Origin of the sequence: Sutterella wadsworthensis, assembly GCF_003315195.1 — a bacterium.
Lineage (GTDB): Bacteria > Pseudomonadota > Gammaproteobacteria > Burkholderiales > Burkholderiaceae_F > Sutterella > Sutterella wadsworthensis.
Genome location: NZ_QNRV01000023.1, coordinates 1 through 49,394 on the forward strand (window position 1 = coordinate 1; position 49,394 = coordinate 49,394).

The 49,394-nt window shown below is 57.4% G+C and carries 39 protein-coding genes; 21 read left to right on the forward strand and 18 right to left on the reverse strand.

What is annotated here, in order from left to right; genetic code table 11:
• The first annotated feature begins 823 nt into the window (after positions 1-823).
• The 5 genes from DES29_RS09100 (at position 824) to pflB (ending at position 6,709) form a co-directional block, all read left to right on the forward strand.
• Complete coding sequence (locus DES29_RS09100) at positions 824-1,600, forward strand: basic amino acid ABC transporter substrate-binding protein (protein ID WP_005429681.1); 777 nt, start codon at positions 824-826, stop codon at positions 1,598-1,600.
• Positions 1,601-1,745: 145 nt separating this feature from the next.
• The gene (locus DES29_RS09105; protein ID WP_005429680.1) at positions 1,746-2,504 is read left to right on the forward strand and encodes an amino acid ABC transporter permease; all 759 of its coding nucleotides are present in this window, start codon (positions 1,746-1,748) and stop codon (positions 2,502-2,504) included.
• A gap of 5 nt (positions 2,505-2,509) precedes the next feature.
• Positions 2,510-3,244, forward strand: coding sequence for an amino acid ABC transporter ATP-binding protein (locus DES29_RS09110; RefSeq protein WP_113854780.1), 735 nt, complete (start codon positions 2,510-2,512; stop codon positions 3,242-3,244).
• A gap of 435 nt (positions 3,245-3,679) precedes the next feature.
• Entirely contained in the window at positions 3,680-4,414 is a 735-nt protein-coding gene (gene pflA, locus DES29_RS09115) for a pyruvate formate-lyase-activating protein (RefSeq protein ID WP_021995985.1), read from the forward strand.
• A 48-nt stretch (positions 4,415-4,462) separates the two neighbouring features.
• The gene (gene pflB, locus DES29_RS09120; protein WP_113854781.1) at positions 4,463-6,709 is read left to right on the forward strand and encodes a formate C-acetyltransferase; all 2,247 of its coding nucleotides are present in this window, start codon (positions 4,463-4,465) and stop codon (positions 6,707-6,709) included.
• 260 nt (positions 6,710-6,969) lie between these two features.
• On the opposite strand, the gene DES29_RS09125 is transcribed toward pflB, so the two are convergent.
• From DES29_RS09125 to DES29_RS09135, 3 genes are read right to left on the reverse strand one after another with little or no spacing between them, the layout of a single operon-like run.
• Entirely contained in the window at positions 6,970-8,424 is a 1,455-nt protein-coding gene (locus DES29_RS09125; protein ID WP_016474770.1) for an FAD-dependent oxidoreductase, read from the reverse strand.
• On the reverse strand, positions 8,421-9,059 hold the full coding sequence (locus DES29_RS09130; RefSeq protein ID WP_021995981.1) for a response regulator transcription factor: 639 nt from the start codon (positions 9,057-9,059) through the stop codon (positions 8,421-8,423). Before DES29_RS09130 ends, DES29_RS09125 begins: the two co-directional genes overlap by 4 nt.
• A gap of 13 nt (positions 9,060-9,072) precedes the next feature.
• Complete coding sequence (locus DES29_RS09135) at positions 9,073-10,977, reverse strand: sensor histidine kinase (protein WP_236578900.1); 1,905 nt, start codon at positions 10,975-10,977, stop codon at positions 9,073-9,075.
• 167 nt (positions 10,978-11,144) lie between these two features.
• Between DES29_RS09135 and aroD the strand changes: the two genes are divergently transcribed.
• The 3 genes from aroD to DES29_RS09150 all read left to right on the forward strand — a co-directional run bounded on the left by aroD (position 11,145) and on the right by DES29_RS09150 (position 15,477).
• Positions 11,145-12,065: a type I 3-dehydroquinate dehydratase gene (aroD, locus tag DES29_RS09140; protein WP_113854784.1), complete on the forward strand. Its 921-nt coding sequence runs from the start codon at positions 11,145-11,147 to the stop codon at positions 12,063-12,065.
• Between the two features lie 102 nt (positions 12,066-12,167).
• On the forward strand, positions 12,168-13,964 hold the full coding sequence (locus DES29_RS09145) for an FAD-dependent oxidoreductase (RefSeq protein WP_021994605.1): 1,797 nt from the start codon (positions 12,168-12,170) through the stop codon (positions 13,962-13,964).
• A 238-nt stretch (positions 13,965-14,202) separates the two neighbouring features.
• Positions 14,203-15,477: an alpha/beta hydrolase gene (locus DES29_RS09150; RefSeq protein WP_021994604.1), complete on the forward strand. Its 1,275-nt coding sequence runs from the start codon at positions 14,203-14,205 to the stop codon at positions 15,475-15,477.
• A 9-nt stretch (positions 15,478-15,486) separates the two neighbouring features.
• Here the strand turns inward: DES29_RS09150 and DES29_RS09155 are convergent, their stop codons facing one another.
• From DES29_RS09155 to DES29_RS09215, 13 genes are all read right to left on the reverse strand, one after another.
• On the reverse strand, positions 15,487-16,245 hold the full coding sequence (locus DES29_RS09155) for an ABC transporter permease (RefSeq protein WP_201638766.1): 759 nt from the start codon (positions 16,243-16,245) through the stop codon (positions 15,487-15,489).
• A complete protein-coding gene (locus DES29_RS09160) occupies positions 16,245-17,159 on the reverse strand; it encodes an ABC transporter ATP-binding protein (RefSeq protein ID WP_021994717.1) in 915 nt (304 codons plus the stop codon). Before DES29_RS09160 ends, DES29_RS09155 begins: the two co-directional genes overlap by 1 nt.
• Complete coding sequence (locus DES29_RS09165) at positions 17,159-17,680, reverse strand: flavodoxin family protein (RefSeq protein WP_021994716.1); 522 nt, start codon at positions 17,678-17,680, stop codon at positions 17,159-17,161. Before DES29_RS09165 ends, DES29_RS09160 begins: the two co-directional genes overlap by 1 nt.
• Positions 17,681-17,974: 294 nt before the next feature.
• Positions 17,975-18,511, reverse strand: a complete 537-nt coding sequence (gene hutX, locus DES29_RS09170) for a heme utilization cystosolic carrier protein HutX (protein ID WP_021994715.1) — start codon at positions 18,509-18,511, stop codon at positions 17,975-17,977.
• Between the two features lie 52 nt (positions 18,512-18,563).
• Positions 18,564-20,066: an ABC transporter ATP-binding protein gene (locus DES29_RS09175; protein ID WP_021994714.1), complete on the reverse strand. Its 1,503-nt coding sequence runs from the start codon at positions 20,064-20,066 to the stop codon at positions 18,564-18,566.
• Positions 20,067-20,074: 8 nt separating this feature from the next.
• On the reverse strand, positions 20,075-20,854 hold the full coding sequence (locus tag DES29_RS09180) for an energy-coupling factor transporter transmembrane component T family protein (RefSeq protein ID WP_021994713.1): 780 nt from the start codon (positions 20,852-20,854) through the stop codon (positions 20,075-20,077).
• Positions 20,835-21,389, reverse strand: a complete 555-nt coding sequence (locus DES29_RS09185) for an MptD family putative ECF transporter S component (RefSeq protein WP_021994712.1) — start codon at positions 21,387-21,389, stop codon at positions 20,835-20,837. The genes DES29_RS09180 and DES29_RS09185 overlap by 20 nt, the downstream gene beginning before the upstream one ends.
• Positions 21,390-21,506: 117 nt before the next feature.
• Positions 21,507-23,726, reverse strand: coding sequence for a TonB-dependent receptor plug domain-containing protein (locus tag DES29_RS09190; RefSeq protein ID WP_236578899.1), 2,220 nt, complete (start codon positions 23,724-23,726; stop codon positions 21,507-21,509).
• Positions 23,713-25,368, reverse strand: coding sequence for a heme anaerobic degradation radical SAM methyltransferase ChuW/HutW (gene hutW / locus DES29_RS09195; protein ID WP_016474783.1), 1,656 nt, complete (start codon positions 25,366-25,368; stop codon positions 23,713-23,715). The genes DES29_RS09190 and hutW overlap by 14 nt, the downstream gene beginning before the upstream one ends.
• 352 nt (positions 25,369-25,720) lie before the next feature.
• Positions 25,721-27,193, reverse strand: coding sequence for a radical SAM protein (locus DES29_RS09200; RefSeq protein WP_021994709.1), 1,473 nt, complete (start codon positions 27,191-27,193; stop codon positions 25,721-25,723).
• A gap of 212 nt (positions 27,194-27,405) precedes the next feature.
• Positions 27,406-28,290 (reverse strand): serine O-acetyltransferase, encoded by an 885-nt coding sequence (gene cysE, locus DES29_RS09205; protein ID WP_021994708.1) that lies wholly within the window; start codon positions 28,288-28,290, stop codon positions 27,406-27,408.
• 60 nt (positions 28,291-28,350) lie between these two features.
• A complete protein-coding gene (locus DES29_RS09210; RefSeq protein WP_236578898.1) occupies positions 28,351-29,262 on the reverse strand; it encodes an RNA methyltransferase in 912 nt (303 codons plus the stop codon).
• Between the two features lie 59 nt (positions 29,263-29,321).
• A complete protein-coding gene (locus DES29_RS09215; RefSeq protein WP_021994706.1) occupies positions 29,322-30,533 on the reverse strand; it encodes a bifunctional 2-C-methyl-D-erythritol 4-phosphate cytidylyltransferase/2-C-methyl-D-erythritol 2,4-cyclodiphosphate synthase in 1,212 nt (403 codons plus the stop codon).
• Positions 30,534-30,939: 406 nt separating this feature from the next.
• Here DES29_RS09215 and DES29_RS12715 point away from each other — a divergent pair, with 406 nt between their 5' ends.
• From DES29_RS12715 to DES29_RS09240, 6 genes are all read left to right on the forward strand, one after another.
• Positions 30,940-31,380, forward strand: coding sequence for an outer membrane protein transport protein (locus tag DES29_RS12715; RefSeq protein WP_330872811.1), 441 nt, complete (start codon positions 30,940-30,942; stop codon positions 31,378-31,380).
• Positions 31,272-32,252, forward strand: coding sequence for an OmpP1/FadL family transporter (locus DES29_RS09220; RefSeq protein ID WP_330872812.1), 981 nt, complete (start codon positions 31,272-31,274; stop codon positions 32,250-32,252). Before DES29_RS12715 ends, DES29_RS09220 begins: the two co-directional genes overlap by 109 nt.
• A gap of 173 nt (positions 32,253-32,425) precedes the next feature.
• Positions 32,426-33,880 carry an aldehyde dehydrogenase family protein gene (locus DES29_RS09225; protein ID WP_021994704.1) on the forward strand — a complete coding sequence of 485 codons (1,455 nt, stop codon included), beginning with the start codon at positions 32,426-32,428 and terminating at the stop codon, positions 33,878-33,880.
• Between the two features lie 247 nt (positions 33,881-34,127).
• The gene (locus DES29_RS09230) at positions 34,128-35,615 is read left to right on the forward strand and encodes an FAD-dependent oxidoreductase (RefSeq protein WP_021994703.1); all 1,488 of its coding nucleotides are present in this window, start codon (positions 34,128-34,130) and stop codon (positions 35,613-35,615) included.
• A gap of 18 nt (positions 35,616-35,633) precedes the next feature.
• Entirely contained in the window at positions 35,634-35,993 is a 360-nt protein-coding gene (locus tag DES29_RS09235; RefSeq protein ID WP_005429635.1) for a cytochrome c3 family protein, read from the forward strand.
• Between the two features lie 149 nt (positions 35,994-36,142).
• Complete coding sequence (locus DES29_RS09240) at positions 36,143-36,991, forward strand: AraC family transcriptional regulator (protein WP_021994702.1); 849 nt, start codon at positions 36,143-36,145, stop codon at positions 36,989-36,991.
• Between the two features lie 150 nt (positions 36,992-37,141).
• Here DES29_RS09240 and brnQ read toward each other — a convergent pair whose 3' ends face one another.
• Positions 37,142-38,506, reverse strand: coding sequence for a branched-chain amino acid transport system II carrier protein (gene brnQ / locus DES29_RS09245; protein ID WP_021994701.1), 1,365 nt, complete (start codon positions 38,504-38,506; stop codon positions 37,142-37,144).
• Positions 38,507-38,690: 184 nt separating this feature from the next.
• Here brnQ and mfd point away from each other — a divergent pair, with 184 nt between their 5' ends.
• The 7 genes from mfd (at position 38,691) to DES29_RS09280 (ending at position 48,743) form a co-directional block, all read left to right on the forward strand.
• Positions 38,691-42,275 carry a transcription-repair coupling factor gene (mfd, locus tag DES29_RS09250; protein WP_113854790.1) on the forward strand — a complete coding sequence of 1,195 codons (3,585 nt, stop codon included), beginning with the start codon at positions 38,691-38,693 and terminating at the stop codon, positions 42,273-42,275.
• 20 nt (positions 42,276-42,295) lie between these two features.
• Positions 42,296-42,649, forward strand: coding sequence for a hypothetical protein (locus DES29_RS09255; protein WP_021994699.1), 354 nt, complete (start codon positions 42,296-42,298; stop codon positions 42,647-42,649).
• Positions 42,650-42,759: 110 nt separating this feature from the next.
• Positions 42,760-43,797: an HlyD family secretion protein gene (locus tag DES29_RS09260; protein ID WP_021994698.1), complete on the forward strand. Its 1,038-nt coding sequence runs from the start codon at positions 42,760-42,762 to the stop codon at positions 43,795-43,797.
• Positions 43,794-45,659 (forward strand): ATP-binding cassette domain-containing protein, encoded by a 1,866-nt coding sequence (locus DES29_RS09265; RefSeq protein WP_113854786.1) that lies wholly within the window; start codon positions 43,794-43,796, stop codon positions 45,657-45,659. The genes DES29_RS09260 and DES29_RS09265 overlap by 4 nt, the downstream gene beginning before the upstream one ends.
• Complete coding sequence (locus DES29_RS09270) at positions 45,656-46,834, forward strand: ABC transporter permease (RefSeq protein ID WP_021994537.1); 1,179 nt, start codon at positions 45,656-45,658, stop codon at positions 46,832-46,834. The genes DES29_RS09265 and DES29_RS09270 overlap by 4 nt, the downstream gene beginning before the upstream one ends.
• A complete protein-coding gene (locus DES29_RS09275; RefSeq protein ID WP_113854787.1) occupies positions 46,831-47,952 on the forward strand; it encodes an ABC transporter permease in 1,122 nt (373 codons plus the stop codon). The genes DES29_RS09270 and DES29_RS09275 overlap by 4 nt, the downstream gene beginning before the upstream one ends.
• A gap of 53 nt (positions 47,953-48,005) precedes the next feature.
• Complete coding sequence (locus DES29_RS09280) at positions 48,006-48,743, forward strand: TetR/AcrR family transcriptional regulator (protein WP_021994539.1); 738 nt, start codon at positions 48,006-48,008, stop codon at positions 48,741-48,743.
• A 98-nt stretch (positions 48,744-48,841) separates the two neighbouring features.
• On the opposite strand, the gene DES29_RS09285 is transcribed toward DES29_RS09280, so the two are convergent.
• Positions 48,842-49,243 carry a helix-turn-helix domain-containing protein gene (locus DES29_RS09285; protein ID WP_113854788.1) on the reverse strand — a complete coding sequence of 134 codons (402 nt, stop codon included), beginning with the start codon at positions 49,241-49,243 and terminating at the stop codon, positions 48,842-48,844.
• Between the last annotated feature and the right edge of the window lie 151 nt (positions 49,244-49,394).

A 49,394-nucleotide genomic window follows, 5' to 3' on the forward strand; every position in this document is an offset into this window, starting at 1 on the left:
GTCGATGGCATGCCTGGAAATGAAACCTCCGCTTGGGAGTTCGCTATGTGGTGCATCTGACAATATTTTTCGTCCGATAGATGGTAGCTAGGCGGCTGCTCCGTCAAGTGCTTCGCGGCATAAAGCCGCCTGCCGCCTTCGGCGGCAGGCTATTTATACGCGAAGCACTTGACCTCGGGTTGCCTGAGGTTGCCTGAGACAGCCCTCAGTTCCGGAATCAAAAACAGCGGTAGACCGCTTGACAGCGGGTGGGTGGTCCAGAGATTGAGGGCGGAGAGGATGTCAAAGCTGTAGTCATATCCATACCAATCTGGGACAAGATTTGTTGGGCTTGGTCGCGGAGATGTTCATCTACTCGCACTTGAATGTTTACCATGGCATCTCCTATTTATGCTAAATCAATGCTAACAGCATGGTATCAGCACATCAATTGCGCCCTTGCCAAACCAAGTCATGACCGTCTTCGGAGAACGAGCCGGCCCGATCATTGGAGCGATCGAAATAGAAGTCTGAGGGAATGCGGGCGCGGCGCCTGCTCGTGAGGTGCAGTCGATCCCGGAGGCACGCACCGCACCTGATTTTGCTGTATCCGAGTCCCTTGAATCATTCGTTTTTAGACTGAGGATGAAAGGCCATGTTGTCGACAAATATCAGCAACTAAGCCTCAAGTCCTAGGCCGCATCAACTTGACGCAGGAAACGCATTTGCACTTTCAAAAGAAGCCTTTACAGCGTGAGTCATGATCAGCAAAATTCGTTTTCGAAAATTCAAATATGCGGCCGCAGAACCTCCTGCAGACCGCTCCGATTGATGGAGTTTGTTCATGTCTCTTAAGACCAAAGTTCTCACTGCCGCCGCATTTGCTGCTCTGCTCGCCTCCACCGCCGTTCAGGCTGTGACCTATACGGTCGGCACAGGCGCGACCTATCGTCCCTTTGAATACGAAGCGCCGAACAAAGAAATCGTCGGCTTTGACATCGATTTGATGAAAGCCATCGCCAAGGCTCAGGGCTTTGACGTCGAGTTCGTCAATACCACTTGGTCGACCATCTTCCCGGCGCTCAACAACGGTGACCGCGACATCATCATGTCCGGCATCACCATCACGGACAAGCGCAAGGAGGCCGTCGACTTCTCCGAACCCTACTTCCTCGCCCACCAGCTCATCCTCACGAGCTCGAACCTGCAGATTAAGAGCCTCAAGGATCTCGAGGGCAAGCTGATCGCCGTCGTCAATGCTTCTGCTGGCGACGTAGCCGCTTCGAACGCCTTCGGCAAGGCTTCGACCAACATCCGCCGTTTTGACAACACGCCGCTCGCGCTTGAAGAGCTCGCCAACGGCGGCGTCGACGCCATGATCGGCGACGTGGGCGTGCTGCAGTGGTACATGAAGCAGAACCCCGACAAGAAGTTCAATCAGTGCCGTGATCCGGAATTCCAGGAACAGTACTTCGGCATTGGCGTGCGCAAGGGCAACACTCAGGTGCTCAACGACGTCAACGCGGGCCTGAAGAAGGTTATCGAGTCGGGCGCCTACAACGAGGTCTACCGCAAGTGGTTCGGTTCGGATGCTCCGAAGCTTCCGGCCTTCACGAAGTGATCGTCCTTTGACTCAATCCTTGAAGCAGAGGGCAGCAGAGGATTCCCCGGCTGCTCATCGGCTTCAAGGTTAAAACGCGCCGCTCATCCGACATATCCGGACGCGGCGTTTTCCTTATTCAGAACAACAACAAAAAGGATCCCTCATGTTTGGCTTCGAATCCAGTGTTATTGCGGAATACTGGCCGCTTTTCGTCCATGGCGCCTGGACGACCGTTCAGGTGACCATCATCTGCGTCTGCCTGGGCATGTGTCTGGGAACGCTCTTAGGCATGGGCCGCCTCGCACAGGCGCGCTACAACCCGCTTAAAGGCTTCCTGCACTACTGCGTGCGCTGGCCGATCACGGTCTACGTGAGCTTCTTTCGCGGCACGCCGCTCTTTGTGCAGATTTTTCTCATGTACTTTGCCGTGCTGCCGGTCTTTATTCACCCGGTTGACGGCTTGCTGATTTCGGGTCAGCTTGCCCGAGACATCCGCTCGAACTACGGTGCAATGCTCGCCGGCGTCTGCGCCATCACCCTGAATTCGGGCGCTTATATGTGTGAAATCTTTCGCGCCGGCATTCAGTCGCTCGACAAGGGACAGATGGAAGCTGCCCGCTCGCTCGGCATGTCCTACATGCAGGCCATGCGTACGATCATCCTGCCGCAGGCCTTCCGCCGCATGTTGCCCGCACTCGGCAACAACGCCATTGCTATCCTGAAGGATTCCTCGCTCATCTCCGCCATCGGCCTGGCCGAACTCGCCTACGCCGCCCGTACTGTCGCGGGCGCTTCGGCCCGCTACTGGGAACCCTACATCACCATTTCCTGCGTGTACTGGGTGATGACGCTGCTCCTCGCCTGGGGCATCCGCAGACTTGAAGCCCGCCTCGGCCGCGGCGACAACGGCATTGGGAGCTAAGAGCCATGACCGAACCCATCGTATCCATTCAGAATCTGAAGAAAGCCTTCGGCGACCATGTCGTGCTCGACGGCATCAATCTCAACGTCATGCCGGGCGAAAAGGTCGTTGTGCTCGGCCCTTCGGGATCGGGCAAGAGCACGATGCTTCGCTGCATCAACGCCCTTGAGATACCGACCTCCGGCGCCATCTTCTTCAACGGCGTCGAAGTCACCAATCCGAAGACCGACCTCAATCACGTGCGCGAGCACCTGGGCATGGTTTTTCAGCGCTTCAATCTCTGGCCGCACAAAACCGTCATTGAGAACGTCATGCTTGCCCAGCAGCTCGTTCTTAAAAAGGATCCGGCGGCAGCCAAGACCCGTGCTGTTGAACTCCTCAAGAGCGTCGGGCTTTTCGACAAGGCCGACGCCTATCCGGCAAGCCTTTCGGGCGGTCAGCAGCAGCGCGTTGCTATTGCCCGCGCACTTGCCATGGAACCCAAGGTTATGCTCTTTGACGAACCGACCTCTGCGCTTGACCCGGAACTCGTGGGCGAAGTGCTTGCCGTCATGAAGCAGCTGGCTGAATCGGGCATGACGATGATCGTCGTGACGCACGAAATCGGCTTTGCCAAAGAGGTCGCCGACCGCGTGGTCTTTATGGACGGCGGCCATATCATTGAAGAAGGCGCACCATCGGAAATTCTGGTCGCGCCCAAAGAAGAGCGTACAAAGTCCTTCCTCGCGCGAGTGTTGTGAAACGGCCTCAGCCTTTTTCAAAGTTCAAACTCAAGCCGAAGCGTCCTTCATGCGCTTCGGCTTTTTTCGCTTCAAAGGAAAGCACCTCGATAATCCTCAATGTCATTGATTTACAAAACAAATTAATGTAATCATGAATACGTAAGCGGACCCGAATTCTTTGCGTATCATCAAGCTGAACCGTACAATCAATCAAAAGAAGTACCTACGAGGAAGCACTTATCCGGTAACTTACTTTCATGCATGAGAAAGCATTTGTTTTAGCTGTGCTTTCAGCCCATTTGCTCTGCTGCGGTCTGCCGCTGTCACCTGCTTCTTTTGAAGGATTGGCATAAACCCGTACGCTTGATAGCCTCGCAATGCAATCTGCTTCCTTCAGACTTTCGCCTGCCACTAGTTTTTCACGCCATTGTTTCCCTCTCGGAGATCCGACGAATGCCTCTCGGCCGCATACATTCCTACGAAACCTTCGGGTCCGTTGACGGCCCCGGCGTCAGGTTTGTGGTCTTCATGCAGGGCTGCCGGATGCGCTGCGTCTACTGCCACAATCCGGATACTTGGCGCATTCATGCCGGTGAAGAAAAGTCTGCTGCCGAAGTGCTTCGCATGGCGCTGCGCTACCGTCCGTACTGGGGCAAAGAGGGCGGCATCACGGTAAGCGGCGGAGAGCCCCTCCTGCAAATCGACTTTCTGATTGAACTCTTCGAACTGGCCAAAACCGAAGGCATCAACACCACGCTCGATACGTGCGGTCTGCCCTTCACAAAGGATCCGGCGTGGCTCGTCAAATTTGAGCGTCTCATGAAGTCGACCGATCTCGTGATGCTCGACCTCAAGCACATTGACCCGCTGACACATAAGCGGCTGACCGGCTGGAAGAACGACTCCATTCTGGCCTGCGCCCAGTGGCTCTCCGAACACGGCAAACCCATGTGGATCCGACATGTGCTCGTGCCGGGCTGGACGGATGAAGATGCTGCGCTCGTGAAACTCGCCGCCTTCGTTGCCCAACTTCGAACGGTCAAACGCGTGGAGGTGCTTCCTTACCACACGTTTGCCGTCCCCAAATGGGACCGACTCGGAATACCCAACAAAATCCGAGACGTTCTGCCCCCCGAACCTGAACGCGTAGCCAATGCGAAACGCATTCTGCATGCGTTCGGCGACTGACCGATTTCCCCAAACTTTTGAATGCTTTGATTATTTCTGGAGGTTTATATGACCAACGCTTGGAGAGGCTTCCGAGGCGATCACTGGCGCGACGACGTCAACGTGCGCGACTTCGTGCAGCAGAACTACACCCCTTATGACGGCGACGAATCGTTCCTCGCCGAACCCACTGACGCTACCCGCAAACTCTGGGGACGCCTGGCCGAACTTCAAAAGGAAGAACGCGCCAGGGGCGGCGTGCTCGACTGTGAAACCGAAATTGTCAGCTCCATTACAGCCTACCCTGCCGCCTATCTCGACCCTGAACATAAGGAATACGAGAAGGTGGTCGGCATGCAGACCGACAAGCCCCTCAAGCGTGCGTTCATGCCCTACGGCGGCATCCGCATGGCTCAGGAAGCGGCGAGCACGTACGGCTTCCATGTGAACGATAAATACACCAAGATCTTCAACGAGTACCACAAGACCCACAATCAGGGTGTTTTTGATGCGTACACCGACGAGATGCGCGTGGCCCGTCGCAACCACATCATTACGGGTCTGCCCGACACGTACGGACGCGGCCGCATCGTGGGCGACTACCGCCGCGTAGCGCTCTACGGCATTGACGCACTGGTCGCGGAAAAAAAGAAGGACCTCGCCAACTGCGACTGCGGCATCATGACTGACGACGTTATCCGTCAGCGTGAGGAACTTTCCGACCAAATCCGCGCACTCGGACAGATGAAAGTCATGGCCGAAAGCTACGGCTTTGACATTTCCGGCCCGGCGAAGAATGCCCGCGAAGCCGTGCAGTGGCTTTATTTCGGCTACCTTGCCGCCATCCGCACGCAAAACGGCGCAGCCATGTCCGTGGGCCGTATCTCTACCTTTCTCGATATTTATATCCAGCGTGATCTCGCTGAAGGGACGCTCACGGAAACTGAAGCGCAGGAGCTCATTGACCACCTCGTCATGAAGTTCCGCATGGTGAAGTTTGCCCGTATTCCGGCCTACAACCAGCTCTTCTCTGGCGACCCAGTGTGGGCCACGCTGGAGATGGCCGGTCTCGGCATGGACGGCCGTTCGATGGTAACGAAGAGCGACTTCCGCTTCCTCCATACGCTCGAAAATATGGGGCCGGCTCCGGAACCCAATCTCACGGTGCTTTATTCGAAGAACCTGCCGAAGGCTTTCCGCAAATATTCGGCCAAGGTCTCCATCAATACGTCGAGCGTCCAGTACGAAAACGACGATGTGATGCGTCCGATCTGGGGCGACGACTATTCGATCTGCTGCTGCGTATCGGCCACCGAAACCGGCAAGGAAATGCAGTTCTTCGGCGCTCGCGCCAACCTCGCCAAGTGCATGCTCTACGCCATCAACGGCGGCGTTGACGAAAAGACCGGCACGCAGGTGGCGCCGGCCTTCCGCCCGATCACGAGCGAGTACCTCGACTACGACGAAGTGATGCTGCGCTTCAAGCCCATGATGAATTGGCTCGCGGGGATTTACGTCAATACGCTCAACCTCATCCACTACATGCACGACAAGTACTTCTATGAGGCCGCTGAAATGGCGCTCATTGATACCGACGTGCGCCGCACCTTCGCAACCGGCATTGCCGGATTCTCACACGTGGTCGATTCACTCTGTGCGATCAAGTACGCCCGCGTGAAAGCGATCCGCAATGAGGCCGGTGTGGTGGTGGACTATGAAACGGAAGGCGACTTCCCGCGTTACGGCAACGACGACGATCGTGCGGACAAGCTTGCTGTGTGGCTCCTCAAGGAGTTTCTCACCTGCATCCGCCGCTACCCGACCTACCGTCATTCCGAAGCGACGACCTCGATTCTCACGATCACGTCCAACGTGGTGTACGGCAAAGCTACAGGATCGCTCCCCGACGGCCGCAAAGCCGGCGCGCCGCTTGCGCCCGGCGCCAACCCAAGCTACGGCGCAGAGCAGAGCGGTCTGCTCGCCTCGCTCAATTCCGTAGCAAAGCTCCCCTACGAGTATGCGCTTGACGGCATTTCCAACACCCAGACGATCAGCCCCGACGCGCTCGGCCACTCGCTTGACGAACGCGCGGACAATCTCGTCAACGTGATGGACGGCTACTTCGCTCAGGGCGCTCACCATCTCAACGTCAATGTCTTCGGTACGGAGAAGCTCATCGACGCGATGGAACACCCCGAAAAGCCCGAGTACGCGAACTTCACCATCCGCGTCTCCGGCTATGCCGTGAAGTTCATCGATTTGACGCGCGAGCAGCAGCTCGATGTGATTTCCCGCACCTGCCACAAGCGCATGTAATGACGCCCTAGGCGCTGAAGGGCCTTCTCCCTTCAGCGCTTCGAGCGGATGGCAGCTTTAAGCTCCCGATGAACGCATGCCGTTTCTTCGGGAGCATTTTTTTTGCAGCCCGACAAAGGCCGGCAATCTATAAAGCGAAGCTCTGCATTTCGGCCGGAGAGGACAGCTGGAACCGCCCCTTAAGTGACACTAGGCTGGCCCAATCCTCTGCCGCATTGAGGGCTCGCCCCAAGTCCTTTAGAAAGGAGCCATGCCGGCATTTAAGTGCCGCTTTGACATTCAACAGCTCTTTGGCCGGCGATGCGTCCCATCACAAGGCAGTTCGTGATGCCGGCGCCGCCGAGCCGGTCAAAACCAAAAATCCCTCCGACGACCTCTCCAGCGGCAAAAAGTCCCGGAATAACGCCCCCCGTTTGCGCACGCACCTGCGCCTGGGCATCCGTCAAAATGCCGTCCAAAGTGGTGTGCACATAGATCTGCTCCTCACCAAAATAAAAGGGCGGCTTTTCGATTCTTTGGGTGAAGAACTTTTTGCCGGTCAGCGGATCCAGCCCTGCATCAGCCGCCCGATTGTATTGGGCGAACGTTTGTTCGAGCACCGTCGGAGGGATCCTCATCGCTGCTGCCATCTCCCTGATGGAGCCGGCTTTTCTCACGATGCCGTTGATGAGCTTCAGACTCAGCGTTGCACCCTTATAAGACTGCGCATCGGTGATCACCCAGCAGCGCCGGGACTTCAGACTGAGGATGTGTTCAGAAATCGCATTCCAAGGCAGATTTTCATCGACGAAGCGTCGGCCGGTTTCATCCACGTACATGTCGCCGCCCGCATAGTCGATTAATCGGCCGCCCCAAAAAGGCAGCAGCTGCAAGCCGAAACCTTCGGCAATAACGCCGCCGGCGCGCTGCGCCAGGTCCAAACCATCGCCTTGTGCGCCGTCCCAAGCGGTGCCATAAGGATCGGCACTCGTATGAATATCGGGAGTGAGCTGCTCCATGATCTTCATGCGGCGTTCGACATTGGCGGTAAAGCCGCCGGACGCAATGATGACGGCAGGCGCTTGGAAATACTTGAGGCGAACTTCATTTTCTGAGCGAATGGTTACGCCGACCTTCCAGCACGATTCCTGCCGTTCAAGCGTTTCAACCTTCGCCGAGAGGATTGTTTTCCCGCCCAAACGCCGATAGCAGTCCATGACAGCGAGAACATAGCTCCGTCCGGCAGAATTGCCCGGCATTGCCCAGCTGCGCGGATGAAGTCCCGATCGGGCTTCAAAGGGGCGGCCGAAGGAGACGCCGAGCCCTTCAAGCCAGTCGAGCATAGCTGCGGACCCGCGGGCAATCTGCACCAAACGTTCCGGGTCTCCGCTGCCGCCGCCCACAGCGAGCGCATCAGCCACAAACTGTTCGACAGAGTCGCGCCAGCCATTTGAAAATGCTCCGGCACGATCCGGCGCCACCGCAGCGATGGAGCCGCTCGAATAAAGAGAGTGACCGCCGACAAGCGGTCCTTTTTCCAATATCAGCACGCGCCGGGCACCGGACTCCAGTGCGCTCGCGCCGGCTGTCAGACCGGCGAGCCCGGAACCGATCACGATGACCTGCTGCCAAGTCTCGAGCGCATCGGATGAATTTTCAAGAGCAACTGCCAGAAGCGATGACGGCAAGGCCGAGGCAACTGCGCCCGCGGTGAGAAGCGTTCTGCGTGTCGTCATGCCACATCCTTTGGCTGCGGCGTCGGGAGATTCTCCAGCCACTGATAAGCCTCGAGAGAACTCTGAACGCCCAATTTGGCATAAGCATTGGCTTTATGCATCTTGACGGTTTCCGCACCGATGCCGAGCACTTCGGCAGCTTCCTTATTGGAAAGCCCTTTAGCCGCAAGCACAAAAACTTCACGCTCTCGGGGCGTCAGCGCATCGTAGGCCGTTTGATAACTCTGAGCTTCGGCTGCCGCCTTCGCTGCCGCAAGTGACTTTTTGCAGGCACGCTCCACGGCAGCCGCCAGCACCATCGGATCCCCTCGTTTTTCAAGGAAATCCAGTGCACCATATTTCATGGTATGCACCGCCGTTGCAACATCGCCGTGCCCGGTCAAAAAAATCACCGGCAAGCAGCTCCCGGCCTCTACAAAACGCCGCTGCAGATCAAGCCCTGTCATGCCGGGCATGCGGATATCCAGTACAGCGCACCCCGGACGCTGGAGGTCGTCATCCTGAAGAAACGCCGCCGGACTTTCCCAATCCTCCACCTGCCAGCCAAGCGCTGTGAGAAAGGCCTTTTGGCTTTCACGAAAGTCATTGTCATCGTCGACAAGACGCACCAAAGGCGCGGGCAGAATGCATTTCATGGAAAAAATCCTTTTAGAGCGGCAAATCCCGAGCATCGATCATAACGACAGCCGCAGCGCCTCCCGTCGGGCGAGCTTCAAAGAGAAGAGAGGCGCCATGCCGATCGGCTATGCCTCGACAGATAGAAAGACCGAGTCCCAAGCCGCCGAAGGTTGAAGGATCGGCTGAAACGCTGGCAGCATTGCGATTAAGGCGCTCGAGTGAACCCGCGTCGAGCATGACGCCGGGATTCTCCACCCGTATCCGCCAGCGATTTGCGGTTTCCTGCGGTTTATCGAGTGTGAGACGAACTTCGGGAGGTTCCTTGAGCGAATCCTTCATTGACTTCATCGCTGATGCACCATTACGCACCAGATTGAGAAAGAGAATTTCGAGTTCGAGGGGACGCCCTGTAGTCCAAGCTTCACGCACTGCAGAAGAAAAAACCACTTTTGTGCGTTCGGCGCTTCGCTCTTCCGCACGGAAAGCGCTTATCGCCCGCTCAATGATTGGCATGAGGTCACATGCCGCCAGCGGTTCGTCCTCTTTTTTCGCATATGCGCGCACGCTCGAGACGATGTCGGCGATGCGGTTCGCTTCATAGTCGATGCGCCCGAGAGCCTGCTCAAGTCCGGCATGCGCACTGGTTTCATCATCGCGGAAAACGCGCTGCGGACACTTCATGCGGATCACGGCCGCCCAGGTGCGCAAAGCGCCCACGGGCGCATTGATTTCATGAGCAATCATGCTCGACATCTGCTGCACAATCGAGCGACGTTCAAAACCGGCGAGTTCGAGCCGAGCGGCAGAAGCTTCTTCGGCAAGACGCTCACGTTCATTCATCGCCTCTGCGAGCTCCCGCGTGCGGCGCCGCACCAGCGCATGCAGCCTCAGTTCATTCAATACGAGGAGCAGCAAAAACCCAGCTGCTGCCAGTACTTTGCCAAAGTGCCGTTCAATGAGTGCGCGGGGACTCATATCCTTCAAATAAGCATAGGGACCGATTTCCAGGTCCTTCAAAAGCCCGTCGACATCCGCATGCGAAACGTTTGTCAGCCACTCATACCCGCTCGCATCTCTGAGCCCCAGGAGCGCCACGGTCATATCGCGTACCGCGGTTTCCGGAGCGGAAGAAAGCGACCATAAGCTCAAATCCGGATAAAGCGCCGTTGAGTGCGCACAGGCGAGGTCTCCGGTCTTGGCGTTAATAACCCGAATATCCTCCGCGCGCACCAGGCCGTGCATGCGCACGGCTTCAAGCAGGCAGGCGGGCAGAATCGCCGCATCGGTCGAGCCGTTAAGAAGTGCGGAAAGCACATCCGGATAAGCATTGTTGCGGTATCCGACAAACCCAAAAAAATGATCCGGTTCGAACCCCTGCTGCCGGAGTTCCCGTGCGGCTGCAAGCCAGCCGTCGATGGCCGTCGGGAGTCCCGCAAAGACCCTGCGGCCGCGCAAATCCGCAAGGGATTGAAAGCGGGAATCCGCACGGACAGCGAACACGGCTCCCACTGAACGCTCTGCGCTCTGGGCAAGATTCGTGCGCCGAGTGGCGATACGGGCAGCCTCGACTCCGGTCATGCCGGAAAAAGAAGCCGGCGCAAAAAGAAAGTCCGGACGCAGACGCTCAATCTGAGTCTTCGCCTCGGCGTCAGCGATCGTCACGGTCCTGACGAAATACTTCGGCAGTGCGCGCTGCAAGGCCGCCGCCGTCTGCCGAAGCATGAAAGCGTCGTAGGGATTGACCAATGTATCGAGTTCTGCAATCGTGATCACAGGGCGAAACTGCTGCGCCTGAGGATCTATGGCGAGGGACGCCGAAGAAACCGCAGCCGGCGTCTCTCCCTCCGGAGGACGTCCGACGGCCGGCTCCGCCCCAAATAAAGAAACGAATGAGCAGACGAAAGGAATCAGCAGCCGCAGCGAAATCGAAGCCATGAGTCCGGCAAAAAACAAGAATGTCAGCCCCTCCCCCGAACGGGGGTAGGCCCAGGGAAGGCACTGTAGCAAACTCCTTCTGCACATCCGGAGCAGAAATCGAATTTACCCAAAAGATTCTGCTTCGCCGTTGATTCCACTATCTATCAGAAAAAAAGAGCACCCTTATGCAGCGCCGTCATCTCCTCAGTTCCGCTTTCGCCGCCGCAGTCTCTGCCGCAGGCGTCACTCAGGCGAGCACCATTGATCAATTCGAAGGCAAGACGCGTCCGATCGATACGATGAATCGTGTCAAGGGCTGGCAGCCCGGCGCCGTCGAGCCCATCGAAATCAAGGGACGATCCATTGGCACAGGCCGCCCGAAGCTCATCGCGCCCACCACCGCCAAGACGCCGGACGATCTCGTTGCGACGGTGAAGCGCTTTGCGGCGATGAAGACGCTCGACATGATCGAAGTCCGCATCGACTATCTGGGCCGCCTTGAACCCAAACAGTATGCTGATGTGACCCGCCGCGCCTATGAGGCCGCGGGCGACAAGATTGTGCTCGTGACGCTTCGCAACGGCACGGACGGCGGTCCCTTCATTGCCGAGGACGATTACTACGGAGAAGTCTACGAAGCGGTACTCACCGAAGGCCGTGCCGATATAGTCGATATTGAACTTTTCCGCGATGCCGCCATGGTGCGCCGGCTCGTCGACACCGCTCACAAGAAAGGCGTGAAGGTGATTATCAGCGACCATGAATTCAAATTCACCCCGGACGAAGGCGAACTGATCCGCCGCCTTCTGCTCGAAGAGGAAGCCGGCGCGGATATTTTGAAACTCGCCGTCATGGCCGCTTCGCCTGAAGACGCCCTCACCGTGATGAACGCGACGGCCAAAGTCCGCCACTACTACTCGAACCGTCCGATGCTCACGATGGCCATGGGCAAATGGGGCGTACTCACCCGCATTACGGGCGAAGGATTCGGCTCTGACCTCACGTTTGCGAGCGTCGGCGGCAAAGCGAGCGCCCCCGGTCAAATTCCTGCCGAGGACTGTCTCAATGTCCTTGAAGTGCTCCACAAGGCTATGAATCCTCAGTGATCTGTTCTGATCCGCCGTTTCCAACACTTCCGCCGCTTCCAGTCACGGCGGCGGATGCTTGAATTTCACTTTCTTCCAACTTCTCACCGCAGAGATTTCAATATGAAGAAGACTCTCCTCACGCTTTCCATTGCCGCGGTATTTGCCGTCGGCGCATCCGCCGCTGAATTTAAGGCGGGCACCTATACGGCCAAAGCGCCGGGCATCCACGGCGACGTAACAGTCACGGTCACTTTCACGAAGGATAAGATTGCCGACGTCAAGGTTACGCATTCCGAAACCCCGGGCATCGGCTCCAAGGCCGCTGAGCTGCTGCCGGACCGCATCGTAGAGCGTCAATCCCCGCAGGTTGACGGCGTTACCGGCGCCACCATCACCTCAACGGCGATCCGCACGGCCGTAGCCGACACGGTAAAGCAGGCCGGTGCGGACCCTGCGGCGCTCGTTCCGCTCGCTGTTAAAAAGCAGGCGAAAAATGAAACCGTCGACACCGATGTCGTCGTCGTGGGCGGCGGCGGCGCCGGCATGTCCGCCACCATTCGCACACGCATGAACGGCCTCAACGTCGTTCTCGTCGAGAAAATGCCCTTCATCGGCGGCGCCGCTTCCATTTCGGGCGGCCAAGTGGTCGCGCAGGGCTCCAAGCTCCAGAAGGCCTTCGGCGTGACGGATGACTCGGTCGAATCGATGGTGAAGGACTTTCAGGCCAATGGCCACAACCTCAACGACCTCTCCAAGCTCACGCTCTACGCAAAGAACGTCGGTCCGACGATCGACTGGCTCCACGATCAGGTCGGCGTCAAGTTCATTCCGAACGACCTCCCGTTCCTCGCCGAATACTCCCATCGCCGCGCCCTTGAATTCCAGGGCGGCGCGGGTACGATGGCGCAGCATCTGCGCGAAGTCATCGGCTCCAACGGTGCGAAGGTTCTCTTCAACACCCGTGTTGAAAAACTGATCGTCGAGGACGGCAAGGTGACGGGCGTTGAAGCCGTTGACGGCAACACCGGCACCAAATACACGATCCGCGCAAAGAAGACGCTGCTTACCACCGGCGGCTACGGCAACAATAAGAACCTTCTCACGGATACCTATAAGAACACGCTCTATTACGGCCCCGTCTCCTCAACGGGCGACGGTCTGCAGATGGCCCAGAAGCTTGGCGTGAAAACCCAGCTCCTCGAATACGGCAAGCGCTATCCGAACGGCATTGAAGTTGCGCCGGGCAAGGCCAAGTCCACCATCTACGCCAATGTCGGCGCGTTCGATCAGGCCGGCATCCTCGTGAGCCGCGACGGTCTGCGCTTTGTCAACGAAAAGGCGTCGAACCGTCACATTCTCGACCCGATGCTGCAGCAAAAGGGCGGCATGGCTTATGTCTTCATGGATCAAAAGTCTTGGGAAGGCTTCTATAAGCGTCTCCCGGAAACGGGTGTTTCGCACGAAGACGCTGACAAGTACCTTGCCGCCAACGGCAAGTCGGCTCCGATCTTTGTGAAGGGCGCGACGCTTGAAGAAGCGGCCAAGCTTACCGGCATCAACGCTGAAAATCTCAAGGCAACGGTCGCCAAGTACAACAGCTTTGTGAAAGCACAAAAAGATGCTGACTTTGGCCGTCCTGTCCAGTACATGAAGGCTGAAATTGCCGCCCAAGGCCCGTACTACATCGTCGAACAGAAGCCCCGCTTCGCCACGACAATGGGCGGCGTCTGCACGGATGACCACCTCAATCTCATCCAGAGCAACGGCAAAGTCATTCCCAACCTCTACGGCGCGGGTGAACTTGTGGGCGGCGTAATGGGCGACGATTCGCCTGCCGGCGCCAACGTCGGCTGGGCGCTCACTTCCGGACGCGTTGCTGCCGATGCCATCGCAGAGGCCATCAAAGCAGGCAAATAAGCCTCTCCCCCTTATTGCCGACGAGCGCAATCCCCCTAAAAACGAGTGGTTAGCGAACACCCGTCAGGGCGCTTCGCCGGCATAAGCACCTGGAGCAGCGTGACGCCGTCACGCTGCTTTTTTTATCTGCATTTGCCTTTGCGGCCGTGAGAGCGATCGGCAAAAGCGTTATCAGGCAGAAATCAGACGCAATTGCAAACTGTTCGAAAATGTCGTTTGCGCTACGCTTCATTTCACCATGAAGCATTCCCATATCTCACACTCCCAGCCCCAAGGCGGCCTCTCTCGCCGCCGGCTCCTCTATACGGCGGCGGGCAGCGCACTTCTGAGCGCCGGCGCGCTCACGGCATGCGCCTCTAAACCGAATGTACCCGAGCCGCTCATACAGCCTCTCGGGCAAACGACTTTTGCGGTCTATGCTGCCGACACGCGCGCCTGGATCGAATCGCGCCGACGCTGGGCCACGGACGATCATGCGCTTGAGCTTGAAGCCAACTGCCCAGCGGAGACACGTCCGCCCTCGGGCACGCCGATTCTGGGCGGCATTCTCTGCATTCACGGGTTAGGCGATTCGCCGTGGTCCTTTGTTGACCAAGCGAAGAACCTTTCGGCTGCCGGATGGCTGGTGCGCACAGTGCTCCTTCCCGGCTGCGGAACCATGCCCGAAGATATGGCAGCTCCGACGGCTGACGACTGGCGGCGCGTCGTGAATGAACAGGCTGCCGTGCTGCGGCGGGATCTCAATCAGCTGGGACCGGGCACCGACGGGAAACCGCGGCCGATGTGGCTGGGGGGCTTCTCCACCGGATGCAATCTGGCGCTCGAGGCCGCGCTTACCGGCCAAGCGGATGCCGACGGGCTGCTGCTCTTTTCGCCCGCCTTTGTCGTGCGCACGCATCTCACCTTCCTCGCGCCGCTCTTAAAGCCCTTCATCACGTGGCTCAGGGAACCTCAGGAATCCCTGATGGGCGGTCAGACAGCCTTTCGCTATACGATGGTCCCGGTGTCAGGGCTCGCGGCCTTCGTCGATACAATGCGCGGCGTTGATGATGCGCTCAAGGCGAAGCCCTTTGCCAAGCCTGCTGTGGTGATGCTCTCCGAGCACGACTCCATTCTCGACGCTCAATCGCTCATTGAATGGATTCCGCAGCGCTTTACCTCCGCGCAGTCCCGCTTCATCTGGTACGGCTCCCGCGAAAGTCTGGGCAAAGCCGCCAAAGATCCGCGGATTATTGTGCATCCCGATGAAATTCCGTCCGAGCGCATTTGGAGCTTCTCGCACATGGCGATGAGCTTCTCCCCCGACAATCCGGAATACGGCCGGCATGGCCGCTCGCATATCTGTACGCCCGAGGGCGAAAAGCCCTCCTACGCAGCCTGCCGCCGGGGCGAGGTCGACTATGGCGCCTGGGGCGACAAGCGCCGCGGCAGGATCCGTGCCCGTCTGACCTTCAATCCGTATTTTGATGAGCAGCAGCGCGTGATTCAGTCCGTCATGGAAAGATCCGTGTAAGCGCCTCCTTCAAGTGCGGATCTTCCAGCCCTTAACGAGGAGCACCACGGCCGCCGCCGTGACGGCCAAAGCCGTTGCGGCAACGATGAGTAGGCTCAGCGTCGTGTTGGTGTCGCCGCTGCCGAAGAATCCCTGCCGAAAGCCGTCAACCAAGTAGTAGAAGGGATTGAGGCGGCTCGCGGCCTGCCAGAAGGGCGGGAGCGAATCCACGGAATAAAAGACGCCCGAAAGGAAGGTGAGCGGCATGATGACGAAATTCATCACCGCTCCCATCTGATCGTATTTTTCGGCCCAGAGCGCCGTGATGAGACCCAAGGCCGCCATGATGGCCGCACCGAAGAAGCCGAAAGCGATGAGGAGCCCCGGTTCCCGCATCGGGGGCGATGCCCACCAGGAGCAGAGCAGATAGAGCCCGGCTCCAGCCAGTGCTGAGCGCACGAAGCTCGCGCCGATATAGGCAGCAGCTACCTGCGGTCCCGGGATGGCCGGCAGAAGAATAAAGACGAGGTTTCCTGAAATCTTCGACTGAATGAGTGAGCTCGCCGTGTTGGAAAACGCATTCTGCAGCACCGTCATCATGATGAGCCCTGGAATGATGAAGGCCGTATAGGACACGCCTTCATAAACGGGCAGGTGCTTGGAGAGCGCTTCGCCGAAGACAAAGAGATAGAGCCCGCCCGTGAGGACAGGGGCCAGCACGGTGTGCATCCACACCTTGAGGAAGCGGATCACTTCCTTTTTAAAAAGCGTCCAGAAAGGAATCCACATCAGGCTTCACCTCCCGTAACAGCGAGGAAGACGTCCTCCAGATCAGGCTGTCCTACCGTCAGATTTTCAATCTCCGCGCCGGCCGCCTTCAGGCTTTCGAGCTTTCGCAAAGCGTCGTCGGCGTCTTCAATTCGCAGCGTCACATCATTGCCGTGACGGCGCATGAGGTCGCGGGCCGCTTCTGGCGGCAGGTCCCCCTTTACCAGCCGGCAGCGGAGCACTCGGCCTTCAAAGCGCGACAAAAGCGCTTCCGTGCGGTCAAGCGCCGCAACCTCGCCCTTCTTCATGATGGCGATGCGGCTGCAAAGCGCCTGCGCCTCTTCGAGGTAGTGCGTTGTGAGAATCACCGTCCGCCCCTCGCGATGCAGCCGTCCGATGAAGTCCCAGAGGTGTTCGCGAAGCTCAACGTCTACGCCGGCCGTCGGCTCATCGAGCACGATCACCGGCGGCTTATGAACGAGCGCCTGGGCAACGAGCACACGGCGCTTCATGCCGCCCGAGAGCGCGCGCATGGAAGCGTCCGCTTTGTCGGTCAAACCCAGATTGGCGAGAATTTCATCAATCCAGTCGTCATTTCGGAGAATGCCCCAGTAGCCCGACTGAAAGCGCAGCGTTTCGCGCACCGTCAGAAACGGGTCGAAAGTGATTTCCTGCGGCACGATGCCGAGAAAGAGCGATGCGGCTCGTCGATCTGTACGGGTATCCATGCCGCGAACAAGAATGCGCCCGCCCGTCGGCGTGGTCAGTCCGCCGAGGCAGGAAATCAGCGTTGTTTTGCCGGCGCCGTTGGGGCCGAGCAGACCGAAGAATTCGCCTTCTTCAACGTCAAAACTCACGCCCTTCAAGGCCAGCGTGCCCGAGGCATAGCGTTTTTCGAGGGAGTCGATGCGAACGGCAGGCTGTGCCGAGGCCATTACCAATTCACTCCGAAGATGGTGCGGAAACGCTCGACGCCGCGCTCGAGATCCATGCGGTCCGGGTGCGTTTCGCTCGCCAGACGGCGCGCTTCGCGCTCAGGCGTCACCTTGCCGCCCATCATCGCGGTCATTCGTTCGAAGAGCGCCGGGTCAATACGGCCGCGGCAGAGATAAGTGCCTGCGAGGGTATTGTTTTTGCCCGCGGCTGCCAAACTCTCCGACGTACGCTTCATCCAGTCGAGCGCTTCGGGCGTTTCAGCATTGCCGCCCATGGTGGCGAAGCACCCGATCGTCTTGCCTTCGAGCTTTTTTGCTGCCGCCTGAATGTCTTCAGGCGCCATGCCGCGGTCACACCAGAAACCGAGCAGAATCGGATTAAAGCCCGACAGGTCTTCGGGCAGCGCTTCAGGCTTGACCAGGACGGCGCCAGGCATCGCGTCGCAGATGGCGTGACCGAGAATCATGGTGTTGCCCGTACGGGAGCTGATGACGACAAGGGGCTTGGCGGCAGCGGTCATGGGGAATCTCCTCGAAAATGGTAGTGAACGCAGGACCGTTGAAATGCAGTCCGTCTGCGCAGTCAGAATAAAGCGATTCGCCGCAGCGTGTTCGAAGCATGCTTGCGGCGTAAATAAGGCTCCCGTCCCAAGCACAATTGAGCCAGAATGACGGCGAGCCGTTTGCTCACGATCCCAACGAGCCGCTTTTCTAACGCATCTCCCTTCATACGAGCTTAATGCGCAGCCCCCGAGATCGTTGGGGGAAGCGATCTTCGGAGGCAGAGCGGTTTGAGACGAGCTGAAGCGGATCGATCAGGCCGAGAACTTGGCTCGGGCGGCAATGAACTTTTCCTTCACGGATTCGACGAGCTGATGATTTTCTCGACCGACGAAAACCGAGAAGGCCGTTTTGCCTTCCTTGGTAAAGAACTGCACGGCAAGAGACTCGCGTCCCATGAAGGGGAAGGTCGTGAAAGCCACGGCCGAGAACGAGTCATACTTCATGTGGCCGCCGATTGTCGCCGACTTGGCGAGGATGTTGTAGTAGCCCTGAGCAATCTTTCCCTCATGGAGCTGCCCCTGAATTTCAAAGATGCTGCCTTCATGCTGAATGAAAAGCGTGATCTTTTCCCAGGAAGCGAGTTCCGCCCAAATTTCGATGAAGCGCTCTGTGATGTCGCCCTTGACGAAGGTGCAGTTGGCTTCCGGCAGCAGTTCGGCAGCCTCAAGATCCGTTACGCCGAGTCGGCCGGCGATGGAGCTCACCGTCACCGGATAGGGCGCAGCCAGCATTTCCTCGATGATCTTGGCTTGTTCGGCCGTAGGCTTCTTGCAGCAGCAGTTGGTCATGGCGTTGTTTCCTTTGTGAAGTGAAAAAAAGGTTGTGCAAAGTCTGAAAAAATCATTGGGCAGCTTCAGCCGGCTGCAGATCCTTCATGTCGAGCGCAGTTCCGCAGGCCTGCAGAAGCTCCAGATCGTGGGTGATCAGGAAAACCGCTCGGCCTCGGGCAGCCTCGGCCTTAAGCAGCTTGGAAATGGAGGCCATATTGGCGCCGTCGAGCCCTGACGTCGGTTCGTCCAGAATCAGAATTTGCGGATTCTTGGCAAGCGCACAAGCAATGACTACGCGCTGCTTCTCGCCGCCCGAGAGACTCTGCGGATGGCGTTCCGCGAGCGGAGCCAGACGCAGCGTCGTGAGGAGCTCCGTGACCCACGCTTCTTCTTCGGCGGTGAGTTTCGGCGTCTTCAGACGCTGCCAGAAAGCCGCGTGCTTTTTCGCTGCGGACTTGGCTGCAATCATCGAAGCCTCAACCTCTTCGCGCACGGTGCGCATCTGAAGCTGATGGTCGGCATTTTGGAGCACCAGCCCCGAATGCGGCATGAGGCCGTCGCGGTCAACGGGCCGGCCCTCAATCGAGAAGACGCCTTCGGCTTCATTAAGCCCGGTCAAGATGCGCGCCAGCGTTGTTTTGCCCGTTCCGTTTGCACCGATCAGCGCCGTAATCCCTGCGGGAACCGAAAAACTCACGTTGCTGAAGATGGGCTTTTGAGCGCCTTTATACGTAAAGGAGACGTGTTCGGCCGCAAAAAAGCCCGCCGGCACGGTCCCGTCTCCCAGTGCCGTCGGAATGCGCGGCAGGGTCGGGCGTAGATCCTCCACCTCGGCTTGGCGAAGCCCGTAAAGACGGCGCACATTCTCATCGTCAAGAATAGAGAACGGGCCCCGAACCGCCACCGCTCCGGCCTGCATGACGAGGACCTCATCAACCAAGCCTTTAAGCCAGTAAAGACGATGGTCGACCACGAGAATGGCAGCGCCCTCGGCTTTGAGTTCACCGAGGATGCCGGCAAGCGACACTGTGGCTTCCGGATCCAGATTGGCGCTCGGCTCATCGAGAATGAGCGCTTTGGGGCCGAGCGCGAGAATCGAGGCGAGTCCGACCTTCTGCTTTTGCCCTTCAGAGAGCTCGTGAATGTCCTGCGCGAGAAGATGTTCAATCCCCATGCGCTTGGCAGCACGGTCTACGCGGGGACCGATTTCTTCAAACGGCACGCCACGGCTTTTGAGCGCGAAGGAGATCTCATCGCCCACATTGAGCGCGAAGAACTGCTCTTCGGGATCCTGGAAAAGCGTGCCGATATGCTCTGAGAGCACCGCCACGGGCGTATCCTGCGTGGGATTGCCGTCGACCAATACTTCACCCGACAGAGTGCCGCCGTAGATCTGCGGACACAGGCCGTTCACCAGCCGCATGACCGTCGTCTTGCCGCAGCCCGAAGCGCCGGTAACGAGCTTAAGCTCGCCCGCATCAACCGTGAGATCAAGACATCGAACCGCATCCGGCGAGTCTGGTTCGGCACCGCTGTAGCGGTAGGAAACTTTCTTCAGTTCAATCGCGTGCATGGGCTTAATCAAGGCATGACAGCGCCGGGCGTCATAAAGAGCTCGCGCAGGAAGATTTCAGCGAGAAGCGCCAGAACGACGCAGACACCCATCGCTATAAAGATGTTTCGATCGAGTTGGGAGAGCGGCGGCGCCTTTGGGAGCACCGTGCGGTGCGCCGTGCCGATGCCCTTCAATTCCGCTGCAATACCCAGCGTTTCAGAGGATTTGAGTGCGCGAAAGAGGATCGGCGTGAACAGCAGGCGAGCCGACAGGATTGGGTGCGTCGTAATCATCACGGGGCCCATCGGCCAGCCGCGGATACGAAGCGTCTCCCAGACCTGACGAATATCGTTTGTGAAGGTCGGGATGAAGCGAAGCATGACTACTGCCGGCAAAAAGACAACAAAGGGCAGATGCAAACGCTCCAGTGTTCCCAGCAAGTCCTCAACACGCGTCGTGAGTGCGAGCACCATCACCACATTCATCATGGAGACGCCTCGCAGAAACGGAACGAAGAGCGCTTGGGCGGAGAGACCGCCCAGCTTCGGCGCCCAGAGCGAAATAAGCCACCCGAACCCGGCTGACACCGCCATCATCACGGCCATAAGAATGTAGAGCAGCGTCACGAGCTTCGGGCGCTTAAGCATCAGCACGTAGACAAGCGTGAAAAGAAAGAGCACCATCTGGCTTATGACGCCGGAACAAGCCACAACAAGTACGGCGGAGACCAGCATGACCGAGAGCTTTGTTTTGGCGTCAAGCCCCCGCAGCATTGAGCTCTCGTCTTTAACGAACAAAACCCGCATGGCGGAGCTCCCCTACAGTTTTCCATCCAAACCAGAGACCAATCACAGAGCCCGCATAACCGAGCAGCACGATCGGGATGATGATCGTCATCAGTGCCGGGGTCTCTCGCAGGAAGAGATAGGACACCCCGAGCGAAAGCATCTTGCTCACGAAGTCGTAGACTCCGACCCCCACCCAAGGCGCCCAAGGCTTATGAACGCCGCCCGAAAGCACGACGAAAAGTTCACCCAGAAGGGCGCCCGCCAAGGCCGCCGGGAGAAGCGTCAGACTTCCGCCCAAAAGCAGGACGCTTACGAGCATGCTCACCACAGTAAAGAGCGTGAGCGTCCAAAGCTTCGGAACCTTGGTGAGCAGCACGATCATGAGGGTCGTATAGACCAAATTCTTTCCCAGGAGCGAAATGGGATTCATCCCGCCGCCCGCGAGTGCAATCAAGAGACTCGAGAGTTTGGCGGCAGCGGCAAAGACACCGATGAGCACGAGCTCTCTCGGTTCCCAACGCCTTTTAATCCATTGAGGCTTGGTCGTTGTCATCGCAGTGACGGCTCCTGGAATAAAAAAATGACTTGCTGAAGTCGACCGGCGCCCTGCACCTCTTCGGACGAGATACAGGGCGCTGCGACTTGCTTTTTTCAGCTCAAAAGAATGAAGTTAGAACTTCGCATTGAGCTTAACGGCGAGATAACGGCCCGGTTCGTAGATCGCGGTCTGTTCGCGATAGGCCTTGTCAAAGATGTTGTAGAAGCCCGCATCGAGGCCATACTGCTTCTGGTCGCCAAACGAAATGCCGCCCGTCAGGTTGAAAGTCGTGGCTCCGCCGAGGCGATAGCTCGAATCAGATCGAGCAGTAGCAGAAGGATCCTGATACTCCGTTTTTGAAATGGTTCGAGCATATGCGTCGGCATGCAGACCCAAGCCATTTGCTTCGCCGTTCCAACGGAAACCGTAGCGAGCGATAACAGCAGGAGTGGCTGTCTTATAGGTTTCCACATTACCGTAATCAAACTGACGGCGCATGAGAGTCAAATTCACATACGGCTCGAGACCGATGGATTTAATTTCATAAGAACCAGTCAATTCAAGGCCGTACGTCGTGGCTTCGCCGACATTTTCATAACGAGACAGAGATGAACTGATTGGCAAAGCTTGGATGTAGTTCTTGGCTTTCGAGTAGAACATCGCGGCATCAAGCATGATGCTGTTTGACATCCAACGTGCACCGACTTCAAAGTTATTGGACGTCTCAGGCTTCAAATCAGGATTACCCAATGTTGTGCTGGTGCTACCCATACTGGTTGCAATGTAACGTTCCTGCAAAAGCGGAGCACGGAACCCCTGAGCCCAATTAGCACGTAAGGCTAAATCGTTGACTGGATGCCAAACTAAACCCGCATTGAAAACAACACGGTCATCATGCTGTTTGCCAGCCTTACCAAGTTCCTGATCCGGGTTGAATGGTCGTTGTGGTGTGGTATTGCTTGGGTTATAGACCTTATAGCCATGAATGTCATCCATGTCGGTCTTAACGTAGGTGTAGCGAGCACCATAAGAAAGTGTGACCGTATCTACTAAATTTGTTTCAGCCGATGCAAAAAGTGCATGAGTGGTCATAGCACCCTTAAAGAAACCCTGCTTTTCCGTATCGATATGCATGCTCGGCATAGTAGGCATAGCTGGAGTATCACCAACAGTATGTACATGACTTTGAGCATCTAAATCGTCATTATTGAACTCATACCCTGCAACGATGAAAGTAGAGTCAGAAACAGACCAATTCGTTTGCAAGGAAAAACCATATTGGTCAAGTGAATTATCTGCATAGTTATCAACAACAACGGGGCTATTTATCACTTCAACATGGTTGTTCATTGTCTTATCGTTCTTCTGATAAAAAACATCAAAACGAACTTTTTTCAATGATTCCGTTAGATCATGCAACTCACCAAACACACCCAATTTTGTGCGCTTCCATTCCGGCACATCTACATAGAACGGCTCATATCCCGGCTCTGCACTGCCTGACATGAAATCCAGGTCAAAGTGATCCAACGTAGCGCCAACGGTCGCCTTTTCATTGATGTCATACGACACAAAGAGATTTGCCCCTGTCGAATTGAACTTCGTGTGGTTCATATCACCGACAGGCGTTTTCAGATTGTCGCCGTCTTCGTGGGCAACGCCGATGCGATACTTCCAGCCCTCAACGCCGCCGTACACTGACGCGTTGACGGACTTGCCGGAGTTGGAGGTGTTCATACCGGCACCGACCTCACCCTGCACCGGTTTCGTGCCGCCTTTCTTCGTGATGATGTTGATCGCACCGCCAATAGCATCGGAACCGTAAAGCACGGACGCCGGCCCTTTAATGACTTCAATGCGTTCAACCATGGCCGGGTCGATCAGAATGGGCGATCCGGACATGGACTTCTGCTCGGAAATCTTCTGACCGTCAATCATGACGAGCGAACGAAAAGCGTCTTCACCGCGGATCTTCGCGCGCTTAATACCCTGCCCGCCGTCGTTATTGATGCGGACCCCGGTCATGGACTCGATCAGCGCACCAATCGACTGAGCGCCGCTCTTCGCAATATCGTCTGCTGTGATCACGGAAACGCTCATCGGCGTTTCCATCAAGTCCTGCTCAAAACGGCCAGCGGTAACCGTTGTGGTTTCAAGCGTCTGATATTCATCGGCAATCGCCGCGCCGGAAAAAGTAAGTGCAGCAACAACAGCGGCAGAAAGAAGGTTGTGGGTATAAGTTTTCATGGATAAGTCCACTAAGTTCTTCTTGGTCCTAGAAAGAAACTGGAGGGATTCGCTGTGGGAAATAGTGCTTTTTATTGTTTTGGATAAAACTTCAGCGAACGCCAAGTTCGCGAAGTCCGTCCTCGCCGAGGACTCGTTCGATCACATCTTTGGGCGCCTGAGCGACCATCTGAGTAATCATTTCTTTGGGCATTTTTTTGGCCATTTCAATGATCATGTCGCGAGGCATGCCTTCGAGCATCTTTAAGATGCCCGGCGGCATCTGCCCATGCGCGTGGCGGCCCGCACTCGCCATCTTCATCATCGAATCGGGAGCACCCATGTCCATCTTTTGCTCGCTCTCGGGTTCGGGCAGCTGATGTGACAAAAAGTCCATCAGGAGCTGAGCGAGGGTGACGTGCCAATACTGACCGGCAACCGTCTGGTAATACCAATCGCCGCGTTTGACGAGAAGGCCGGCCTCACACCACTGTGAAAGCACAACCTTGGCAAGGTCTTCAAGCGGAAGTCCGCCAAACTGTCGGCCGATGGCCTTGAGATTGATGGCGCCCGACTCCATTTCAGAGGAAATCGTGCGCAGCAGGTGCCAGTTGTGTGTCGGCGCCATCGCAAAGGCGACGGGTTTTCTGCCTTCGCCGAGCAACCGGTAGTAGTCAGCGAGCTTACGTTCCATCATGTAGGAATAGCCCGCCAGACGTCCGCCCGCTCCGCAGCCAAAGGCCAGGCAGTCGCAGGCGCTCTTGCCCCAGGCGTTGTAGATATTGCGTTCGCGAATCGTTCGGCCCCAATGGTTGTTGGAGAGCCGGCGCCAGTTCTGGCTTGTGAAATATTCAACGCTCTTAGCGAAGAAATCCGCCTTTTCGTCAGAGGTCGCCGCACGCGGAAGCTTCCCGTTGGCGATGTAGCGGGCGAGCGGGGACTTCTCAAAAACGTTGAGCTGATAGCAGTCCACCCCGTCGAGATGCAGTGAAGCGGCGGTCTTCAGGTCGTCTTCCCAGACCTCCATCGTCTGCCCGGGGAAGCCGTAGATCATGTCGCAGACCACGGACGCATTGTTGTAGGAACAGAGCTTGTCGAGACGGCGGATGATCGTGTCGCGATCATCAACGCGCATCACCGACTGCCGAATTTGCGTGTTGAAGGTCTGCACGCCCAGTGAAAAGCGGTTAACGCCGGACTCGATAGCCGCATCCATCTTGGCGTCACTGAAATTGTGAATTCGCCCTTCGAGCGTAATTTCGCAGTCGTTTGCGAGCGGCAGATATTTCTTCACCGCTCCCATGACCAGACGGATATCGTCGGGTGAAAAAGCCGTCGGCGTGCCGCCGCCGAAATAAAGCGCATTGATGGGCGCAGCATTCTGTGCCGCACGGTCGCTCCAAAGCTCAAGCTCCTTCACGAGCTGCTTGGCATATTCCGTCGTTGCCTCTTCTTTCCAGGGGTTCTGATAGAACATGCAGTAAAGGCACCGCGTCTCGCAAAACGGCACATGAATATAGGCGAGGGACCGTCCTGAGCGAGGCGTGTCGTAATGGCTGTCAATGGCTTTTTCAGCCTCTTCTCCAATCAGCGGCCGACCGCCGGGCCCCGAATGCACCGCCGCTTTGGCAATAAAGGCCTTGTGCAGCGGATCAGACGCATCAGCAAAATAGGCTTCAACGCCTTTAGTTTGGAGCGCTTCATTCATCGCGCGAGCACCCGACTCAAAGGTTGGGGCAGCGGGCTTAGGTGCGGGGCTTTCAGACAAAATGCGGCCTCTTATGGAGAACTGTCCGTATGTATAACACGAACAATAATGAGAAGGATTCGCATTATATAGGAATATTCCTTAAATACTATCCTTTAGCAAGTTTTCATCGTCATACGTCATGACGATCATTTTATATTGATATTCCTAGTTTTTTAGAACAAAAAATATCTCTTTAGGGATAACGAAGCCTCCCATCCTGAAAGCCCTAAGATGGTGCTTGTCATGGCGACTCTTCAGCCGAACGACTTGAGCCTGACAGCTGCGAAGCGCACCTATTCAAGCCAAAAAGAGACCCAGACCGTTCAAGCAGAATCAAACGATCCGGGTCCGGCTCTGAAGGAATAATGAATCAAGAGAGCGCCGCAGCCCGTTCTGCGCTCTCCCACACATCGGCAGGAATGATTTGAGCTGCGGCTTCGAAGCGGCGTCCGCCCAGCAGTCGGTGCGGCAGCTCAAGCAGTTCTGCGGCATCAATTCTGAGCGCCATACGAGCCGCAAGCGCCTGATGCCAGTAAAGTCCTGCATCGGTAAGACGAATCCAAGTACCAAGAGCACCTGTACGGCGAAGGAGCCCGGCAGCAGTCCAGTCATCAAAGAGCGGCTCGAGCGATTCTGTGATGCGCAGACCGCTCGCGTGTTCAATGCGTTCGAGAGAAAACCGCCCGAGGAGCGCGCCCTGAGCCAAGAGCGCAGCTGCGCGCCAGCCTGATTTAGGCTCCGAGACGGATGATACGGGGCGCCGCCCCATCCAAACTGCCGAGAGCCATTTACCCAATTCGGGCTCAATCAAAAGCTCACGGCCAAAGAGTCTGCCGTGTGCGCCGCATCCGAAGGCAAATTTGTCCGCATCACCGGCAGCGAGCACATCAAAGGTTGTGCGATCGCGCTCTGAGCGGCTCCAAGTCAGCGCTGTCCGCCGCTCCCAGCCGTTGTCGGCGAGCACCTCGAAAGCACGTTCATGCATGCGAGCCATTAGAGCCGGATCCGCCGCTCGAAACGTTTTGGCCGCCTCGCCCAACATGTCTGGCTCTCCGGCAGCGCGAATCATGAGGCCGTCAAGCGGCAGCTGGCATGCCCGCTCAAGATCTGCGGTCCATACTTCAAGCGACTGCCCTGGCAGACCGAAATTCAGTTCGACGGCAACCGCACTTTCGTTATATTCAGTCAGACGCTTGAGGAGCTTTTCGGCAGCCCCACCGGCATCAAGCCGGCCAGCGGCCTGGCGCACTTCCGTCGAGAAACTTCTTACCGGAAGGACGAACCGCGTGACGCCGCCCGCAAGCGCAGCCTCAATCTTTTCTTCGGAGAATCCGTGCACACGTGCCTGAAGCTCGATGCTGCAGTCGTTGGAAAGCGGCAGATATTGACGGGCTTTGGCCAGCACATGGAGGATGTCGACAGGTTCCAAAGCGCTCGGCGTTCCGCCGCCAAAGCGCAGCGCCTGAATCGGCGCTCCCGCCTGGGCATGCGTATCCGCCCACGCAGCCATTTCACGAACCAGTGCGTCGGCCCAGCGACGGCTTTCGAGCTCCTTATAAGCATGCTGCCAGCAGCCGCATCCGTCGCATTTGGACTCGCAAAACGGCGCATGAACCTCAGCGACGGCCGCCCCTGTGCGCGTGCGGTCTAAAAGATCTTCGACGATTTCACGACAGGCTTCGCCGGAGAATTCTTCAGCCGCCGCCGGGAGCGCAGGCGCAGTGTCAAGCGCGAATGCAGACGCTCTCGGATCCGCCGATGGCACCGCACGCCAATCGAAGGCGCCCGCAGCATGCGTACGGCCAACCGGCTGCGCCAACGGATGCACTGTGCCTTCGCTCATGACGGTCTCCTCAAAACATTTAAATGTTAATGAGAATTATTCTCTATTCGTCGCTAATGCGCAAACAATTCCGTTCGATCTGAAGAAAACACACCCAAAATACCTGTTGCTGCGCAATGCGCCTGCGGAAATCTCCCAAGCGCCAGAAACACAAAACCGGCCCATTCGTGAGAACGGCCGGCCTTGCTCTGCCTTGATGTCGTCAGCCCTGCTTAGACCTTATCCGACGGTGCCTTGGGTTGCTCTTTTGTTGGTTCCTTGGCTGCGTCCGGCGTTTCGGGGGAGATTTCGTTTTTACTCTGCTGCGGGGCACGATCGCTCGGCCAAAGCTTTGTGGTATCGAAGTGAGCGTCGGGCGACGGCTCAACCTTCTTTCCCGTTGCCGAAGCGAGTGCCTCGCTCAAACGGGCAATTTCACACTGCTGGGCTTCAACAACACGCACAAGCTCAAGAATAGAGGTGGCATACGGGTCGCGCATGCCGGGTTCGAGACCGTATGCATGGAAAGCGGCCGCTGCCGCGTGAACCCCGCGCTCGCGCTCCGGCTGGCTGCAAGGCTCTGGGGCTTTCGCCGGCGTCTTTTTAGAAACCGCGATACGTCCCGGGACACCTACCACCGTTGCGCCGGCCGGAACCGGCTTCACAACGACGGCATTGGAACCGATCTGGGCGCCGGCTCCCACCGTGAACGAGCCGAGCACCTTGGCGCCGGCACCGACCACCACGCCGTTTTCCAGCGTCGGATGACGCTTGGCGCCGGCCGTCAGATTCGTTCCGCCCAAGGTCACGCCCTGATAAATCGTGCAGTCGTCGCCCACTTCCGCGGTTTCCCCGATCACGACGCCCATCGCATGGTCAAAGAAAACCCGGCGGCCAATCTTGGCTTTAGGATGGATTTCAATCCCGGTGAGAAAGCGGCCCACCTGAGAGACCCAGCGGGCAAATGCCGTCCAGCCCTGAATCGCGCACCAATGCGCAAAACGATGAATCATCACCGCATGAAATCCCGGATAAGCAAAAATGATTTCCGCTGCGCCGTGAGCGGCCGGATCCTTTTCTCGAATGGTGGCGATGAGTTCGCGAGCTTCTTTAAACATGGGGATTTGAAACCAAGTGAATAGCTTAAGAGTCCTGATGGGACAGCGGATATCGAAGACTTACTGTTCTTCGGGCGGCATCGGCGAATTTTTGGGGTCGTTCTGCGTCTGCTCGCGCATCGCCGCCTTGCCTCGCGTCTTGGTGCCGATGCGGTCCCGCTTCGGACAAATCACCGCTGCGCAGACGCCGCGCAGCAGATCGAGTTCGTTTTTAGTGAGCCCGGCGCGGCCGAACAGCCGGCGAGAGACTTCCATAAAGTGACGCGGTTTCTTGGGATCATGCGCTCCGCAGGCAGCCATCGCCCGCTCCCAATGATCAAAAAAGCCCTCTACCGCCTCGAGCGGCGCAGGTTCTTCATGCGCAAAGCGTCCCTGCCAATCGTAAAGCGCACCGGCATCTCCGCGGGCGTCGAGGAGCGCGAGCTGCATCTCATAAGCAGCAATCTGCACGGCTTGAGAGAGATTGAGACTTGGACTGGCCGGATCAGCCGGAATTGCTGAGCAGCCCTGACAAAGGCAGACTTCCTCGTTGGTGAGACCGCTTCTTTCCGTGCCGAAAACGAAAGCAATGCTGCCTTCGAGCGCCGAGAGACGAGAAGCCGTTTCGGACGCCGCCTGACGCATCGGTGTGAGCGGCGCGCCGAACTCACGGTCGTAGCCCGTCATCGCCCAAGCGTACGTAACGCCTTCGAGTGCTTGAGCTAAAGTCGCATAGGACTTTGAAGCTTCGAGCACATCCGCCGAACTCGTTGCATAAGCCAGCGCTTCTTCATGCGTACGATAGTCAGCCTCACGAGGCGCTACAACGCGCAGATCACGAAATCCCATCGTCTTGATGGCTCTGGCAGCTGAGCCGATATTGCCCGGATGAGCAGGTTCGCAGAGGATGAAACACACGCGGCGGGCGAGTTCGGGAACGGACTGCATTGAAAGACGAAAAAGCGAATGAGTAGAAACACTAAAGACTGCCATTCTACTCGGCGCATCGCCCTCAGCGTCAGCCGCACATCAAGAAGATTGCCGACTGCGTATCAGGCCTTGGCCAGAAGTACTGTCGCGAGCGCCATCATGCCTTCTTCTCGGCCGACCGCATCCATCTTTTCGTTTGTCTTAGCTTTAATGCTGACTTGAGCTGGTGCAACGCCGAGGAGCTTGGCCACATTGGCACGAATCTGCTCCTTCAGGGCGCCGAGCTTTGGCCGCTCGCAGATCACCGTCGCGTCGAGATTCACCACCTGCCATCCGGCAGCCTGAGCGAGGTCCATGACAGCCGCGAGCAGTTTCCCGCTGTCGGCACCTTTCCATTTCGGATCTGAAGGCGGGAAGTGCGTGCCGATGTCGCCCAGCGAAGCAGCCCCGAGCACCGCGTCGGTCACAGCATGAAGCAGCACATCGGCGTCGGAATGACCGTCAAGGCCCTTTTCAAACGGAATAGTGACGCCGCCCAAAATGAGCGGGCGGCCAGCAACGAGACGGTGAGAGTCGTAGCCCTGACCCACACGAATTTCAGGAATCGGCATAGGGCCTCCTTGCCCTTCAAGCAAACATTCTGCAAGCCGTTCGTCTCCCGGCTCCGTCACTTTGATGTTCGTCGCGCGGCAGGAAACCACTTTAACCGTCTTCCCCGCGCGTTCCATTGCACTCGCTTCGTCCGTGATGCCGTCGAGTCCGGCATTGAGCGCCCCGATAAGCTCTCCCGCTCTGAAGAGCTGCGGCGTCGCGGCTCGCCAGAGACCAGAGCGCGGCACCGTTTCGATGATGCGCCGACGGGCATCAGCACGCTTCACCGTATCGGCCATCGGCACGGCAAGAATGCCGCCCGCAGCAGAACTGTCGGCCGTCACCTCATCAATCAAATGACTTACTTCACTCGGTCGAACACAGGGACGCGCCGCATCATGAACAAGCACCCAGCTTTCGGGCGGCAGACAGGCTGCGCGCAGTCCGCCCAAAACGGAATCGGCGCGCTCTGCGCCGCCCGCACGAAGAATCTTCACGCGGTCACCCCATTTTGCAAATGATTCGGCAGCGTGGTCGATGTAGGCATCCTCAGGACTCACCACCACAAAAACGCGTTCAACCCGAGACGCTGCCAGAAGCGCTTCCACGGTTCGCACCAGCATGGGAACGCCGGCTATCGGCATGTACTGCTTGGGGCAGTCCGCCCCCATGCGGCGTCCGACACCTGCAGCAGGGATGAGGGCGAAGATTCGAGCGGAATCGACTAATAGTGCATCGGTCATGGAAGCATTCTCGCAGTCAATGAGATGCTTCGAATTTTACCGAGCAGAATCTCTAACCCAAACCTCGCGCGGCAATGACGGGTTAAGTCGAGGTTTGCCGGCCAAAAGCGTTTTAGCCGCAACAGGCTTTTTTGGATTACCCCCTTTAGGGCATACCTTCTCAAATGCCTCTGTTTTGAATACCAAGAAGCTAAATATTTATTTAAATATCAAAGCAATAAAGGCTCACTTCACACTATCGAACCCCATCATCCGTCTGCATGAAGTTTGCACAAGCCAAGGGTTAACACCTAATTTTCGTGTTATTTCTCTGCTTTTTCTTCGCGCAGAATGCGGTTCCACATGTTGCGGAATATTGCATTCCGATTGATTTTCTTCATTTAATAAAGTTCTTCAGGAGACGTTCGTGAATCACACGTCCTTCAAGATCGCTGCGGCGGCCCTTGCCGTAGCCTCTGCCCTCAGCTCGACGGCCTATGCCGGCGGTTTCCAGCTCACCGAACAGTCCGCGCTCGCCCTCGGCCGCGCATATGCCGGCGTCGGCGTTGATGGTACGGACGTTTCCGGCATGTACTACAACGCTGCGACGATGACGCTGCATCCGGGCACGCAGGTTCAGTTCGGCGGTGTTGGCGTCGGCATGAATCTGGAGTATGTCGATCATCAGTATTCCGGTGAAAAAAAAATAACGGCCGCGATAAGGAAGAGTTTGTTCCGCACGGCTTTATTTCGCACCAGATCAATGATTCAACCTGGGTTGGTCTTGCCATCACGGTGCCTTACGGTCTTGCAACGGATTACGGCGAAGATTGGAACCGCAAAGATCACGGCTACAAAGCTGAAATGACTGTGATCAATTTCAATCCGAACGTTGCTTGGAAGGCTACGGATACGCTCAGTATCGGTGCGGGCCTTGCGCTGCAGTACGTTGATGCGAAGTTTGGTGTTGGTTATAAAAATCAACAGATGAATATGAGCAGCACCTATGAAGCTACCGACTTCACTTGGGGCTTCAATGTCGGCCTGATGTGGCAGCCGGTAGACAGTCTTCGCTTTGGTCTCTCTTATCGTTCTGAAACGAAACATTCCACCAATGGTGATGTAACTATCAACGGTTCTACTGGTGGAGCGCTGGACGGCACTTATGACGCCTCGGTTACCGTGTCTGGTCCGGCTTGGGCTATGGCCACGGCTGCGTGGGATGTCAATGATTATTTGAGCCTTTACGCGACTTTCCGCTGGGCTGACTGGTCGAGTTTCGACAGCCTGCAGACAAACAGCTCTGCACTCAGCACTAAAGTTAACGCTGCGATAGAACATGTCGGAGGTCTCGATTCTGATCAGGGCAAACTCCTCTACGGCATGTATTCCAAAATGACGAACATCGAAAACGGTTGGAAAGATACCTACCTCATGTCCGTCGGCTATGACCTCCGCGTGAACAGCTTCTGGACGCTGCGCGGCGGTATCGCTTATGAAACGTCTCCGATCGACGATAAGACCAAGCGTACGGCCATCATTCCTGACGCGGATCGCTGGTGGTTTGCCATTGGCTCATCCTTCCATTGGACCAAGGACTTCCAGACGGATATTGGTTTCGCTCATCTGCATGGCGTTCACGAACGCTCACTCTACGACAGCCAAACCAAAGAAGAAATTGGCCGCTATCGTCACCTCGACGCCTACCTCCTTGGCGTTCAGATGCAGTACCGCTTCTAATCAGCTCAGGCTGATTTGAGGTCAAGCCCGCCCTGGTTTATTGCCGGGACGGGCTTTTTGCTATGCGCTTTATGCCGCCGGCATTCCTTCATCGTCCTACACTCGACTCCAGATTCGGACGATCGTCAGAAAGTGACGACTGTCTGCCCTAAGCACTCTGCTTGGAGACAACGATGGCCAGTTATGACGTCTTTGAGCCGCTCTTCACCAATCAATTCATTGGCGGCGAGTGGACGGCTTCCTCCTCTCCCAACCGCATTGCGGTTGAGAATCCCGCGACACTAGAGAAATTCGCAGAAATTCCTGACGGCACGGTCGAAGACATTGATCGTGCAGTTGATGCTGCTTACGAATCACTGCCAGCCTGGCGGGCAACACCGCTCGAAAAGCGCCGGGCACTGATGCAGCGGTTTCTCGAACACTTCAAAGCCATGCGTCAGGCGATCATTGATCTGGAAGCTGCCGAACTGGGCGCTCCGATTGCTTTTGGCGCCAATGCGCATTGCGACTATCAGTTCGTCCGCATTCAGTCCTATATCGACGAAGTCGAAAAAGTCGTCTTTGAAGAGCCTTTTGAGCATTCAACCGTCATTCGCGAGCCCGTCGGCGTGGTCGGCTGCATCACGCCTTGGAACTATCCGATTGGGCAGATCGTCCAGAAAGTCATCCCGGCGCTCCTCACCGGCAATACTGTCGTGCTGAAGCCCAGCCAATCGACGCCGCTGACGGCCTGTCTCATGATGGAGGCCTTCCGCCTCGCCGACTTTCCGAAGGGTGTTGTGAACCTCGTATCGGGACGAGGCAGCCGCGCGGGTGCTGAGCTTGCCCTCAACCCCAAAGTGGCGATGATCTCCTTCACGGGTTCAACCGCAGTCGGCGTATCTCTTTCGCAGCAGGCTCTGAAAACCGTCAAGCGCATCAGCCTTGAACTGGGCGGCAAATCGCCTTGTGTGTGGCTGCCTGACCTGCCCGACTACCGTGCCGCCGTCAAGCCGCTCTTTAATTCAATCTTTTTGAATTCCGGCCAAACCTGTACGGCGCTTTCTCGGCTCATTGTGCCGAAAGCTCGGCTCGCTGAAGTTGAAAAACTGCTGCAGGATCATGTGAAGGACTATCCGGTCGGTGATCCGTTTGATCCCAAGGTACTCATTGGACCAATGGCCTCTCGTCAGCAGTTTGAGACCGTGAAGTCCTATATCGAGCTGGGGGTGAAAGAAGGCGCACGTCTGCTTGCCGGAAGCATCCCGGAAGAACCTGGCGCTCATGAAAAAGGCTGGTTCATCCAGCCCACGATCTTCACGGACGTCAAAAATGACATGCGGATAGCCCGTGAGGAAATTTTTGGTCCCGTTCTCTGTGTGATTGCTTATGACACGGTCGACGAAGCGGTAGCCATTGCCAACGATACGCCGTACGGGCTCAACGCCATGGTTGTGGGTCCCAAGGCGGAAGCTGAAGCTGTTGCCCGCCGAATTAACGCCGGCAATGTTTATATCAATGATGCGCCGCGCGATGTAACCGCTCCTTTCGGCGGCTATGGTGCATCAGGCATCGGCCGCGAAGGCGGACGCTACGGGCTGATGGAATTCACGCAGCTTAAAGCTGTCTTTGACCATTCAACTTATTGAGAAAAACTGCACAGCATTTCGGCAAAAACGGCGCGGCATCGCAATGGATGAACCGCGCTGTTCGTTTTAGAAAGAAACTTAATGACCGACTCACTTTGACCGTTTCTCGAAAGCACTTGTCTGTTCCGAGGATTCCTAGTGCTTAGGGCCTAATTCAAAATAATCATGTGGTTGATGAGTGCATCCCGAATGGATCCCCTCAACCGCAGGACCCTATCCATAAAAAAAGGAACAAGGAGACTTTCAAATGCAAAGACGAGAACTCGTCCGTACCGGTCTCTTCGGCGTCGCCGCTGCAACTGCAGGTGCCGCTCACGCCGCACAGGACGCAGCACCGGCCAAAAAACGTCTCTCAGAGAACTGGGATGTCGTTGTTGTAGGAGCCGGCTTCGCCGGCATGTGCGCCGCGCTTGAAGCAGCCGAACGAGGCGCAAAAACGGTCCTTCTGGAAAAGATGAACCGCCCGGACGGCGCCACCGTTTATTCATCGGGCTGGATTGCTGCCGTTGGGAGCCGCTTCCAGAAAAACCACCCGGAAGACTCTCCGAAAGCCTTCTTTGAAGACATGATGCGGCTCTCGCATCAGCGCTCTGATCCGGAACTCATCAAGGTCTACGCTGAAGAGTCCGGCGCAGGCATCGATTGGCTTGCCGATCACGGCACCCCCTTTTACCTTTGGGAAGGTCTTCCTGCACCGGAACTCTCACGCTGTCTGATCAGCCCGGGAGAAGGCATTACGGGCGGCAGCAAACTGATCCGGTGCCTGATGGCGGCACTTGAAAAGAAGGGTGTTGCCATTCACTACAACACCAAAGCTGTCTCACTCGTCAAGGACGAGTGCTTCAATGTCGAAGGTGTGTCCTGCATTACCCCCGAAGGCCGAAAAGACTATCTGGCCCGCGGCGGCGTCATCCTCACCACGGGCGGATACGGCGCAAACGAAGCGATGGTCGATAAGTACATCGGTCCCTGGGCATCGCGCCTCATCGTACGCGGTTCGCCCTGGATTACGGGCGAGAACATTCTGATGGCCGAAGAGGTTCAGGCGCTGCTCGTCAATATGGATCAGTTCTATGCGGGCCCCATCACGCCGACGGGTCACTGCAATCCGTCTCCGCTCATGCATGCTGGCTACGGCATCCAAGTGAACACGAAAGGCAAACGATTTGTTCCCGAAACCTGGCTGCAGGTTCCGAAAGCAAAAGCCATTGCCGAGCGCACCGAGGACAACCGCAGCTTCATGCTGATTGGTGCGGACGCTGACAAGAACGCACAGATTCTCACGAACACGATCAAACGCTTCGCACGACTCGGTTTTGAAGTAATTAAAGCCGACACGATTGAGGAAGCTGCCAAAAAGGCTGGCGTGCCGGAAAAGAATCTCGTTGAGACTGTGCGTGAATTCAATGCTGCAGTGAAAGCGGGCAAAGCAAAGGAACTGGATCCGCCCTACGACTACGACGAACCGCATGCACTTGAAACGGGGCCTTTCTACATGATTCCGGCAGCTGGCGGCATGGCCAGCACATTTGGCGGACCAAAGATCAACAAAGACGCACAGGTTGTGAATTTTGAGCGTCGTCCGATCCCAGGTCTTTATGCTGCTGGCGCAGCTGCTGGCGGCGTCTGGGTCTATGACGATATCGGCGGCAACCAATTGGGCGGCGGCATGGTTTTCGGCCGCGTTGCTGCCCGTCATGCAGCCGGCCGCGCCGCTTCCCGCAAGAACGCCTGATCCTTTGAGGTATACGTCATGCAGTTCAATCGTTTTACTGCCGCCGTCCTCACCGCCGGCGCACTTGTCCTTCTTTCCATCAACACGGCGAGCGCTGCCGATGGACAGTTTCTCGCTGACCGTCACGTTGCGCGCGGCGTCGCATGTGCATCCTGTCACGGCAAGGAAACACCCAAAGCGGGTGCAAAAGTTTCAACCGCGCAGTGCAATACCTGTCATCAGTCGCTCGATGCCGTTGCTAAACAAACTTCTAAACTCGATCCCAATCCGCACTACAACCATCTGGTCGGCCTTGATTGTGCCGAATGCCACCGCGGTCACCAGCAAAGCGTAAACATGTGCGCTCAGTGCCACAATATTGAGTACAAAGTTCCATAACCGTCCATTCCTGACAGCAAACGTCTTCTAATGACACATAGAGCGGTTTGCCGTCAGAAGGCGTCCAACGTTCTTCATCTTGCCGACGGAGGAGCTTAGAACTCCGTCGGTTTTCTCATATAAAAACAAGCACCTTTAGGCAGAGAGATATGAACGCTTTCATTGAAGCTACGAAGTGGCCGATGGGGTTTGAACCCGACGACACGACGTCACTTCTTCAGTGCACGATCGTCAATGAACGAACCTCCGTCGAAGCATCTGTAGGCCAGCATGTACATCAAACCGGCCAGTTCGTGGTTGCGCTTTCCGGCCTGGTCGGTCTTGCCTTAGGCAGAAACCGCGTTGCCTTTCCGCCCTCTTCCGCAGCCTGGGTGCCGCCCGGGTGCAGACATGAAGGGTTCCTTGGGGAAGGCGCCGTCTCGCTCTATTGCCTCATCAATCCGGAATGGGCTGCGATGCTTCCGGCCGAGCCCTACCGTCTGCTGCTCTCACCGATGGTGATAGAGATGCTCAAGCATTTTTCGACGCTGCCGAGGCGCTACCCGATGCACAGTCACGAAGCACGCCTCGCCGGCGTCCTTTTTGAGGAACTCGCTGCCGCGCCGAAACTCCCCATCAGTTTTGTGCTGTTTCCCGACCATCCCGTACTCAAGCGCATTGCGGAATCCATTATTCAAGCTCCTCAGCTCGACAGGCCTGTCGCTTCATGGGCTCAGGAAACCGCCATGAGCGAACGTACACTCGCAAGACTTGTCCTCAAAGAAACAGGACTTTCCTTTGGCGCATGGCGGCTGAGGATCGCTATGCTCACCGCTACTCAAAAACTTCTGGCCGGGGAACGCGCTGAAGAAGTTGCCGCATATCTCGGCTACGCCGCACCGTCGGCTTTTTCAAGTGCGTTTCGACGTGTTTTCGGCACTTCACCGAGTACTTTCAGGAATGCGGAACTGTCTTTGAGGAAAAATTCACCGCCCAAAAACCCAATAACGCTTGTTTGATGAGGTCGCTCTGCACTCCTTCGGACTTCGCGGCTCCAGTTTGCTTAAACGATTGAACGCTCGTTTAAATCCGCACATCTCCCCATAACAAACGGCGCGGAAATTGCAATTTATCCGCGCCGTTTGTACTGCTGAAATGCTTAAGAGCACTCACGTTCTTGGATCACAGGCATGCGGAATCTTCCACGAAAGGAAGAGCCCCGCTGCCGCACCGCCGATCGCCGGCGAAATCCATCCCAAATCAATGTTGGACCAGGGGAGATCTGCGCAGAGATTCGACAAAAAGGGCACATTGAGACCGAAAGCTTCCAGCCCGGCAGTCACGGAAACAACACCCGTAAAGAGCATCGAAAGCGGATAAACCCAGCGGTGCAGGTGAAGATTTTTCCAGGCCAAGTTAATGAGACCCAACGCGATCAGCACGATGGCGAGCGGATAGATAGCCACCAGCACAGGGATCGAAAACTTCAGAATGAGCGTGAGACCGGCATTGCTGATCACCATGCTGACGACGGCAAATACCACGGCCCAGCCGCGGTACCCGAGCTTGGGAAAGAGTCCGGAGAAATAGTCCGAGCAGCAGGCAATCAAACCCACGCAGGTATTGAAGCATGCAATAAAGAAGACGAGCCCAAGGAGCACCTGTCCCGCCGTGCCGAAAAGTTTGTCAGCGACAGCCGTGAGCGTTTGAGCACCGTTTTCCATCCCGGTGAATGCGCCGCCCGCTTCTGCGCCGATCTGCGTGAGCGCACCGTAGACCACAAAGAAAACGGCTGCGGCAATGCAGCCGGCAAAAACCGTTTCCTTCACGACGGCGCCTTCGCTCTTAATACCCATCGCACGAATGTTCATCGCAATGATGAGACCGAAATTCAGAGCCGCGAGCGTATCCATCGTCTGATAGCCGTCAATGAAGCCGTGCGCAAGCGCTGCGCCCGCATAAGCAGCAGCGGGCACACCGGCTTCGCCAATGGGATTGACAAAGGCGCCGAGCCAGAGCACGCAGATGAGCGTAATGAGCGTGGGACAGAGAAATTTGCCCAGACGGCTCGTCAGTTTTTCAGGGTTCAGGGCTACCAAAAAAGCCGCCAAGAAGAAAAGCACTGAATAGGCAAGCTGAGAAAAGCCCAGCGCCGTCCAGCCTAAGAGCGGGGCTTCGAGCAGACCGTTCTCGGCGAGAAGCGGCCGCACCACCATCTCGAACGACGTGCTCGCCGTACGCGGAATCGCCAGGCAAGGGCCGATCGAGAGATAGATGAGGAACATGAAGATGAAGGCAAAGACCGGATGCACTCGGGCGCCGAGGTTCTTTAAGCCCCCGGATTCCGCTACGGCCATCACACCAAGAATCGGGAAGCCGACAGCGGTAATGAGAAAGCCGATGAAGGCCGAGAGCGACTCTGTTCCGGCCTGCACGCCGAGCCAGGGCGGAAAAATAAGGTTGCCTGCGCCAAAAAACATCGCAAAAAGCGTGAGGCCCACCAAACTTCGCCGCCTGAGCGTTAATGCCTGCATTTCTGAAATTCCTCCTCCTCAGGAAAAGGCTCTAAGGCTAGCACACGCCATTCCTCGCAACGCTCTCGTTTCTAGGGATTCTCTGTTCAACATTCCATTGACCACCGCCTTGTGCATAATGGAGATCTCTCTTTTTCCCGCTTCAGCAGTCTTTCCGGGCGCTTTGCCGCACCCCGTATTCATCATGACTTCCCTCGGCCCGATCTTTGCCGACGACCTTGCCCGCGTAAAGCCGGGTGATCGGCTTCGCCTTACGATTTCCGCTCAAACCAGCGATGCTGCCGCCTTGGCTCAGGCTGCGCTGGAAGCACGTGCTCGAGGCGAACGGGTACTGGTGGTCTGCGCCGACCCGGCCGACGTGCCGCGTCTCGCGCAGGAGATGCCGTGGTTTGAGCCGAAGCTGGATGTTCGGCCGCTGCCGGATTGGGAAACGCTCCCCTACGACGTCCTTTCGCCGCAGGAAGAATTAGTCTCTGAGCGCCTTGAAGCCCTTTATCGGCTGACCGCGCCGACGGGGGGCGCTGACGTGCTGCTCACCTCTGCCGTGACCGCTTCTCAGCGGCTTTCACCCGTTTCTTATATCGGCGCCAATACGTTTTTCTTTCATCAGGGCGAACAAATCTCCTTGACGACACTGCAAAAGCGCCTTGCCGCCGCGGGCTACGCCAATGTGAAGCAAGTGCTCGCCGCCGGTGAATTTGCCGTTCGCGGCAGCATCGTTGACGTCTTCCCCATGGGGTCTGAACGTCCCTTCCGGCTGGATTTCTTTGATGACGAAATCGAATCCATCCGTTGGTTCGATGTGGATACGCAGCGCTCAATGGAGTCTGCCGAGGAAATCCGGCTCCTTCCCGGCCATGAATTCCCGGTTGACCCGGAGGCGCTCCTCGCCTTCCGTCAGCGCTGGCGCAGAGAGTTTGCGGGCGACCCGAAAAAGAGCATTGTTTACTGCGACATTGAAAAGGAAATTCTCCCGCCGGGGATCGAATACTATCTCCCGCTCTTTTTTGACGAAACGGCTGCGCTCACGGACTATCTTCCTCCTAATGCACGGGTCTTTCTCTTGGGCGACATTGAAGCTGCGCTGCAGGCATTCGGGCGCGACATGGCCTCGCGCTACAAAGTGCTCGCGGCCGATCCGCAGCGTCCGGCGCTTGCGCCCGAGCGCATTTGGCTTAAACCCGAAGAATTCTTCAAGTCGCTCGCGAACTTTGCGCGCTTCACGGTCGAGAAAAAAGAGAACGCAGAGGATCTCAAACGCTTGAGCGGCATTGAAGTTGACCGCAAGAGCCAGAATCCGGTCGGGAAGCTCTTGGAGCGTACGCGCGAATCGGCAATGAAGGGAGTGCGCACATTGATCGCTGCCCCCTCCGCCGGCCGTATGGAGACCATGTCTCAGCTCCTGCGCACGGGCGGCCTGAGCGTAGAAGAATTCCCCGATTGGCAGACCTTCCTCGATGCCGATTCAGCGCTCGGCATCGCCGCCGCGCCGCTCTTTTCCGGCGCCGTTTTCCATCATCCGGAAATCGTTATTCTCTCGGAAGCAGAGCTTTATGCCGCCAGTCCCCGCCGCCATCGTCTGCGCCGCGTGAAGCACGCGACAACGCTCGAGATGATGGTGCGCGACGTCGCCGAACTCAAGCCCGGCGACGCCGTTGTCCATGCCGACCACGGCATCGGGCGCTATCAAGGCCTCGTGCATATGGAGACGCCGGACGGCGACGCGGAATTTTTAGAGATCACCTATAAGAACGACGCCAAGCTTTTCGTGCCCATTACCAATCTGCAGCTCATCTCGCGCTATGCCGGCGCTGATCCGGAGCATGCGCCGCTCCATCAATTGGGACGCGGCGATTGGGAAAAGGCCAAGCGCAAGGCCGCGCAGGAAGTTCGCGATACGGCAGCCGAACTCTTAAATCTGTATGCCATTCGCCGCACGCGCGAAGGCATCCGCTTCAAGATCGATCCGGCAGACTATCAAGCCTTTCGCGAAGGCTTCGCTTTTGATGAAACCCCCGATCAGTCCACGGCCATCAATGCGGTGGTCGACGACATGACTTCCGGGAAGTCGATGGACCGGCTGGTCTGCGGCGATGTGGGTTTTGGCAAAACAGAAGTGGCGCTTCGCGCCGCCTTCATCGCCGCCATGTCAGGGCGTCAGGTGGCGGTTCTCTGTCCGACCACCCTTTTGGCCGAGCAGCACGCCGCCACGTTCCGCGACCGCTTCCGCGCCTGGCCGGTGACGGTTGCTGAACTCTCACGCTTTCGCACCGGAAAAGAATCAGCCAAAGTACTCGCGGGCTTGGCTGACGGCACGGTCGACATCGTGATCGGCACGCATAAACTTCTTTCCGACAAAGCGCAGTTCAAAAATCTGGGGCTCGTCGTCATTGATGAAGAGCACCGCTTCGGCGTGCGCCAAAAGGAAGTGCTCCGCAAAATCCGCGCTGAAGTCGATGTGCTCACGCTTACGGCGACGCCGATTCCCCGCACGCTGTCGATGAGTCTTGAAGGCATCCGCGACTTCTCCGTCATTGCCACCGCTCCCGAACGCCGCCTTGCTGTGAAGACCTTTGTGACGAGCGAACAGGACGGAACGATCCGTGAAGCAGTGCTTCGCGAATTAAAGCGCGGCGGACAGGTCTACTACCTGCATAACGAAGTGAACACCATCGAAAACGCCCGCGCTCGGCTCGAAACGCTTGTGCCCGAAGCCCGCATTGCCGTTGCCCACGGGCAAATGCGCGAACGCGAGCTTGAGCACGTGATGCGCGACTTCTACCAGCAGCGCTTTAACGTGCTCTTATGCTCCACGATTATTGAAACCGGCATTGATGTGCCGTCGGCCAATACGATCATCATTGAGCGTGCCGACAAATTCGGTCTCGCGCAGCTCCATCAGCTGCGCGGCCGTGTCGGCCGATCGCACCATCAGGCGTATGCCTATCTGCTCACGCCGCCCGACGGGGCCTTTACGAAGGATGCCCAGAAGCGTCTCGATGCCATTCAGGCCCTTGAAGATTTGGGTTCAGGTTTTTACCTCGCCATGCACGACTTGGAAATCCGCGGCGCCGGCGAGGTGCTCGGCGAACATCAAAGCGGCGAAATCGCCGAGGTGGGCTACGACCTCTATAACCGCATGCTCATGCAGGCCGTGAAGGCCTTAAAGCGCGGTGAAACGCCGCAGGCGGGCGATCCGCTGCAGCTCTCGACGGATATCAATCTTCACGCCCCGGCGCTACTCCCCTCGGCCTATGTGCCGGACGTTTCGCAGCGCCTGGCCTTTTACAAAGCCTTTGCTTCGGCAGAAGACCGCGCGGCCCTTGAAAAATCCACCGAAGCGCTCGTCGACTGCTACGGGAAACTTCCTGACGCCGCCCGACGCCTCATTGAAGTGCATAAACTGCGCCTCAAGTGTGAAGCGATCGGCATCCGCCGTATTGATGCCGCTCCCGCGGCGATCATTATTGCCTTTACGCCAAAGCCCAACCTCGATCCGCTCGCCCTCGTGAAGCTCCTGCAGTCGCGGCGCGACGCGCAGATGCTTGGGCCCGAGCGCCTCAAACTTAATGTCGCCAACCCCGACCCCGAGAAACGCCTGCAGACGGTCTATGACGTGCTCGCCAAACTGGCCCTGCCGTCGGAACCGCTTCCGCCCGCCCCATCTGCCACGACCGCTCCCGGCACCTCGTCGATGAGTCTCAGGAAGCCCAAAGGCGGCAAATCTGCGCCTGCCGCGTCTCGTTCCGCTAAGCCCCCTCGCCGCTGACCCCTCTGAGTGCATACGCTATGGAAGTCTCTGAACTCGATCAAATTCCTGAGCCCCGCCGCCGACGCTTTTTTAAAGCAGGGCTTTATCTCTTTAAGGCGCTCGCCCTGCTGGGCGGACTGGTCGCCACGGCCTGCGGCTTCATGCTCCTTTATGCCCTCTGGTCGTCACATTCGGCACTCAGTGCCGGCAATATGCTCTTTGTCGGCGCAGTGGGGCTTTTTGGCCTTTACATCGGCTTTTCGACCGTGCGGGACCTAAAGACCAAAGAAAAATCCGTCGAAGGCTGGGCCTTTTATGCACTCCTCACGGTCGCAGTCGCTGCCGCTTTTCTCGGCATTCTTCTGCGCAATGTCTCCTATACGGTCTCTTGATTATTTTTAGTTTCGGCCATAGCGTCTGCATAGACGAGCGCGAAGAATACGCCTAAAATGATTCTAAACTGACTGGTCAGTTCAGAATGCACGCTAAGGATTTCGCCACCATGTCGAGCGCAAAAAAGATCGTTCTTCTTGTCGGCGCTGCCGCCGCAGCAGCAGCCCTCTACTACGGCCTCAATTGGTGGGAAGCCCATCGCAGTGTCCCGCCGACCGTGGCCTGGGGAACCGTCGATATGCGCACCGTTGACCTCATGTTCGAAACCTCCGGCCGCATTGCCTCGCTTGCCAAAGAGGAAGGCGAACGCGTGAATAAGGGCGAACCCTTGGGTGAACTCGATCTGAGGGCATTGAAAATCGAACGTGAACGCACGGCCGCACAGCTCGAAGGCCTTGACGCTGACTGGAAGCTTGCGCTTGAAGGCTATCGCGCCGAAGAGATTGATGCGGCTCGCGCGCAGGCCGAAGCGGCCGAAAGCAGCGCCAAACTGGCGCAGACCACGCTGGCACGCACGCAAAAGCTTTACCGCGCCCATGTGGCGTCCGATCAGGCGCTCGATGAAGCGCGATCCAATGCCGACCATCTGACCAAGGTATTCGCCGCGGCGCAAGCCGATCTTGCGCGCCTTACTGCTGGCCTGCGCCCTGAAGAAATTCGCGCCAAAAAGGCTGCCCGCGATGCGGGCGAAGCTGCGCTCAAGGCGCTCGACTACCAAATTGATGTGGCAAGCCGCATTGAGTCGCCCGTTGACGGCGTTATCCGCAGCCGCCTGCTTGAACCGGGCGACATGGCGAGCGCGAGCAAGCGCGTCTATGAAATTGCCGTTACTTCGCCCAAGTGGGTGCGGGCTTATGTGACGGAAACCCAGCTCGGCTTCATTAAAGAAGGCGCTCCTGCCCGCATCACCACGGATACGACGCCGGCGTACGAAGCCACGGTGGGCTACATCTCCCCGGAAGCGGAATTCACGCCTAAGACCGTGCAGACACAGGATCTGCGCACACTCCTCGTCTATGAAGTCCGCCTCACGCTTTCGGATCCAGAGAATAAGCTCCGTCTGGGCCAGCCCGTGACGGTGGACTTCGCGCCGCAAACCGAGGCTCAGAGCGGTTTCCTGGACCTTTCGAGCAAGGCCGCGCCATGACGATGGCTTCAGCCCCAGCGATCCATCTTGAGGGCGTTGTCAAGACTTTTCCCAACCCCCTCGACGCTGCCCGTCCGATCCGTGCGGTGGACGGCATCAGCCTCAAAGCGGGGGGCGCCGAGGCCTCCGATCGGCTCATTGCATTGGTGGGACCGGACGGAGCGGGCAAATCCACTTTCATGCGGCTCCTCTGCGGTCTGGAAGCACCGGACGAAGGCCGTCTCTCGGTCCTCGGCACGACGCCGGACCCCGACAACGAAGACTTCACCACCCGCATTGCCTTCATGCCGCAGACGCTTGGGCTCTATAAAACGCTCTCGTGCCGAGAAAACCTGGAGGTCTTTGCGGGCCTGAGGGGATTTGAGGGGGAGGCCGATGGCGCCGCCGGCCTCAAGCGCCGCATCGCGGAGCTCCTCAGCATGACCGGACTTGCCGGGTTTGAAGAACGTCAGGCCGGAAAGCTTTCGGGCGGCATGAAGCAAAAACTCGCGCTCGCGAGCGCACTCCTGCGGATCCCCGATCTCTTGCTCCTAGACGAACCCACCGTAGGCGTGGATCCCCTCTCACGACGCGAACTCTGGTCGGTGGTGCGCAGGATGCTCGCAGACACCCCCATGACGTGCGTTTTTTCAACAGCGTATTTGGAAGAGGCCGAGGCCGCAGACCGCGTGCTCCTTTTTGAGTCGGGCCGCATCATTGCCGACGAAAATCCGCAAAGCTTCATCTCGCGCGCCAATGGGCGCACCTACCTGCTTCCGCTTGCCAACCGCGCCGAACACGACGCGCAAATGCTCTGCCGACGCTTATCGGAAGAAACCGCCGCCACGCGCTCGGACGCCCTATTTCTAGACATCGTGCCGCGGATGGGGGGCGCTGCGGCAACGACGCTCGCGCCGACGCTTCCGGTGAAGGACGCCCGTGTGCCTGCGGGGTTCGTGCCGCGCCAACCCTCGCTCGAAGATGCCTATGCGCTCCTTACCTTCCCGCGAGCACCCAAAACCGCGAATCGTTTCGCCAGCCCCCCGTCAGACGCCTCTGACGCATTGGCCGCTTCGGCCGATGACACCGCCGAGCGTCCCGTCGTCATTCGCGCCGACGGCATTGCCCGCAAGTTCGGGAATTTTGTGGCCGTCGCTGATACCTCGTTTGAAGTGAGGCGCGGAGAAATCTTCGGACTCCTCGGCCCCAACGGCGCGGGGAAAACCACCACTTTCCGCATGCTTTGCGGACTCCTTGTGCCCTCGAAAGGACAAATTGAAGTGGCGGGCTACGACCTGCGCACCGCCAAGGCGGGAGCACGCGCCCGCATTGGCTACGTTGCACAGAAGTTTTCCCTCTACGGCAAATTGTCTGTCGAGCAGAACCTGCGGTATTTCGGACGCAGCTACGGCTTTTTCGGCCAAGCGCTGCAGGACCGCATTGATGCTTCGCTTGAAGATTTCGGCCTGACGGATCGCCGCGACACCACAGCCGGATCGCTTTCATTCGGCGCCAAACGAGATCTTTCCATGGCCTGCGGACTGATCCATTCCCCCGAAATCCTCTTTTTGGACGAAGCCACATCAGGCGCCGATCTCGCCAGCCGCCGCACCTTCTGGCGCCGCATCAATGCGCTGGCGGCTGCGGGCACATCAGTCGTGGTGACGACGCACTTTCTCGAAGAAGCGGAATACTGCGACCGCTTCCTCATTCAGGATGCGGGAAAGGTGCTGGCACTGGGAACGCCGCGTGAAGTGAAGCAGCGCGCAGCCGTTCTCTCCGCCGTCAGCGGACAAAGTCTCGTCGTCGACCGCATGTCGATTGAGGACGCATTCGTCGCCATCGTTGAAGCAGGCCGCCGCAGTCAGGAGACGCCCTCATGAACGCACTGCGCTTTTCACCCCGCCGCTTCCTGAGTCTCCTTAAAAAGGAAGCCATTGAGATCTTTCGCGATCGCTCCATCCTGTTTATGGGACTGGCGCTCCCGCTTCTCATGCTTTTCATTTACGGCTACGGCGTTTCCATGGATATGGAAGCCGTGCCGGCTGCCGTGGTACTGAAGGAGCGCACCCCGGCTGCGCTCGCATTTACGCGCGACCTCTCAGCCAACAAGCAGTTTGCCGTCCGCACCGTGCAAGGCCGTCCGCAAGCCGAAGCGCTGCTTGAAAAACGAGACATTGAATTTATTCTCGAAATTCCGAACGGCTTCGAACGCGCCCTGACCTCCGGCCGAGGACAGGTTCAGCTCACGATTTACGGGGTCGACAGCAATTCAGCCGTGATCTTTCGCAACTATGCCGCCGGCATCTTGGCGCAGACCGCTGCCAAGATGATCCAGGAGGGGCGCATCCCTTCGAGCGTGCAGAACACCGATCTGCCGGCCGTGACCATCGTCCCCAGAACGTGGTTCAACGATGAAGCCAATTCCCGCTGGTATCTCGTGCCGGGCCTGCTGGTCATCGTTTCGGCGGTGTCCGCGAGTCTGATGGGAAGCATCGTCATCGCCCGAGAATGGGAGCGCGGCACCCTCACGTCGCTCTTTGCGACGCCTGCCTCATCGCTCGAAATTCTGCTCTCCAAATGGACGGCTTACTCGTTCATCGCCTACTGCGGCTTTCTGCTCTGCCTCATCCTCGCCTTCCTGCTCTTCAATGAACCGCTTCGCGGCAGTCTCTGCGTCCTCCTCGGCACCGGCTTTCTCTTTATCGGATGGGCGGCAGCTCTGGGGCTTTTTGTCTCGGCCAAAACCAAAAGTCAGTTCCTCGCAACCGAAGCGGCAGTGCTCGCCTCCTTTATGCCGACCATGATGCTTTCGGGCTTCATCTTCGACCTGCGAAGCGTCCCTGTTTGGATTGAAGTGGTCGGCAGACTGCTGCCGCCCACCTATGCGGTTGAAACCTTCCGCATCTGTTTCCTCTCGGGGGGACAGTCTGTGACCCTTGCGGTCAACGCGCTGGTAATCGCGCTTTGGACCGCGGGGCTATTTGCCGGCGCCCTGACAGTGCTCGGCAAATCGCCGCTTGAAGCTAAGCACTCCCCCAAAAAGGCCGCATCATGACCCGCTCGAACCGCTTTCAGTTCCTTGATGCGCTTTGGGCTTCGGTCAACCGCATCATTGCCATTGCCGGGAAGGAATTCGTCGCGCTCTTAAAGGACAAGGGCTCACGCCTCATTCTCGTTGTTCCCGTCATTGTGCAGGCCGTTCTCTTTGGCTACGGCGCCACCTTCAACCTCGAGCGCGTCCCCTGGACCTACTACGACGCTTCGCACTCCTCGAGCTCCATGGAAGTCGTGCGCCGAATAACCGGAACCGGTATTTTCGAACTCAAGGCCGCGCCGCGGTCGCTCGGCGAATTTGAAGAAACGATCTCATCGAGCACAGCGCTCCTCGGCCTCTACTTCCCGCCGGATTTTGAAAAGAACGGTCAGGTGTTCGCCGCCGCAGACGCCAGAAACTCCACGACGGCCGGCGTTGCCATGGGCTACGTGAACAGCATTGTTGCCCAGATCAATGCTGACCGCGGCAGATCCGCCGCTTTTGCCGTCGTTGAGCGCTACCGCTGGAATGAGAACGGTATTACGCGCTACGCCATCATTCCGTCGCTTACGATTCTGCTTTCCATGCTGCAGGTACTGCTTTTGGCAGGACTCTCCGTTGCCCGCGAACGTGAGGAAGGATCGTTTGACATGATGCTCATGACGCCCGCCTCCTCACTTGAAATTCTTGCCGGCAAAGCCGTCCCGCCCACGATCATTGCCTGTCTGCAGGCGCTCGCGATTTTCCTGATCGGGCTATTCTGGTTCGAACTGCCCTTCGCGGGTTCTTACCTGACGCTCGGCCTCTTTGTCGTCGGCATATCGCTATGCTTCGTTGGCGTGGGACTCGCCATTTCTGCCTTGGCGAACAACATTCAGCAGTCCATGGTGATGGTGATTTTCTTCCTGCTGCCGTGCGTTATCCTTTCGGGACTTTTCACTTCGATCCGTGCGATGCCCGAGTGGCTGCAGACTCTGACGCTTATCAATCCCCTGCGGCATGCCATTGTGGCGCTTCGGGCGATTTACTTCGAAAATGCCGGCTTCGCTGATCTTGTTCCTTCTCTCATCCCGATCGTATTAGCCGGTGTGCTCTCGCTTGCCTGGGCGTCCTGGCTTTTCCGGCATAAGATTCAATAGACTGCCAACCCCTCCCGACAAGACGCCAGCGTCGGGCTTACTGGACAACGCATATGGCTAAAAAATCTGAAAACCGCCGCAGAAGCATTCTGAATGCAGCACTCGACGAATTTGAAGCAAAAGGTTTTTCGGCCGCGCTTGTCGAAGATATTGCACATCGGGCCGGCGTCTCCAAAGGCACCATCTACGGATACTTCAAGGGAAAGGAAGCGCTCCTCCTGGGGCTTGCCGAAGAAGTCGCAGTCCTTATCCAAAAAGAATTCGATCAGCCGAGCGAACACGCATCACTGCCGCTGATTGAAAGACTTTGGCGCACGGAAGCCGGGCTCCTCGCCGACAATGGTCACGGACGGCTGGCTCGAATCCTGCGTGTTGTCTGGTCTGAAGGCCTCCACCGCCCCGAGCTCACGCGTCCGATTTACGAAAAATTTCTGATTCCTCACTTCGCGCCGGGCAGCCCTCTTCGAACGGAAATTGAAGCCTCCAATGTCCCCGACTTCGTGAAGAAATACCCCATGGTACTCATGGCTCCCGTCATGCAGGGCATTTTCTGGGCAGGCATCATCGACAAGGTGATGCCGCTTAACCTTGAAGAATATTTCAAGGGCTACTTAACCATGATTTTTGGCGTGCAGCCGCAGAGCGAAAGAACGGATATTCAAGGCACCGATAATGAAACCCCCAAAGCTGCGAACGTCAAGCCAAAGAAAGCATCTGGGAGCAGTCAGCCGCTGACGAACCCTTCGACGGACAGGGCTCCCCCCAAAACGGATCCGAAATCATCCTGCTGAACGAAAAAATAGAGTCCGGCAGCACCGCTCGGTGCCCCTGTCCTTGGGTGCCCCAGCCTCTCGCCTGAAGATCGTTTCCGCTGATTTTTATGCGCCGCTTAGGGTCTGATTTCATCCGCACGGCCCTTGGTTGCTGACTGGCCGAGTTTATCCATCCACCGCTTGCAGGTGCTCGCGCCGACCCCCGTAGCTTCCGCAATCTCATGCCAGGTGTGTCCTTTTTGGCGCATACGCACGGCTTTTCGTTTGACGGCATCCGAATATCGATAGAGGTGCGGCGAGATGGTGGTACGGAACTTCCCCGCACGCCATGCTCTGGCCCAATCCCGCAGCGTATTGGCGGGCAGATCCAAAATGCGTGATGCGCGCTGGTTGCCAATTCCGTGCTCAAAGAGCTCTGCGGCCTGCCGGCGCTTTTCATCGGACGCATACGGGGGACGCACGCGATCGGCAAACTCACCCGACAAAGCGCCCGAGGTTTCAGCTCTACTCTTCTTCATCATTCTCTCCGACCGGAAAATGCAGGCATCGGGTAGAGAGCGGGTTTGCACCTCGCTCCCTCCCACACCACCGGACGTGCCGTTCGGCATCCGGCGGTTTCTAAAGTTAGGTTGTGGATTCAGTGGTCAGGCCTTTGACAAGAGACTGTAA

Excerpts from the sequence above, each read along its gene's own strand:
- DES29_RS09165 (WP_021994716.1), bottom strand. The coding sequence starts at position 17,680 with ATGACCGCTGCCGCCAAGCCCCTTGTCGTCATCAGCTCCCGTACGGGC.
- DES29_RS09130 (WP_021995981.1), bottom strand. The coding sequence starts at position 9,059 with ATGAAATGCATTCTGCCCGCGCCTTTGGTGCGTCTTGTCGACGATGAC.
- DES29_RS09215 (WP_021994706.1), bottom strand. The coding sequence starts at position 30,533 with ATGACCGATGCACTATTAGTCGATTCCGCTCGAATCTTCGCCCTCATC.
- pflB (WP_113854781.1), top strand. The coding sequence starts at position 4,463 with ATGACCAACGCTTGGAGAGGCTTCCGAGGCGATCACTGGCGCGACGAC.
- DES29_RS09110 (WP_113854780.1), top strand. The coding sequence starts at position 2,510 with ATGACCGAACCCATCGTATCCATTCAGAATCTGAAGAAAGCCTTCGGC.
- pflA (WP_021995985.1), top strand. The coding sequence starts at position 3,680 with ATGCCTCTCGGCCGCATACATTCCTACGAAACCTTCGGGTCCGTTGAC.
- DES29_RS09275 (WP_113854787.1), top strand. The coding sequence starts at position 46,831 with ATGACCCGCTCGAACCGCTTTCAGTTCCTTGATGCGCTTTGGGCTTCG.
- DES29_RS09100 (WP_005429681.1), top strand. The coding sequence starts at position 824 with ATGTCTCTTAAGACCAAAGTTCTCACTGCCGCCGCATTTGCTGCTCTG.
- DES29_RS09185 (WP_021994712.1), bottom strand. The coding sequence starts at position 21,389 with ATGACAACGACCAAGCCTCAATGGATTAAAAGGCGTTGGGAACCGAGA.
- DES29_RS09135 (WP_236578900.1), bottom strand. The coding sequence starts at position 10,977 with ATGGCTTCGATTTCGCTGCGGCTGCTGATTCCTTTCGTCTGCTCATTC.
- DES29_RS09265 (WP_113854786.1), top strand. The coding sequence starts at position 43,794 with ATGACGATGGCTTCAGCCCCAGCGATCCATCTTGAGGGCGTTGTCAAG.
- DES29_RS09155 (WP_201638766.1), bottom strand. The coding sequence starts at position 16,245 with ATGTGGATTCCTTTCTGGACGCTTTTTAAAAAGGAAGTGATCCGCTTC.
- DES29_RS09175 (WP_021994714.1), bottom strand. The coding sequence starts at position 20,066 with ATGCACGCGATTGAACTGAAGAAAGTTTCCTACCGCTACAGCGGTGCC.
- DES29_RS09230 (WP_021994703.1), top strand. The coding sequence starts at position 34,128 with ATGCAAAGACGAGAACTCGTCCGTACCGGTCTCTTCGGCGTCGCCGCT.
- DES29_RS09145 (WP_021994605.1), top strand. The coding sequence starts at position 12,168 with ATGAAGAAGACTCTCCTCACGCTTTCCATTGCCGCGGTATTTGCCGTC.
- DES29_RS09285 (WP_113854788.1), bottom strand. The coding sequence starts at position 49,243 with ATGAAGAAGAGTAGAGCTGAAACCTCGGGCGCTTTGTCGGGTGAGTTT.
- brnQ (WP_021994701.1), bottom strand. The coding sequence starts at position 38,506 with ATGCAGGCATTAACGCTCAGGCGGCGAAGTTTGGTGGGCCTCACGCTT.
- cysE (WP_021994708.1), bottom strand. The coding sequence starts at position 28,290 with ATGTTTAAAGAAGCTCGCGAACTCATCGCCACCATTCGAGAAAAGGAT.
- mfd (WP_113854790.1), top strand. The coding sequence starts at position 38,691 with ATGACTTCCCTCGGCCCGATCTTTGCCGACGACCTTGCCCGCGTAAAG.
- DES29_RS09260 (WP_021994698.1), top strand. The coding sequence starts at position 42,760 with ATGTCGAGCGCAAAAAAGATCGTTCTTCTTGTCGGCGCTGCCGCCGCA.
- aroD (WP_113854784.1), top strand. The coding sequence starts at position 11,145 with ATGCAGCGCCGTCATCTCCTCAGTTCCGCTTTCGCCGCCGCAGTCTCT.
- DES29_RS09210 (WP_236578898.1), bottom strand. The coding sequence starts at position 29,262 with ATGGCAGTCTTTAGTGTTTCTACTCATTCGCTTTTTCGTCTTTCAATG.
- hutX (WP_021994715.1), bottom strand. The coding sequence starts at position 18,511 with ATGACCAACTGCTGCTGCAAGAAGCCTACGGCCGAACAAGCCAAGATC.
- DES29_RS09200 (WP_021994709.1), bottom strand. The coding sequence starts at position 27,193 with ATGAGCGAAGGCACAGTGCATCCGTTGGCGCAGCCGGTTGGCCGTACG.
- DES29_RS09270 (WP_021994537.1), top strand. The coding sequence starts at position 45,656 with ATGAACGCACTGCGCTTTTCACCCCGCCGCTTCCTGAGTCTCCTTAAA.
- DES29_RS09125 (WP_016474770.1), bottom strand. The coding sequence starts at position 8,424 with ATGACGACACGCAGAACGCTTCTCACCGCGGGCGCAGTTGCCTCGGCC.
- DES29_RS09255 (WP_021994699.1), top strand. The coding sequence starts at position 42,296 with ATGGAAGTCTCTGAACTCGATCAAATTCCTGAGCCCCGCCGCCGACGC.
- DES29_RS09225 (WP_021994704.1), top strand. The coding sequence starts at position 32,426 with ATGGCCAGTTATGACGTCTTTGAGCCGCTCTTCACCAATCAATTCATT.
- DES29_RS09150 (WP_021994604.1), top strand. The coding sequence starts at position 14,203 with ATGAAGCATTCCCATATCTCACACTCCCAGCCCCAAGGCGGCCTCTCT.
- DES29_RS09180 (WP_021994713.1), bottom strand. The coding sequence starts at position 20,854 with ATGCGGGTTTTGTTCGTTAAAGACGAGAGCTCAATGCTGCGGGGGCTT.
- DES29_RS09240 (WP_021994702.1), top strand. The coding sequence starts at position 36,143 with ATGAACGCTTTCATTGAAGCTACGAAGTGGCCGATGGGGTTTGAACCC.
- DES29_RS09280 (WP_021994539.1), top strand. The coding sequence starts at position 48,006 with ATGGCTAAAAAATCTGAAAACCGCCGCAGAAGCATTCTGAATGCAGCA.
- DES29_RS09105 (WP_005429680.1), top strand. The coding sequence starts at position 1,746 with ATGTTTGGCTTCGAATCCAGTGTTATTGCGGAATACTGGCCGCTTTTC.
- DES29_RS09160 (WP_021994717.1), bottom strand. The coding sequence starts at position 17,159 with ATGGCCTCGGCACAGCCTGCCGTTCGCATCGACTCCCTCGAAAAACGC.
- DES29_RS09235 (WP_005429635.1), top strand. The coding sequence starts at position 35,634 with ATGCAGTTCAATCGTTTTACTGCCGCCGTCCTCACCGCCGGCGCACTT.